A 55970-nucleotide genomic window follows, 5' to 3' on the forward strand; every position below is an offset into this window, starting at 1 on the left:
ATTGTTCTTGTGCCCAAAGTTTAGCGTCTGAATATGTCATCTTAGTGTTTCAGTGAGGAATAGTAAGTGATCAGATCGCACACACGTTAAAGAGTTCAAAAAAAATCCCCAAGCTACAAGCTTGGGGATTTGTGTATAAGAGACAGGCGGGGTGCAGGCTTTGTATTAGGAGAGTCCAATTTAACTTACTTGTGAGAGGCTAACGACTTTTTGTTGCAGCTTCTCTTTTAGATATTCTGCCAGTGCGATTTTCTCCTGTTCGTTCATGTATAAACCAAGTTTTGTACGACGCCATAAGATGTCTTCATCGGTTAGCGCCATTTCGTGATTCATCAAGTAATCAATTTCGCGTTGATATACGCCACTTGCTTGCTCTGAGAAGCAGTGACCAAGATCTTCTACGCTGTTAGTACCTTCCATCAGATCCCAAGTTTGTGTACCAAACTGAGTCACGTAGCGCAGCAACATCGCTTCTGATGCCCATGAGTATTTCGCATGAATCATCTTCGCCAATTGCTCGCGGCTGCAACTGAAGTTACCGCCAGGAAGGGTTTGGTTTGCCGTCCAGTCTTTACCCATTTCTGGTAGGTAAGGTGCAAGTTTCTTCATTGCCGCTTCACCAAGCTTACGGTAAGTCGTGAGCTTGCCACCGAACACTGAAAGTAAAGGTGCGTGGTCGTATTCAGCGTCCAGTTCTAGTGTGTAGTCACGTGTGATCGCTTGCGGTGAGTCAGACTCATCATCACACAACGGACGTACACCACTGTATGTCCACACCACATCTTCGCGGCTTAGCTGGTGGACAAAGTGTTGGTTAACGATATCGATCAAGTAATCGACTTCATCTTTGGAAATCGCGACTTCACGCGGATCGCCTTTGTATTCCACATCTGTAGTACCAATGATCGAGAACTTATCTAGATAAGGGATCATAAATACGATGCGGTTATCTTTGTTTTGTAGGATGTAGGCTTGCGGCTCGTTGTGGATACGAGGAACAACGATGTGCGAGCCTTTGATCAAACGAATGTTGCGAGGGGAGGTTTGCTCTAATCCTTCATCAAAGAACTGTTTCACCCATGGACCTGCAGCGTTAACTAGAGCTTTCGCTTTGCGTTCGAAACGTTGGTCTGTGGTGACGTCATGAATAGTGACATGCCAAATGCCGCCTTCACGGTGTGCTTTTTCTACGCGGCAGTAGTTGCGAACTTCTGCGTTATTCTCTTTAGCCGCTAGAACGTTCAACAACACCAAGCGTGCGTCATCTACCCAACAATCTGAGTATTCAAAACCGGTTTTCATTTCAGGTTTTAATAGACCTGATTTTGCTAGGTTGACGGTTTTGCTGCCTGGAAGAGTGGTTCGTTTACCCAAGTTATCGTAAAGGAACAAGCCACAGCGGATCATCCAAGCTGGGCGTAAAAATGGACGATGAGGTAAACGGAAGCGCATTGGCAGAGCCACATGAGGCGCTTTGCGTAAGATCACTTCACGCTCAGCGAGCGCTTCCGAAACCAAACGAAACTCATAGTGTTCAAGGTAACGTAATCCACCGTGGATCAGTTTTGAACTTGCAGAAGAGGTTGCCGATGCGAAGTCGTTAGCTTCGTACAAACCGACGCTTAAACCACGGCCAGCAGCATCTGCAGCAATACCAGCCCCGTTAATGCCGCCGCCGATCACGATCATGTCTAGAGTAGGGGATGAATTCGTCGTGGAAGCATTTTGTTGGATACTCATAAATTTGACCTCTTGGTGAGCGAACGAGCATTTTGGAACATGAGTTTATCCTAGCTTAGGTTTCGTTTGTGGTCATTATTTATTTTCGTTTATGAGCGTTTTGTGTGATTTGGGCACAAAAAAACCTCTGCCTAATTAAGACAGAGGTCATTTATGCGCGTAAATAGTGAGTGAAAACGCTATTCGGCTGCGACTCTTTCTATTTGTGTATCAACTACTTCGAGCGGAACTGCGGCTTCTTTTAGAATCGCGAGAATCTCTTCTGGTGGTTGTTTGTTTGTGAATACCATGTTCAATTGCGCGATATTGCCCAATTTCACCATGGCATTGCGACCAAACTTCGAATGGTCAACCGCAAGGAACACGCTGCGACTGTTATCAATAATGGCTTGTTTGACACGAACTTCGTGGTAATCAAAGTCCAATAGTGAGCCGTCAAAGTCGATACCACTGATGCCCAAAATGCCAAAGTCGAGGCGGAATTGCTTGACGAAATCGAGCGTCGCTTCGCCGACAATGCCACCGTCGCGGTTGCGGACTTCGCCGCCAGCCAAAATCACTTTGATTTCTGGGTTTGGTAACAAAATGGTGGCAGCATTAATGTTGTTGGTTACCACGCGAAGTTGTTTGTGGTTTTTATTCAGAGCTCGAGCCACCGCCTCTGGTGTAGTGCCGATATCAATAAACAAGGTTGCGCCGTCAGGAATATGTTTTACTAACTCTTCCGCAATCACATCCTTCTCATTGAAGTTAAGTGCTTTACGCGTGTTGTATGATGTGTTCTCTGAGCTAAGAGGAATGGTTGCGCCACCGTGGTAACGTCTAATTTTGTTTTCATCCGCGAGGTCATTTAGGTCGCGACGAATGGTTTGTGGACTAACATTAAACTTTTCTACCAGCTCATCCGTGCTGACATAGCCTTGTTTTTTCACCAAATCAACGATCTGTTGGTGTCTTGGTATTTGCTTCACTTAGCACTCCCTTGTGCACTGGCAACGACCAATGCTTCAAAATCGAAAATAGAAACTTGCTCTATTGTGCTCGAATTGGCGCATTGTGAGAAGCTGTGGGAGTGTGGAATCCGCGATCGAACGCAAAAAAAGAGCGCCAATTCGGCGCTCTTTATGATTAATCAGGGGGGAAACTAGAAATTAATCGTCTTCGTCGTGAAGCTCAGACCAAGTTTGAGCACACTTCACTGCGCGCTTCCAACCTTTGTAACGACGGTTACGTTTTTCTTCATCATCGTGTGGTTCGAATGTGCGATCGAGCACCGCTTTGTCTTGCAGCTCATCAATGCTATTCCAGAAACCAACCGCTAGACCAGCTAGGTATGCTGCACCCAAAGCAGTCACTTCAGTTACTTGAGGACGGTGAACTTCGGTGTTGAGTACGTCTGACTGGAACTGCATTAGGAAGTTGTTCGCTACTGCGCCGCCATCAACGCGCAGGTTCGCGAGCTTAATGCCCGAGTCTGCTTGCATCGCATCCAGCACATCACGAGTTTGGTAAGCGATGCCTTCCAAAGTTGCACGGATAATGTGGTTAGAGTTTACGCCACGAGTTAGACCGACAATCGTACCGCGAGCGTAAGCATCCCAATATGGTGCGCCTAAGCCCGTAAATGCAGGTACAACGTACACACCGTTGGAAGAATCCACTTTGGTCGCAAAGTATTCTGAATCTTCTGCTCCAGCCAGAATCTTCATTTCATCACGTAGCCATTGAATTGAAGCGCCGCCCATAAATACTGCACCTTCAAGTGCATAGGCTGGCTCGCCTTTTGGACCACATGCTAGGGTAGTCAGTAGACCGTTCTTAGAGGTTACTTTCTCTTTACCCGTGTTCATCAACAAGAAACAACCTGTACCGTAGGTGTTCTTCGCTTGACCAGCTTCTACACACATCTGCCCGTAAAGTGCGGCTTGTTGGTCACCTGCAATGCCCGCAATTGGTATACGAGTACCGCCTTTACCACCGATATTGGTTTGACCGTAGATTTCAGATGAGCGTTTCACTTCTGGCATCATCGATGCTGGGATACCCATCTCATCCAGCATTTTCTGATCCCAGCATAGGTCATTGATGTTGAATAGCATGGTACGCGAAGCGTTGGTGTAGTCGGTTACGTGAACGCGGCCTTGAGTCATCTTCCAAACCAGCCAAGTGTCAACAGTACCGAACAGCAGTTTGCCTGCTTCGGCATCTTCACGCGCACCTTCAACGTTATCTAGAATCCACTTCACTTTTGTACCTGAGAAGTAAGGGTCTAGAACCAGACCGGTATTGTCGCGAACGTAATCTTCTAGTCCGCGCGCTTTCAATTCTTCACAAATATCGGCTGTACGGCGGCATTGCCATACGATCGCGTTGTAAACCGGTTTGCCTGTTTCTTTGTTCCATACAATTGTTGTTTCACGTTGGTTGGTAATACCGATACCTGCAAGTTGGTCGCTACGGATACCGGTTTTCGCAAGTGCTTCAACCAAGGTAGAGCTTTGAGTTGCCCAGATTTCCATTGGGTCATGTTCAACCCAACCAGCCTCTGGATAAATCTGAGTAAATTCTCGCTGAGCGACGCTTACGATATTCGCGTCATGATCCAGGATGACAGCACGAGAGCTTGTCGTGCCTTGGTCTAGGGCAACAATGTATTTTTGCTCAGTCATGGTAAGAATCCTTTTGTTTCGTTATTTATATTTTAGTAAATGTTCGAATTGGTAGGGGTTAAGCTTGCGCTTGTTCTGCTTCTTCTTCGGTCTCGCACTGGTTAGGGATAGTGCAGCCATGACCTTGTTGTGGCAGATACGCAGCAATCGCTTTCGGGTACAACCAACCACCGAAGCAAGCACCTGCGATAGGAGCAAGAATTGGAACAATAAAGTATGGGATTTCGCGTGCACCGGTCAGTGCGTAATCCCAGCCTGCAAAGTAAGCAAACAGTTTAGGGCCGAAGTCACGAGCAGGGTTCATCGCAAAGCCAGTAAGTGGGCCTAAAGAACCACCGATAACCGCAATGAGAATACCGATAAGTAATGGGTTCATCGCGCCGCGAGGTGCGCCGTTGTTCTCATCACCAAGAGCAAGAATGGCAAACATCAGCACTGCAGTAATCACGAATTCCACAGCAAAAGCGCCAAAGAAAGAGAGAGAAGCGTGTGGGTAAGTCGAGAAAATGCCTGCTGTGGCGAGAGCCTCTTTGCTGCTACGAACGAAATTGTGTGCGATTTCGTAATCAGTAAACAGGTTACTGTACAAGCTGTAAACCAAAGCGGCAGAGCAAAAAGCACCGAGCATTTGCGCAATGATATAAGGCACTACTTTTGCCTTATCGAATCCATGGAACATCGCCAGCGCGATAGTTACGGCAGGGTTGATGTGTGCACCGGATACGCCCGCAGTACAGTAAATAGCGATGGCGACGCCAAAGCCCCATACAATACTGATTTCCCATTGACCAAATTGAGCTCCGGTCAACACTAATGCAGCAACACAGCCTACGCCAAAAAAGATAAGTAATCCTGTACCGATAAACTCGGCCAAACATTCTCCGAGCAGTGAGGGGTGTTTGTTCGTTGTCATGTTAAGAGTCCTTTAATATTTATGCTTATCTAGCACGGTTCTATTGTGCATATATAAACGTTTGCGAAAACAAACGAGCGTTAAAAGTGAGCGTTTGAGCATGAATTTGTTAATCAAACTCTTCGTTTTTGTTAATTGACGCATCTTTTGCTCAAAAAGGAAACTCGATAAAATGATTCAGAAGCTTCAACTTCGATTTTTCGGCTTAAAACTACCGATGTGAAAATCAATGCACAAACTGGTAAGAGGAGTTTTGTGAAGCTGCTTCGTGAATGGTGGTAAATTGTTCAGATTACTGGTTGAAAACTAACCCTAAAGAGCTAGCTAACACTAATGATGATAAGGGATTGCTGATATTTATTGATTCGATACTCTGCTTTCATACACGGCTAAGAGAAGGGAGCCTTCCTTTGGGTTGTGAATGAGCATTAACTTCGAAAACATGCCTCAATGAGCTTTAGTGAGTGGGAGAGCGATATCAACCTCAGTTGTTAATGGAATGACATTGTGGCAACACCCCGTATTTAGCCTTGATGACTGGCGGTTAGCGTGTCCAAGTTGCTCAAACTCAACCTTTTATCCTAATTCTGTGGTTGTTTGAGTGCTTGGTTTGCTTAAAACTGCGGTTAATTTGTTCGTTTGCGCATTTAATGTTGTATGTGAACAGTAACGAAATTTGGGGAAAGTGGAAGCGCAGTCTAACTTAAAGTCTCTAATTTTCTGTATTTACTGAAATTTAATTCTTATGCAACATTTGTCACAGAAATAAAAATCGAATTTCATAAAATGCACCAACTTTCGAACGAAACTCCTTTTTGCTCGTTCGCGATTTAAGACTCCTTACCATCGCTCAATATAATTATGAGGTTCCTATGTTTGGAATATTCAAACCCAAGGCGCATATTGATCGCTTGTCGTCCGACAAGATCGATAGCACCTATTCTCGCTTACGTTGGCAACTCTTTATCGGCATTTTTGTTGGCTATGCAGGCTACTATCTGGTCCGTAAAAACTTCAGCTTGGCGATGCCTTACCTAATTGAACAAGGCTTTAGCCGTGGTGATCTAGGTGTTGCCTTAGCTGCAGTATCTATTGCTTACGGTTTATCAAAATTCTTAATGGGCAGTGTTTCTGACCGCTCTAACCCTCGTTACTTTTTAAGTGGCGGTCTATTAATGTCAGCGCTTGTGATGTTCTGCTTCGGCTTTATGCCTTGGGCGACTGGCAGCATTACCGCAATGTTTATTCTATTGTTCCTAAACGGTTGGTTCCAAGGTATGGGGTGGCCTGCCTGTGGTCGAACCATGGTTCACTGGTGGTCACGTAAAGAACGTGGCGAGATAGTGTCGGTTTGGAACGTAGCACATAACGTAGGTGGCGGTTTGATTGGTCCTATGTTCATTCTTGGCCTTTGGGCATTTAACGACGATTGGCGCACCGCTTTCTATGTTCCTGCATTTTTTGCCACGCTCGTTGCTGTCTTTATTTGGTTCACGGTAAGAGATACACCGCAGTCTTGTGGTCTTCCGCCAATTGAAGAGTACAAAGACGATTACCCTGACGATTACGACAAGTCACACGAAAAAGAAATGACGGCGAAGGAAATCTTCTTCAAGTATGTCTTTTCTAATAAGTTGTTGTGGTCAATCGCGATTGCGAACGCGTTTGTTTACTTGATCCGCTACGGTGTGCTGGACTGGGCGCCGGTATACCTTAAAGAAGCGAAGGACTTCTCGGTTGATAAATCTTCTTGGGCTTACTTCCTATACGAGTGGGCTGGTATCCCAGGTACGCTATTGTGTGGTTGGATTTCAGATAAGCTATTTAAAGGTCGTCGTGCTCCTGCCGGTATTCTATTTATGGCGTTAGTCACCGTCGCTGTGTTGGTTTACTGGTTCAACCCAGCAGGTAACCCAGCAGTAGATATGATGGCGTTGGTTGCAATCGGCTTCTTGATTTACGGTCCGGTAATGTTGATTGGTTTGTATGCGCTAGAGCTTGCTCCTAAGAAAGCGGCAGGTACGGCTGCGGGTCTAACGGGTCTATTTGGTTACTTAGGTGGTGCAGTAGCGGCAAACGCGATTCTTGGCTACACCGTAGACCACTTTGGTTGGGATGGCGGCTTTATCATCCTTATCGGTTCATGTATCACGTCCATCGTTTGTTTGACTTACGCATTTCTTGGCGAGCGTGCTCACCACGAACAAAAAGCGCGTGAGAAAGAAGCATTGGCGTCATAAAACCTTAAAGGGGCAGTGGAATACTGCCCCTTCAAATAAGTTAAGGAAATAACAATGAAAATAAAGTCAGTATGCATTACTTTTTTGGCGTGTAGCCTATCTGCCGGAGCTATTGCCCAGCCCCTTGTTATCGCTCACCGTGGCGCATCCGGTTACTTACCCGAACATACATTGGAAGCCAAAGCCCTTGCGTACGCAATGAAACCAGATTACATCGAGCAAGATGTGGTGATGACTAAAGACGATCAATTGGTCGTGCTGCATGACCACTATCTCGATCGCGTGACCGATGTAGCTGAGCGTTTTCCAGATCGAGCTCGTAAAGATGGCCGTTACTACGCGATTGATTTTACGTTGGCAGAAATCAAATCACTGCGCGTGACAGAAGGCTTCAAAATCAATGATAAGGGTGACAAGGTAGCAGGTTACCCGACTCGATTCCCAATGTGGAAATCAGACTTCACCGTCCCTACCTTTGCTGAAGAGATTGAGCTGATCCAAGGCTTAAACAAAACGCTGGGTTATGACATCGGTATTTATCCTGAGATCAAAGCGCCGTGGTTCCATCGCCATGAAGGTAAAGACATTTCAAAAGCAGTACTTAAAGTCTTAAAGCAGTACGGCTACGACTCACAAGACGACAAAGTGTACCTTCAGTGTTTTGATGCCAATGAACTTCAGCGTATTAATAGTGAACTCATGCCTGCAATGGACATGGATTTAAAGCTCGTTCAGCTGATGGCTTACACCGATTGGAACGAAACCATGGAGTACAAAGGCGACAAGGCAACACCATACAGTTATGACTGGATGTTTGAAGCCAATGGTATGAAGAAGGTCGCGGAATATGCGGAAGGGATCGGTCCTTGGAAGCCAATGTTGGTGGATGACAAATCAACCAAGGATAACATCATCATCAAACCTTTGATGAAAGCGGCAAAAGACGCAGGCTTGCAAGTGCACCCTTACACTTTCCGAGCGGACCCTGGACGTATTCCTGCTTACACCGACAGCTTCGATGGCATGATGGACATCTTCTACAATCAGGTGAAAGTGGATGGTTTGTTTACTGACTTCCCTGATAAAGCGGTGAACTTTCTGAGCAAGTAAAGTTCTAAAAACTGAGTATTTGAAACGCTCAGTATTACGTCACACGCCATGTCGTAACAATGTGCTCTCATTGAGCAATCATTATCCCTCAACAGTGACTCTCCTGTTGGGGGATTTTTGTTGTTGATTAACTTTTTTCCTTCTTACTTAAGGTATTGCACGGGCACCTTATTTTTCCTTGGTATGCATTTCGCTAAGTCTTGATTTCTAAATGCTAAATATCAACCTGCTCCATTAGCTAATATGGAGCTGTATTGTGAAATTGGTGCCCTTATCCAAACTATTGTGGAGGAAGAGTGTGTTCAATGGTTTGGCTTACTGACTTAAGTTTGCCGCTTAAGGCTAACATCACATGTCGGTTCATTTACTCCAGATGCTTAGGCGGCTTTTTTGGAGATTAAGGTCAAGCGTCGGTGAGGTGGGTATCACAGTACAGTGATTACAACGTAAAATAGGATGTGATATGAGATTATTGCTTGCCATTTTGGTTCCTTGGCTTCAATTTTTTACTATAGGCCGTTACTGGGCTGGTTTGATTTGTTTACTGCTGCAAATAACTTTGATTGGATGGCTTCCTGCTGTAATTTGGTCAGTCTATGCATTAGCAAATTATGAGACGGATCAGAAAATTGACAAGTTGATAGAGCGCGAAGAGAGTGGAAATGGTTCTAAGTATGCTCGAAATGCGCCAGCGTCTTCTGATCAAGATGGTGGTGGAGACGAGTAAGTGTTTCCGTCGAATAAGGGTAAGCTTTTTTTCTTGTGGTACTTGCTATTGAGTTGTTTTGGGGTTGCTTCTAGTGCACAAGCAGAGCTCACGATTCAAGAAGCGGTCGATTTGTGGATCTTGGATGGAGCAGAGTTCCGTCAGATGATGAAATGCTCCCCCCAAGCTCAGTTGAACAATGGTATGCAGCAAATCTATTACGACTCATCATCTTGCGTGTTGAGCGAACTGGCGACTTACGCTTTAGCAAAAGAATGTTTTGGTGAGTCAAATGCGAATCGAGTAGACATGATTGATGTGAATACTAAATTGAACTCAATTACCTTTGATATAACACCTTCTACATGCTCGCTTCTGGAGAAAAAGTCGACTAAAGCGCCTAAAAAAAAGCCCACTGAAAAAAAACTTCGGTCTGTTAATGCTAGCTCGAAAGTTTATGTTATTCAGCTTTATTCAGGTTCCACTTCACCAAATAAAGAGTTTGCTAAATGTGCAGAGTTACCTTTATTTGAGCACCATATAAATGGTTCTTACTACCTTTTTAGTGACGTTTATTCCGGTTACTCGGATGCTAAATCATCAATGGTACAACTGCAGACTCAATGTCCTGAACTATCAATGTGGATTCGTCCAATAGAGCGCTAGTTAAGACCGCTAATTAAAAAATCCCCCAACAGTTGCCTGCTGGGGGATTTTTCGTAGGGCTAATTCACGAATGAATTAGTTGTTTTTATGCAGTTCGCTGTTCAGTTCAACCGCGCTCTTGTTTGCAAGACACTCGATTTGACCTGTTACAGAATTACGACGGAATAGTAGGTCAGAAACACCAGCAAGATCGCGTGCTTTCACTACTTCTACTTCTTGGCCAGCAGAATCTAGCATGCGTACTTTAGAACCAGCAGTTACGTATAGACCTGATTCGATAGTACAACGATCACCCATTGGGAAACCAAGACCTGCGTTCGCGCCTAGTAGCGAGTTTTCACCGATAGAAACCACAACTTTACCGCCGCCAGATAGCGTACCCATGATAGATGCGCCGCCGCCGATGTCAGAGCCGTTACCAACCACAACACCAGCAGAGATACGACCTTCAACCATGCTCACGCCAGTTGTACCCGCGTTGAAGTTGATGAAGCCTTCGTGCATTACCGTTGTGCCTTCGCCAACGTGTGCGCCAAGACGTACGCGAGAAGTGTCAGCGATACGAACACCAGTTGGTACCACGTAGTCCACCATTTTAGGGAACTTGTCTACGCAATCTACGCTTAGTGCACGACCCGCTAGGCGAGCTTCGATTTGACGCTCTGCTAGTTCAGGTAGGTCGATTGGACCTTCGTTAGTCCATGCGATGTTGTGCAGTAGACCGAAGATGCCGTCTAGTACCGTGCCGTGCGGTTGAACTAGGCGGTTAGAGATAAGTTGAAGTTTTAGGAAACCTTCAGCAACGCTTTGTGGCTGCTCGTCAGTTGCAAGGATAACCAGTACAAGTGGTTGTGCTGATTCTGCTGCTTTTGCTGCGAAAGATGCGTTTGCCGCATCGCCGTTTGCTTCAAATGCTGCTGCCAGTTCTGCGCTTTGTGCTGCAGAGATCTCGATAGCTTGGTTGCCTTGCTCGTAACCTGCTACTGCTGCTAGTGCGTTAACAAGCGCTTCGCTTGGGTTAAGAACTGGGTTTGGGAAAAACGCTTCGATGATTTTGCCGTCGCGGTTTTTAGTTGCCGTACCAAAGGCTAGAGAGAAGAAAGCCATAGTTGATCTCCATGTGTTGAGTCTTGTGTCTCGTCTGTTCACTGACAAGAAATAATTAAGTTGTCAGTCATCATAAAGAGAGTGATGTGGAGTTTAAAGAGGGGAAATGGAGAAAGTCTGTAGATGGATACCTTTTGTCTTTTTAGAGATATGTTTGTCTGATGAGAAATGTGTCGCAAAAGCCAGCTTTGATTGAGTTTAGGTTGAGTTGGGGCGAGGAGCTGGGGTGGATTATCGTAGCAAAAAATAAGGGGAGGACCGAAGTCACTCCCCCTACACTGGGTTTGTTGGATTTACTGGCTTTGGATAGTAAAGCGATAAATCGACTTAGAGGCTTAGCTCACCGACGGCTACGGCAAGTGCAACAGTTGCACCTACCATTGGATTGTTGCCCATACCGATGAAGCCCATCATCGCAACGTGCGCTGGTACAGAAGAGCTACCCGCGAATTGTGCATCGGCGTGCATGCGACCCATGGTATCGGTCATACCGTAAGAGGCAGGACCAGCCGCTACGTTATCTGGGTGTAGAGTACGACCAGTACCACCACCTGATGCCACAGAGAAGTAAGGCATGCCTTCACGGTTACGTTCTGCTTTGTAGATACCTGCTACTGGGTGTTGGAAGCGAGTCGGGTTGGTTGAGTTACCTGTGATGCTCACATCCACTTGCTCTTTGTGCATGATAGCAACGCCTTCACGTACATCATCAGCGCCGTAACAAAGGATCTCACCACGTGGACCTTGCGAGAAACGGCGACGCTCTACTTCCACTAACTCGCCAGTTTGGTAGTTGTATTGAGTGCGTACGTAAGTGAAACCATTGATGCGTGAGATTAGGTAAGCGGCGTCTTTACCCAAGCCATTTAGGATCACTTTCAACGGATTTTTGCGTGATTTGTTCACGTTCAATGCGATTTTGATTGCGCCTTCTGCCGCTGCGAATGACTCATGACCAGCAAGGAAAGCGAAACAGCCACTCTCTTCATTCAGTAGGCGAGCCGCCAATGCACCGTGACCGATACCCACTTGGCGTTGCTCTGCGACGCTGCCTGGTTTTGTGCACGCCTGAAGACCTTCACCGATGATGTTTGCTGCTTCTTCCGCTGTTTTTGCTCCACGGAAAATCGCCAAAGCAGTGCCCAGTGTGTAGGCATCGGCAGCGCTTTCAAACGCGATAGGTTGAGTGTCCATCACTAGTGCTTTAGGGTCGATACCACGATCCATACAGTATTGGTAAGCCTCTTCCAGAGAAGAGAATTGCATTTCGTCTAATGTGCGACGTACAGATTCAGTAATTGGAGTGTTCATAATCTCTTTCCTCTTGGTGGCAATTATTGTTGGCGTGGGTTGATGGTCGTTACGGCTTCGTCAAAACGACCGTAAGTCCCTGTTGCTTTGTCTGCCGCTTCTGCAGCAGGAACGCCTTCGTTGATGGCTTTCATCATCTTGCCTAGGTTGAGGTATTGGTAACCAATCACTTCTTTGTTTTCGTCTAGCGCGAGTTTTGTTACGTAGCCTTCAGCCAGCTCCATGTAACGCACGCCTTTTGCTTTAGTTGAGTAGCTAGTACCCACTTGGCTGCGTTGAGTTTGACCAAGGTCTTCCAGTGCCGCACCAATTTCCAAGCCGCCTTCAGAGAAAGCAGATTGAGTACGACCGTAAACAAATTGAAGGAAGATTTCGCGCATCGCGACGTTGATAGCATCACATACCAAGTCGGTATTCAGTGCTTCCAGAATAGTTTTGCCTGTTAGGATTTCTGCGGCCATCGCTGCGGATTGAGTCATGCCAGAACAGCCGATCGTCTCGATCAAAGCTTCTTCGATGATGCCGTTTTTAACGTTGAGGGTCAGTTTTGCTGCACCTTGTTGAGGAGCGCAAGCACCAACGCCGTGGCTAAGACCAGAAATCGCGATAACGTCTTTTGGATTGATCATTGCGCCTTCAACAGGGATCGGTGCAGATGCATGAAGATCGCCGCGTTGAATTGGGCACATTGATTGGATTTCGTGTGAGTATTGCATAATGTTTTCCCAGTGTACGATATCCAGCATATTGGTCAGACTCAACGGCGTTGACTGCTCTTATTCGCTCCATCAAATAGAAAAACTATGTTCAGGAGGCTCATGCGTTTGTCGCCTTGTTGAGTTAACAACTATTTTGGATATCTTTTTAATTTTTGAGAAAACAGGAGCGGGGTTGGAGGAGAGTTGATTTGCTCACTACAGAACTCTTACTTTTACGCTGGAGGCAAAAGCATTTCCAACAGGGCTTACCTGTTCTCGTTTCTGTAGGAGTCATCAGCTGTAAAAGCGGTTTGAATCTTTCGATTCTGGTGGCACCCCATCACCGTGTGCATTTAGAGTAGATCTAAGTCACACTAATCTGCAACATGAAATTTAGAGTAATTTGGGATATTAAATCGGTTCTTTATATTGCTAGAGATATATGGCGATAAATGAATGGCATAAAAAAACGCCGCATAATGCGACGTTTTCTCGAAACAAATGAGAGGCTTATGCAGCGTCTTCTTGTTCACTATCTTCTTCAACAGCTTCAAGCTTCTTTGCTTTTTTTGGTGCAGGTTTACGTTTTGCACCCAGAGCGTAAAGCACTTCTTCTTTGTTTTGCGCAAGGAACATTGCAAGATCTTCTTGCTTACCTTCGTCTTCTAGAAGTTCACTCTTACCTAGCAGTGAGAATAACTCGTCCGCCATATCCAGCATTTTGTCGTATGCGTCAGCTTCCGCTTTAGAGGTAAAAGTCATTTTCTCTTCTCCATTGCGTTCTACCACGTACTTGACGATTACAGCCATGGTTGGTCCTCTAAGTTAATTTGTTAAATTTTATACTGGCTTTTTATACAGTTTTTGACCAATTAAGTCTAGCGACAAGCCTCAGAATGAGAGCCGTGTACAACTAAGTGACCAGCATTTGAACTATCTGCCTTGAACGACCTATCTCGAACTAGCCATCTTTAAGATGTGGGTTCTCTGGTCGCTCCCAATCTTGGCAGAATTCAATGAATGTGCGCAGGAGCGGATTTTGATACTTCTCTTTGTGGATCAAAAGCCAGAAGCGACGCTTCATATCCAGTGGCATGTTTAGCATTTTCACCCGACCATCGCGAATTGCAGGCTCTGCAGATAGGCGTGATAAACAACCTAAACCAAGCCCTGCTGATACTGAGTTGATCAATGCTTCGGTGGTGTTGAGCTGAAAAGCCTCGTGCCAGTGTTCTAAACGCGGAGCGATGGCGCGCATAAAGAACTCTCGAGAACCAGAACCCGCCTCACGCAGAATCCACTCAGTGTCTTCGAGCTCGTTTAGGCTGATAGGCCCTTCATCGAAGTTAGGGTAGTCCGGCGGACAAATCACGCACATTTCATCTTCACTGAATTGCGTTGATTCCAGTTCTGGGTGTATGGTCTTGCCCTCGATGAGCGCGATGTCGAGTTCGTAAGCGATCAACATGTCACAAATCTGGGCAGAGTTGGAGATGAACAAACTCTGCGACTGGTGATTCGTTTCATCACGAAAATCACTTAACAGGTAAGGTGCAACTTGGTTGCCGATGGTGTCACTGGCACCGATGCGAAGCAGCCCTGATAAGGTTTGGTCGCCATCGAACACACTCTCAATATCCCGAGCTCGGTTGAGAAGTTCGTCCGCGAGGGGCAGAAGTTTTTGTCCTTCTTGGTTGAGAATCAAACGGTTGTTCACTCGATCAAATAAGTGATGACCAATTTGTTTCTCTAGTTCAGACAACGCCATACTCACGGCCGCCTTAGAAAGAAACAGACTTTCCGAAGCCGCAGTTAGCGTCTTGTGCTGAGTAATAGTAGTAAAAACTTTCAGTTGTTTAAGAGAGATATGACTAGGCATGACATTCCGTTAAGTAAATCTGAACGTTAGTTTTAAATAATTAGATATATTGGAACGAAGTGCAAGAGTAATATACACCCCATAGGAAGTTAGCCTAGATTTTGAGGTCGTAATGATTCAAAGAACAAAAGCAAAAGTAATGGGAGCACCAACCCCAATGGCGGGTCTGGCTCTTGGTATTGCGAGCTTAGGTTGGAGTTGGGAAAACTTCGCCGAATTAAATGGCTATGGACAGTGGGTTAGCGCAGGTATTGCAAGCGTACTGCTAGCAATCTTGGCGACTAAATTTCTTTTTCACAATCATTTGTTGAGACAAGATCTTGCGCACCCTGTGGTAGGTAGTGTCGTTCCAACTTTCGCGATGGGAACCATGGTGGTTTCAAATTCTCTAGGGCACTTTTTCCCTGTTGCAGGTGACGTGCTTTGGTTAGTGGCGGTAGCTCTACATATCGTGTTCCTAGTGAGCTTCTTGTACCACCGTGCGAAAGACTTCGAACTACACCACATGGTGCCAAGCTGGTTCGTACCACCAGTGGGTATTATCGTTGCAGACGTGTCTTTCTCAGGTAACCCAGTGCTTGCACCAATTGCACACGGTGCGTTGGTCTTCGGTATGGTGGCTTACGCGGTGATGTTGCCAATGATGATCTACCGTTTCATGTTCACCCATGAAATCCCAGATGCAGCAAAACCAACCATGGCAATCATGGCGGCACCAGCAAGCCTATCGTTAGCTGGTTACTTAACCGTAACGGCAACACCTTCACCAGTGATTATTGCTCTGTTGTTTGGTATCGCGGTATTGATGACAGCTATCATCTACTTAGCCTTCTTTAAATTGCTAAGACTGCCATTTAGTCCAGGCTACGCAGCGTTTACCTTTCCAATGGTGATTGGTGCAACGGCTCTGTTCAAAACAGCAAATTGGATGGAAGCAAATGGTCTAGCAACGCACTATGTACAACAAGTTCGCGGTCTAGCTGGTATCGAATTGATTGTGGCAACGATTGTGGTGACTTACGTAGGTTTGCAATACATCAATAACTTACTGATTCAACCGCGTTTAGTGACAACACATCACGCATAAGTCTTACTCGTAAAGCAAAGTCTCTTGGTCTCTCTCGCCAAGAGGCTTTTTTTGTATCGGTAGGGAGGGTTCTAAAGCCAATCTGCAGATAAAAAAAATGCCACCCCAAAAGGGTGGCAGGAAAAATAGATATAACTTTGCTACATCAAACTTTAGTAAACGCCGCCATTTTATAGTTGAATAGTTAGTTCAACTAGGCAAGAAGGATAAAATTTATTCTCTTGATGCCTCTATCGTAACTTTTATGAGCGAATTTGAATCAATATTTATTTTCTAGATGTAATTATATAGGGCCTGTTGCAGGGTGTATGAAAGATATAAATATGAGATTCACGTTATCATTATAAAATAAAAATAGTTGGTTAAATAAAATAATAGCGCAATCTTGCGGTTATTATTTATTATTTATTATTTATTATTTATTATTTATTATTTATTTTTCTCATTTATGGGGTTTTATTTTGGAAAATATATCTATCGAGAGTTTATATGAAAAGGCATTGGAGCTTATTCTAACTTTTGGACCAAAACTTGTTTTAGCTATTCTTGTTCTTGTTGTCGGTTGGTGGCTTGTTGGTAAGATTACAAAGGGAATTGAGGTTACGCTTGAAAAGGTCAACTTAGAACACAGTTTAAGAGGGTTTCTAAGTTCATTTGCATCAGTAGTGATGAAAATATTATTGGTGATCTCTTCGGCTTCGATGATTGGTATTGAGACTACGTCCTTTATTGCAATGCTAGGTGCCGCTGGGCTTGCTGTCGGTATGGCTCTGCAAGGTAGTTTGTCTAATTTTGCTGGTGGCGTTCTTATCCTATTCTTTAAACCGTTCAAGGTGGGCGATATTATCGAAGCTCAAGGTCATATGGGGAAGGTGGTTGATATTCAAATCTTTGTCACTGTTTTGCTGACGTATGATAATCAAAAAATTATCATTCCAAATGGTTCTCTTTCTAACGGAACGGTGAAGAATCTGTTTTGTGAAGAGAACCGACGTATCGATATTGAGTTTGGTATTAGCTATGGGGATGACCTCCACATTGCAAGGAATGTACTAATGCAAGTCATGAATGAATACGACTTAATTCTTGATAAACCATCACCAATTGTGCATGTCAGTCAGCACGGAGACAGCCATATTGGTATGCTAATGTGGGCGTGGGTTAAATCAGAAAACTACTGGCCAGCTTATTATGGTTTACATGAGCGAGTAAAAGACGCATTTGATGAGAAAGGTATTACTATTCCTTTCCCTCAACGAGATGTTCACATTTATCGCAATTAGTAAATCTTGCTACACATATTGATGGTGTTAATGTAAATGAAAATTAAACCATTATTTTATGGGATTTTTATTTAGGATGGATATATTTTACTAATGATTTTTGAATAGGCATTTAAAAAAACACAATATTTTAAATGCTAATGAAAATAATTCTACTAATAGTAGGATTATTTTTTTACTATTTAAAGGATTACTTCATGGCTATTATTGCTTGGGTCGTTTTAGGTTTGGTTGCTGGTGTATTAGCACAATGGATATTACCAACACGTACTTCAAATAGTTGGGTCGCAACAATCATTCTAGGTGTATTGGGTGCGTTTGTTGGCGGATACATAGGTTCAATCTTTGGTTTTGGTGCAGTTGGTGTACTAAGTGTTGAAGGTATTATCACGGCAACATTGGGAGCAGTGATCTTATTGTTTGTTTTCCGACTTATTCGTAAGTAAATCAAGATAGTTTATTTAACATGGAATCTCCTCTGAACCTGAAAGATATTCTGCGTTATTTAAATAATCATACCGTTCGGGCTAGCTATTCAGCAGTTGCTGAGGTACTTGGTGTAAGTGTTTGGTCTCTGGTTTACAAACTGGATAAGTGCCAGCCCGAAATGTCTTGGTTAGTTAGTGACAAGAACGGCTTACCCACCGGGTATAAAACGATAAACTACCACCCACGTCTCTTTGAAAAGAGAGTTGTACTTTCTAGTGCATCAGTCTTAAAGCAGAACTTACTTCACGATAAACATCAGTAGAGTTCAGTTTATAGAGATAGTTTTTCCTGCGCATAGAACTACGGTGTTTTTGTTATCAGATATCACCGTAGTATTCACTAAATCCTCATCATTCATCTCTTTCAGTTGTTGGCTATTTACCCAGAATTCGGGTGTTCTCTAACCTTTTGTTATTTAAGCTATCGAGATCGCTCTAGGAATAAATGCGGCTGTGCTAAGCTTGCTAGCAGTTTCCATTGGCATTCGGTGCACTTACTTTGTTTACTGTCTATCACTCCAATCAGGTCGATGTTCTCAAATCACTTCTTGTTGAACTGATTCGCATCAACCCATTAGAAAACCCATTCGAAAAAGAGCAAATTCTGGTGCAGAGCCCAGGTATGTCTCAGTGGTTAAAAATGGAATTGGCGAAAGAGTTTGGTGTTGCGGCAAACCTAGAGTTTCCGCTGCCAGCGACCTTTATCTGGGAAATGTTTACCCAAGTATTGGCTGATGTGCCAAAGCGCAGTGCCTTCAACAAAGAGGCCATGACGTGGAAGCTGATGCATTTGCTTCCGGGTATGTTGAACGAAGCGTCATTCGAACCTTTGGCACGTTATCTTCAAGACGACAGTGACAACTCCAAGCTGTATCAATTAGCAGAGAAAATTGCCGATATCTTTGATGGCTATTTGGTGTACCGCCCAGAGTGGATTGCAAGCTGGGAAGCAGGAGAAACGGTGCCTGAACTTGAAGACGAACACCCATGGCAGCCGATTTTGTGGCAGGCATTGTACGACCACACGGTTACCCTTGGGCAATCGCCTTATCATCGTGCCAATTTGTACGAACACTTCATTGATACGCTCGAAAACTTCAACGGCAATTTTGATCATCTGCCGAAGCGTCTGTTTGTGTTTGGTATCTCTTCACTGCCACCACGTTACATGGATGCGCTAAAAGCCATTGGTGAACATATTGATGTCCATCTGATGTTTACTAACCCCTGTCGTTATTACTGGGGTGAAGTACGCGACCGTAAATTCTTAGCTCGCTTAGCAGCAAAACATCGTCAGCACGTGGTGTGGCAAGAAGACCATTCTGAAGTGCAAGGTGAGACTGAGCAGTTAAAAGGTTCACTAGAAGAAAACGTGGTGGATGAGTTGCATACCGATGTGGTGGGTAACAGTTTGTTGGCTTCGATGGGCAAACTTGGACGCGATAACATGTATCTGTTGTCGCAGCTTGAATCCCATGAGATAGAAGCTTTTGTTGATGTTGAGCGCGACAGTTTGCTCCATCAACTTCAAGCTGACATTCTTAATTTAGAAGAGCACCAAGACGACGAGCAAATCGACAGCAGTCAGCACAAACAAGTGGTGAGTTTGGGTGATAAATCTCTGAGCTTGCACTCTTGCCACAGCCCGATGCGAGAAGTGGAAGTGCTACACGACCAGCTTCTGGCAATGTTCGATGCTGATCCAACACTGAAACCGCGCGATATTATTGTCATGGTGGCAGACATTAATGCCTACAGCCCTGCGATTCAGGCGGTATTCGGCAATGCACCGGGTGAGCGATTTATTCCTTACTCGATTTCAGACCGAACGGCCGATCAAGAAAGCCCAATTTTGGCGGCTTTCATGCAACTTGTTAATTTACCGAATACACGTTGTTTGGCTTCTGAATTACTTGAGTTGTTAGAAACGCCAGCGATTTTGAAGCGATTCGACTTAAGCGAAGATGACTTCCTTCAAGCCAAACAATGGGTGGAAGAATCTGGCATTCGCTGGGGGCTAGATAGCCATACCGGCAGCGAATTTGAACTGCCAGAAACACGCCAAAACACATGGCAATTTGGTATCCAGCGTATGTTATTAGGCTACGCGATGCCAGAATCTGCCGGTTTGTTTGAAGCGCAAGAGGGTAGCCTCTCGCCATACAATGAAGTGCAAGGTATGGGCGCAGAACTAGCCGGTAAGTTAGCTCACTTTATTCAACAAATTAGCCAATATCGCCGCAAACTTTCCCATGTTCAGTCGATTGATGCATGGCGTGAAACCTTGGTGGCGATGTTGGATGACTTCTTCTCCGTTGAGTTAGAAGGGGAAATGGCGCTCAAGTCGATTCGAGATACCTTAAGCCAACTGAAAGAACAGCTAACCGATGCGGCATTTGATGATGCCTTGTCGCCTTCCATTGTTAGCCAGTATCTACAAAACAAGCTGTCAGGAACACGAGTCAGCCAGCGCTTCCTTGCCGGACAAGTGAACTTCTGTACGCTGATGCCGATGCGCTCGATCCCATTTAGAACCGTATGTCTACTCGGTATGAACGATGGTGTGTACCCGCGCTCAATGCCACCAGAAGGTTTTGACTTAATGACAGGGCGCACTAAACCGGGCGACCGTTCACGCCGAGACGATGACCGTTACCTATTCTTAGAAGCCGTGCTGTCTGCGCAGCAAAGTTTGTACATCAGTTACGTTGGGCGTTCTATCCAAGATAACACCGAGCGAGTGCCGTCTGTGCTGGTGTCAGAGTTATTGGAATATTGCCATCAGAACTACTGCTTAGATGGCGATCAAGACCAGCCAGTCGATGATTCCGGAGATAAATTACTCAACGAGTTAGTGAATGTGCATGCCATGGTGCCATTTAGCCCAAGTGCATTCCAAGGTTCTCATTCAAGCTATGCCAAAGAGTGGATTCCGGCAGCGTTGACCCAAAGCAGTCAATCGCAAGGTCATGCTCGTGGCGAATTTAACCGCGCGTTGGATGATTACTTACTCGGTGCGACCTTCCCAATCGAATTGGACTTGGTGGAATTACAACGCTTCTGGCGTTTGCCTGTTCAGTATTTCTTTAACCGCCGTTTAAAAGTGATGTTCGAGCCGCCATTGCCTGTGATGGAAGATGACGAGCCCTTTGTATTAGGTGGCTTAGAAAGCTATCAAATGCGTGATGAGCTGCTGGAAACCTTGCTTGAAACCGCCATTACTCAACCGTCCGCAAAAGCAGACGTGCTCAAGCACTTTATGAGTGAACAACGTGCGCAGGGTAAATTACCGGTTGGCGCATTTGGTGATATCGAGTTTGAAACCAACCGCGTGCAAGCGGAAGAGCTGGTGGATAAGTTGGCGTTTTTATCCGGCGCACCGCAAGACGATTTAGAAATCGATCTTACCTTCGATGTGCTTGGTGAAGGAAAAAACATCCGTCTAACCGGTTGGCTAACTCAATGCTATCAATCTGGGTTGATTCGCTACCGCAGCGGTAAAATTCGTGCGCAGGATTACCTTGCTGCATGGATTGATCATCTTGCTATGTCTGCCTCTGGTCAGCCTAGAAAGACCCACGTTATCGGTTATGACCGCAAGGAAGGCGCGGTGCATTTAGTTTACCCAGCAATGGCAGACGCTGCGCAAGCGAAACAACTACTTGCTGAATTAGTGCGTTTGTTTTTTGAAGGCATGACCAAGCCATTACCATACTTCCCGAAAACAGCACTGGCGTGCGTCGAGGCGGGCTTTAGTCGTGGCCACTGGGCTGATGACGAAGAGAAATCGCTGAAGAAAATGGCGGACGCATTCAATGATGGGTACATGAGCCCAGGCGAAGGAAACAATGCGTATATTTCGCGTATTTGGTCTGCTTGGAATGATGAGCTTGCAGCAGAAGTTCGCACACTGACTGCATTGGTTCTTCAAGGCGCAAGATTGACGGCGATGGATGCTGAAAGTATACCCAAGTAACCTCAAGATGCTTGGTTCAGCGAGATTGACTTGGCTTGTAGGCGAGGCGATGATTTGAAGATCTAGTGGCTCTAAATTAAAAATCGTCAACGAAGTATACGAGCCAAGACAACTCGCCCTTCGGGAGCGTGTCACTGAAGCAATTTCATCGTCAAACAACTTGGAAAGAGCAATCTACTATTACACAGCGTTGTTTTCCTTGAACTTGAATCAGTGACAACGCTCTGAATCCTGTATCTTGAAGTCACTTGGGTATAAGAATAAGTTGGATTATTTAGATAAAGAAGAGAGTAGGGTGGCCGCCAGAAAATCATTATTTTTTGTAGGGCGTTCGCTGTACGGCCACAAGGTCAGAGGGACCATGATTCGTTTGAGTGTAGCCGCCTGAATGGCTTGGCTTATCTCGTGAGGCGCATACTAACGGTACTCCGTAATGATAACCGTGAGTGAGATCCCACAAAGGTTTAAATATTCCAACCTATTAGACTCATTAATAAAATTTTTAACGATAGATCACATTATAGGGTTTGTTGATCTTTAGATGCGAAACGCCTTTGAAGATCCACATGTCCTTGTTGAATACTTGGAGAGATTCAGCGTTATGGCGCAAATGTCAGTTCCAACTCCACTGCAAACCATGACTTTTCCGCTGCATGGTGCAAGGCTAATTGAAGCATCTGCGGGTACGGGTAAAACCTTTACCATCGCGGGTTTGTATCTGCGACTCCTACTAGGGCATGGCACGACTGATACCAAACATCGCGTGCCGTTGACTGTGGATCAAATTCTGGTAGTGACTTTTACCGAAGCCGCAACTGCAGAGTTACGTGATCGTATTCGTGCGCGTATTCACGACGCGAGGATCGCATTCGCTCGCGGACAAAGCTCAGATCCTGTGATTCAACCTTTGCTGGAAGAAGTCGAGGATCATAAGCAAGCCGCTGAGATCCTATTGCAAGCAGAGCGCCAAATGGATGAAGCCGCGGTGTACACCATTCACGGTTTCTGTCAACGCATGCTGACGCAAAACGCATTCGAATCCGGTAGTCGTTTCAATAATGAGTTTGTGACAGACGAAAGCCATCTTAAAGCGCAAGTGGTTGCCGATTATTGGCGTCGCAACTTCTATCCTCTGCCATTCGCTTTGGCAGGAGAAGTGCGTCAACTATGGGGCTCGCCATCGGATCTGTTGTATGACATCAGCAACTACCTCACGGGTGCGCCGCTAAGTCTCTCTGTTCCTGCAATGCAAGGTAGCCTTGCCGATTTGCATGAGCAAAACTTAAAGCAAATTGATGCTTTGAAAGCCCAATGGTGTGATAGCCAAGAGGATTTCCTCGCACTGATTTCTGATTCCGACGTCAACAAACGCAGCTACACTAAAAAGTCTTTACCGACATGGTTAGAAGCGGTAAACGCATGGGCTTCGACAGAAACCACGGGCTATGACTATCCAGATAAACTGGAGAAGTTCGCGCAGAATGTGTTATTTGAGAAAACCCCGAAAGGCACTGCGCCACAGCACCCGGTGTTTGAGGCGATAGAAGCCTTCCTTGCCAACCCAATCAGCTTAAAAGCGCCATTGTTAGCTCATGCGATTGAGCATTGTCGCGTGATGCTGGCAAAAGCAAAAAATCAGAAACAATGGTTGTCATTCGATGACTTGCTGACTCAGCTTTCTGCCTCGATTGATACCGATGAAACCGCACTACTGACAGAGCGTATCCGTACGCTTTATCCGGTTGCGATGATCGATGAATTCCAAGATACCGACCCACTGCAATACAGTATTTTCAGCCGCATTTATTTGGATAATCCTGAGTGCGGTTTGTTTATGATCGGTGACCCGAAGCAGGCGATTTACGGTTTCCGTGGGGCGGATATCTTTACCTACATCAAGGCGCGTAACCAAGTTAGTGCTCACTACACGCTTGGTACCAACTGGCGCTCAAGTGCCGATATGGTATTGGCAGTGAACCAGATTTTTGCTCTGCCAGATAGCCCGTTTATTTATGACTCTGACATTCCATTCCATTCTGTGGATTACAGCCCAAGTGCCGACAAACGCGTTTGGACCATGGGTGGTCAAAAACAGCCTGCACTGACTTATTGGCTGCAAGAAGCGGAAGATAAACCTCTGCCAAAAGGTGACTACCTCACCGCTATGGCAGAGGCGACAGCAAGCCAAATTCAAACCATTTTGACCTCCGCGCAACAAGGTCAAGCGTGTCTGGTCAATGGCGAGAAGCAGAAGCCAGTTAAAGCGGGCGACATTGCAGTATTGGTGCGAACGGGTAGCGAAGGTCGCATGGTCAAGCAGGCGTTAGCAGACCAAGGCATTGCCAGTGTGTACCTTTCTAACCGCGATAGCGTGTTTACCAGTTCTGTGGCGCAAGACTTACAGCGTTTGCTGCAAGCGGTGTTAACGCCAGAAAACGACAGAGCATTACGCGCCAGTCTAGCATCAGAATTGTTCGCTCTGGATGCAGCTAGCTTAGACGCCCTCAACAACGATGAAACCGTGTGGGAAAACGCGGTTAACGAGTTCAAAGAATACCGTAAGCTTTGGGTGCAGCGTGGTGTGCTACCTATGCTGCGTGCAGTGATCAGTAAGCGTCATATTGCTGAGCGTCTGCTAGAAGAAGGGGCGAGCTCACAAAGCGAAAACGGTGAGCGAGTACTTACCGATTTGATGCACATTGGTGAGCTATTGCAGCAAGCGAGTAACGAATTAGACAGCGATCACGGCTTGCTGCGTTGGTTAGCACAATCTATCAGCGATGCAGAGCACGGGTTGGGTGGAAGCGATGACCAAATTCAGCGTCTGGAATCAGAGCGTAACTTGGTGCAAATCGTCACCATTCACAAATCCAAAGGTCTGGAATATGACTTGGTCTTCCTGCCATTTGTGTTTGGTTACCGAGAAGCGAGTGAAGCCAAATACTACGACGCTGAGAACGATCGCACCGTACTTGATATCACGGGTAACGATGCGTCGTTAAAACAAGCAGATAAAGAGCGCCTTGCTGAAGACTTGCGTCTTATATACGTAGCGCTAACGCGTGCCGTGTATGCCTGCTTTATTGGTGCTTCGCCGCTGCGCAATGGTCGCTCAACCAAAGAGCCAACTGGCGTGCATCACAGCGCAATTGGTTACTTGGTGCAAAATGGTCAAGAAGGCGGTATCAACGATTTGTTTGTTGGGTTGAAGAAGCAACAAGAGAATCTCGATAGCGTGGTGATTTGTGAGCCTCCAAAGCAGCACGATGAGATGTATGTTACAGAGCAAACCGAGTTAGAAGCGTTGACTGCCAAAGAGCTGCAAAACTCGATTGATAGAAACTGGCGCATCACCAGTTACTCGGGTTTAGTTAAGCAAGGTTCTCATCATGCTGAACATGACGCGACGATTGAAATCACCGGCTTTGATATCGATTCTTCAGAAGAGCAAGATGAGGCGGAATTGGTTGAGCCAGAACGCTCTATCTTCAACTTCCCGCGTGGCGCACGTCCAGGTACCTTCCTGCACAGTTTATTTGAGGAAATTGAGTTTACTCAGCCAGCGACGACAGAAGAGAACACCCAAATCATCCTCGGTTTGATGGAAAGTGAGCAGCTTGATGAAGAGTGGCTGCCAATCCTACAACAGTTGATTGATACCGTGCTGGCAACGCCTTTGGATAGCAAAGCACTGCTACTCAATCAGAAAGGTCCGACACAACGTTTGGTTGAGATGGAATTCTTATTACCGATTGAAGTGCTATCTGCACCAGCATTGAACCGCGTGATTCAACGTCATGATCCGCTGTCTGCCAAAGCGGGCGATTTGGGTTTCCAAACCGTGCAAGGCATGTTGAAAGGCTTTATTGACTTGGTGTTTGAGCACCAAGGCAAATACTACGTCCTCGACTGGAAATCGAACCACTTAGGCGACGATGTGTTCCATTATCATGGCGATGCGTTGAAGTCGGCGATGGCGGATCATCGCTATGATCTGCAATACCAAATCTACGCTTTGGCGCTGCATCGTTTCTTACGCAGTAGATTGCCAAATTATGATTATGAACAGCACTTTGGCGGCGTTTATTACCTGTTCTTGCGTGGTATGGATGGGCAAAGTGATCACGGTATTTTTTCTGCCAAGCCAACTTTCGAATTTTTACAAGAAATGGATCATTTGATTGATGGTCAAGCACCTGACACGCGATCCAGTGAATCGGGTCAGATGGAGTTAATTTGATGAAAACCAATGATCTTCTTTCTGAGCAAAACAGCCTTGTGGCAACACGAGATCTAGCGGCAACACCAGATCTATTGGCAACGTTAGAATCGTTAGCAAACAAAGGAGCGATTCGCCAATTGGATTTCCAGTTCGCGCGCTTTATCTATTCGCAAGTTGAGCAACAAGCGAACAGCCAAGAACTGGCATTTATTGCTGGTGTGGTCAGCAGTGAGTTGGGGAAAGGACACATCTGCTTGCCTCTGTTTGACAGCCAAGGGCAGCCAACAGACCTTGCCAGTAAGCTCGGTCTGTTTGGGGAGTCTGCGTTAGCGCTTAATACTCAGCTGCAAGGCGTTAATTGGGTTGAGCTTCTACAAGCGTCGCCTTTGGTTGGCACTCAAGGTGAAGCTTTGCCAATGATGTTTGATGGCGAGCGTCTCTACTTGCATCGTTACTGGCACTATGAAGTGACGTTGGCGGACAAACTTAATCAACTCAGTGCGGCTGTAAACCTACAACCTCAAGAGTTCACACGTTTGTCTGAGTTGCTACATCATTTGTTTGCTCGTCAGTACCACTTTCTGTTCAATGCATTAGCCAAAGCGGTAGAGGCAGGAACCAGCAACCAGGTGCTACGCCAGCAATTAGTCTGTGACCATTTGGATGTGGTCACTGTAGACAGTCTCGATTGGGCTGCCATTGATGCGGCGGTCTGCCAAGCAAAACAGGTTCATGAATTGCAAGTCCTGGACAAGCTTGTACCGTTATCAGCTTGTGTTAACTGGCAGAAGGTCGCTGCTGCGGTGGCACTGACGCGTCGTTTTGCGGTGATTTCTGGTGGGCCGGGTACGGGTAAAACCACCACGGTAACCAAATTGCTTGCCGCGCTGATTGAGCAAGCAGGACAAGAGAAAAACCTCACCATCAAGCTGGTGGCGCCAACAGGTAAAGCGGCAGCGCGTTTGACGGAGTCTATTGGTAAAGCGATTCAAGAGTTGCCAGTGGAGCCTGAGCTTAAAGCGAAAATTCCAACCGAATCGAGCACTTTGCATCGCCTATTGGGCGCGATCCCAAACAGTGCAGAGTTTCGTCACAACAAACAAAATCCGCTGCACCTCGATATTTTAGTGGTGGATGAAGCCTCCATGGTCGATCTGCCGATGATGTACAAGGTTGTGGATGCACTGCCAAAGCATGCGCGTTTGATTCTTCTCGGAGATAAAGACCAGTTGGCATCGGTAGAAGCTGGTGCGGTGCTAGGTGATATCTGTTCGTTCCATGCATTTGGCTTTGGCAAAGAGCAGGCGTCTGCAGTCGCGAAGCTAACAGGTTTTGACACTTTGGCGTACAGCACCAACAGTAATGCTTCGATTGCCGATAGCCTATGCATGCTGCAAAAGAGTTACCGATTCGATGCCCGTTCTGGTATCGGTCAGCTAGCGAAAGCGGTCAATGCTGGCTCAGCCGCAAAAGTAGACGACGTTTGGAATCGTGATTTTGCTGATATCGAGCATTTCGCACTGAGCAGTCAAAACTACAATCAGATGATGCAGAATTTGGTTTCTGAATATGGTCGTTACTTAAAGCGCATTGGGCAGCAAGAGATTGACCAGAAGACTGGGGAGCCAGAAACACTGACCCACAAAGCCAAAGCCGTGTTGGATACCTTTAATCAATGCCGCTTGTTGTGTGCTATCCGTGAAGGTGATTTTGGTGTGACCGGTTTAAACCAACGCATTGAAAAAGCACTAGCTGCACGCAAGTTGATTCAAACCCAAGACGAGCTTTGGTATCACGGTAGGCCAGTGATGGTCACGCGTAATGATCATGGCTTGGGGTTGTATAACGGTGATATCGGCATTTGTATGCGAGACGACAGCGAAGGTGAATCGCGCCTTAAAGTGTTCTTTGAACTGCCGGATGGCAGCGTGAAGTCGGTACTGCCAAGCCGAGTCCCTGAGCATGAAACCGCATATGCGATGACCATTCATAAATCACAGGGCAGTGAGTTTGAGTACACGCTAATGATTTTGCCGCCAGATTTCAGCCCAATCCTCACTCGCGAGCTGATCTACACCGGTATTACTCGCGCGAAGAAACGCCTTGCGATGTACGCCGAGATGAATGTCCTCAAGCGTGGTATTAAGGTGAAAACTACCCGATCGAGTGGGTTAGTATCTCGTTTATCTAGTTAAAACAAAAAGACCGAGCGCGATGCTCGGTCTTTTTTAATTTTGTGTAAACGCATTGGTAAATGACACGCTGCGAATTTTGTACTGCTGTTGGTAAGCCAAGATAAAATCTTTAATGGCGTCATTGACGGGAAATACGCAGTGGACGTCTAGCCCTTCCAGAAAATGGTTATCCGCCATATCCCAGAAGCTTTGAAGTGAGTTACAAATAATGGTTTTCATAACAGTGCTCATCTTATTCATTTTAAGAGTAACAACTGTCCTTGATGCGTCATGCAGCGCGATGGAGCTCGCTCTGCACTTTAGGGTGAACAATATTCACCTAGATCCATTTGTGAGTTGATTAAAAACCAACCGTTTGTCGCGCAGAGTATAACCAACCAAGTGTATATTGAAAAGGTTAAATTGCGACCAATATCAATGTAAAGCTTTGCATAATGATATAAGAGCTGAATAAATAACGTTTCGTTATTCCTCAGAGATCTAATGCCAGAATTTTCGATTTACGTTGGAAGTTATATAGCCCTTGTTTTGCTCCCGGAAGGTAATCAACATTCACTTCATAGAACCCTTGTTCTCTAAACCAATGCAGACTGTGTGTGGTCAACACAAAGATCTGATTGATGTTGTCTGATTTTGAGCGATGCTTCATATAGTTCAGTAGCAATAACCCACGGTTTCCATCACGATAGTCTGGGTGGATCGCCACACAAGCCATCTCTGCTTTTTGCTCTTCGATATATGGGTACAAAGCCGCGCAACCGATGATCAAGCCGTCTTTTTCAATGATGGTGAACTTATTGATTTCTTGCTCAAGCTGTTCGCGAGAGCGTCTTACTAGCACGCCTTGTTCTTCTAATGGGCGAATCAGATCTAAAATACCGCCAATATCATCGATGTCCGCTTCACGTACCTGTTCGGCACTGGCCATTACAACCTGTGTACCGATACCATCGAAAGAGAACAATTCTTGAATGAGTGCGCCATCAACTTTGTAACTGATTAGGTGGCTTCTTGGCACACCTGCACGGCAAGCAGAAATCGAACCTTTGAGAAAACGTAGTGTTCCAGAGTTATAGTCGGAATCTGGTGAGGTGTCTGCCATGAGTTTCGTGATGACATGCTCGGCTTCAATAGGGAACAATTCCGCGACGGCGTTACCGTTATCATCAATAACCCCTTGCTCAGAACAGAACCCAATCAATTTATCTGCACCAAGCTTAATCGCTAGCTGAGTCGCGACTTCTTCTGAGGGGAGGTTGAAGCATTCCCCTGTCACTGAGCTGGCGATTGGGCCGAGTAATACAATTGAACCTTGATCGAGTGTGCGGTGGATTGCATCGGTATCGATTCGACGAATGCGCCCACTGTGGCAATAGTCGACGCCGTCATCCACGCCGAGTGGTTGAGCAATGACAAAGTTGCCGCTCACAACGTTAAGCTGGGTACCCGCCATTGGCGTGTTGTTAAGGCTCATGGATAAGCGTGCGGTTATCGCCAGTTGAAGCTGCCCTGCGGCTTGCATAACTACCGAAAGCGCGGCTTCATCTGTGATTCGAACGTTTTTGTGGTATGGCGTAGTAAGATCTTGTTTCTCTAGTAGTTGGTTGATCTGTGGTCTGGCACCATAAACAACAACGACTTTAATGCCAAGGCTATGCATTAAAGCAATATCATTGATAATGTTACCAAAGTTTTTATCGGCAACCGCTTCTCCTCCTAGCATTAATACCATGGTTTTTCCACGGTGAGCATTCACATAAGGTGTGGATTGACGGAATCCTTTAACCAGAGCAGTACTACGAATTTTCACTACAGCCATTCCTTGTGTTTATTTATGCTCTAATATTGTCTTTTTATTCAAATGTTGGCAAGGTAATTTTTTGGAATAAAGCACAAACATCGTGAGTGTGATGCTTGGTTGTGTTTGGCTGATGAGGGTACAATGTTCCCGTCTAGTTCAAACACGTGAGCCTCATGTCTTCAGTTGTAAATAAGAATGCTGCGATCGCTGCTCAATCAGAGCAAAATATCTCTACAAAATCGCCACTTCGTAAATGGATCGAACGTTCGCTTATGCTAACAGCGATCGTAGGAACGATAGTCGTATTTATGATGTATGGTGATTTGATCACGCGCTATATCAATCCACCGGTTTCTAAGTCTGTGATTTATGGCACGTGGGTAGAGCAAGACGTGGCGCCATATGCTCGTGAAGAGTTTGTTCTGAGTGAGAGAGGAGTGACGGTACGCGGTTCTACCGTTGCGACGGACTTTGAGTTTGATGGTGATACGTTGTCATATAAAGTGGGCTCTACGGTACGCACATTTGAGTTTACAGATCAGCACTACGCAGAGATAAAACTGGACTCAAATGCTCATTACCTTCCCGTGTTTCGTTTGGAAGGTCATTCTAATTTAGCGGTTCGCTAACCCCCGTTTTTCAAAGCGTGATTCGTTGCGTGTGGCAGGGAATCGCGTTTTGTCACATCTTTATGTTCTTGCGACCTTTCACAAACATTTTCCGGACAATCGTTTGATTCCATTGCTGTTACTATCCTCAACCCAGTTTAAATGGATAAATTGGCAGCAAACCAAGTCTTTGCCTTAACGCTGATACACTTTGTCGCAGCTTTTCAATTGCGTCGTTTGCATTTGTTTGCCATCCTTTTGCTATCTTCTTTTATGGAAAAAACACGTGTTTAAAAAACTCCTCCCTATTGTCTCTTTAAGTCTGCTATTTGGTTGTGCGGCTGAGCCAGAACAAAACCTACTTGCTAAGCAAGATTACGATGGCGAGTTTTCGCATATCTTGAACAAAGCTGATGTCGTTGAATCCAACAAGCCACAAGATTTCACCGAGTTCAACAAACAAGCAGAACAGGTTGTGACTAAGTCGCCTTCAATGGCAAAAATGTATCAGCCACTTTACGAGAAGTTGAGTGAATGGGCATTGCAGAGTGGTGACACGACTGCGCTCAGTGCATACGGCATTCAAGCCGCGCAGCTTGGTGGTGGTGATAAGAAGGGCAACGTGTTGTTCACAGGCTACTTTTCTCCTGTGATGGAATTGCGTCATCAACCGAATGAAACATATAAGTACCCGGTTTACGGCAAGCCAAAATGTAGCTCTGATTGCCCAACTCGTGCGGAAATTTATAACGGTGCGCTTGAGGGGCAAGGTCTGGTATTGGGTTACGCACCAAACCGTATTGATCCATTCATGATGGAAGTGCAAGGCAGTGGCTTTGTTCATTTCGAAGATGACGATACGCTGGAATATTTTGCTTATGCAGGTAAGAACAACAAAGCGTACGTGAGTATTGGCCGAATTCTAATTGAGCGTGGTGAAGTGCCACGTGAAGAGATGTCACTCAAAGCTATCAAAGACTGGGTGATGAAGAATGATGAGGCAACGGTTCGTGAGTTGCTAGAGCAAAACCCCTCTTATGTGTTCTTTGCTCCACAAGCGGATGCGCCAGTAACGGGCTCTGCAGGTATTCCACTATTACCAATGGCATCGGTAGCAGGCGACCGCTCGATTCTACCTATGGGTACGCCAATTTTGGCGGAAGTGCCATTGCTTAATAAAGACGGTACATGGAGTGGGGCGCACCAGCTTCGTCTTCTTATTGTGTTAGACACTGGCGGCGCGGTGAAACAAAACCATCTTGACCTATACCACGGTATGGGACCACGTGCCGGTACAGAAGCGGGTCACTACAAGCACTTTGGTCGAGTGTGGAAGTTGGGCTTGGAAAACACGCCAACGCAAGCACCTTGGGCTTTGCCGCCAGAGAAGTTACAATAGCCGCCTAGCGAGAGGAATCACCTCTCATCATCTAGACATTTCCTCAAAGAGTGCGTATAAATCGCACTCTTTGTTTTTCTATCGATCATCTGGAACTTCAATATGCGTGAACTCGATACTCCGGCATCTGACAGCTATAACCAACGTTTTGGTGGCACTCGTCGTCTCTACGGTAACAGCGAAGTAGAAACTCTTCGTGCTGCACACGTGTGTGTGATTGGTATTGGTGGCGTTGGTTCATGGGCGGTAGAAGCGCTCGCACGTACTGGTATTGGTGAGTTGACGCTTATCGATATGGATGACGTGTGTGTGACTAACATTAACCGTCAAATTCATGCGATGACTGGCACGGTTGGTCAAAGCAAAATTGAAGTGATGGCAGAGCGCGTTAAGCTGATTAACCCAGAGTGTAAGGTCAATTTGATTGACGACTTCATCACGCCAGATAACCAGCACGAGTACTTGAGCAAAGAGTTCGATTACGTGTTGGATGCGATCGATAGCGTAAAAGCAAAAGCCTCTCTATTGGCTTACTGTCGTAGCAACAAGATTAAAGTGATCACAACCGGCGGTGCTGGTGGTCAAATCGATCCAACTCAAATCATGGTGGCGGATCTGACCAAGACAATCCAAGACCCACTGGCGAAGAAGATCAAAGATACATTGCGTCGTCATCATAACTTCCCGAAAAATCCAGCGCGTAAGTTTGGTATCGATTGTGTGTTCTCTACCGAGCAATTGAAGTACCCACAAGCCGATGGTTCAGTATGTGGCGTGAAATCGACAGCAGAAGGTCCAAAACGTATGGATTGTGCGAGTGGTTTTGGTGCGGCGACGGTTGTAACAGCAACGTTCGGTTTTGTTGCGGTATCACGCATCGTTGAAAAGCTGATCCAAAAGCATAAGAAGTAATTCAGAGAAGAGAGTGCATCATGACTGATTTTCCTGTTTCGCCGTTTGGCACTGACATTACCAGTGAAGACATCGCCGCAACCATGCAGCAATTTAAAGGTTGGGAAGACCGTTACCGTCAGGTAATTCAATGGGGTAAAAAGTTGCCTCAAATGCCTGAAGAGCTCAAATCAGAGCAGGTTACGGTATCTGGCTGTGAAAGCTTAGTATGGTTGGTGAGCAAAGAGCAAGAAGGCGTATGGCACTTCTGCGCTGATTCTGACGCGCGTATTGTTCGTGGTCTAATTGCCTTGGTGATGGCGGCTTACGATGGCAAAACGGCAGAGCAAATTCAAGCGTTTGATATTGATGCTTACTTTGAAAAGCTGGGTTTAATTGCTCATCTAAGCCCATCGCGTGGCAATGGTTTGAAAGCGATTGTTGAGCAGATCAAAATACAGGCTCAGTAGCTAGCGTTAGTTATAATCGCACAACGAACAGAATAAAGAAAAAGGGTTGAAGCCAAACGGTTTCAACCCTTTTTCTATAAATCTACAGTGGTATTTTTATTGTTAAAGCATATCGACCGCTTTCTCGACTGCTGCAATCAGCTTCTCAACATCTTCTAACGTATTGTAGATACCAAAAGAAACGCGCACCGTGCCTTTGACGTTAAGCGCATCCATCAGAGGATGAGCACAGTGATGCCCTGCACGAACAGCGATACCTTGTTGATCAAGTAAAGTAGCAATGTCTTGGTGGTGAACGCCGTCCATAACGAAAGTAAGCACCGAAGCATTCGGCTGATAACCGAGGATTTGAATGTCATCCAATTGGCTTAGTGCTTGGTAAGCTTTGTTCTGCAGAGAATGCAGGTGTGCCACTACTGCGGCTTGATCGAAGCCTTGGTACCAATCGATGGCTTTCGCTAGCGCAATTGCGCCGGCGACGTTCGGTGTACCCGCTTCAAACTTACCCGGCAAGGCAGAGAAGGTGGTCTTCTCGAACGAGACTCTTTCAACCATTTTGCCGCCGCCGTGCCATGGTGGCATCGCTTCTAAAAGTTCAAGCTTGCCATACAGAACGCCAATCCCTGCGGGTGCATACAACTTGTGGCCAGAGAAGACATAAAAGTCGACATCGAGCTCTGCCAAGTTCAACTGTTCATGAACAATGCCTTGTGCACCATCGACAACGACAACTGCGCCAACCGCATGTGCCATGGTGATGATTTTCTCGATAGGTTGACGAGAGCCCGTCACATTGGTGATTTGTGCGCACGCTACGATTTTACAGCGCTCCGACAACACTGCTTCAAACGCATTGATGTCGAATTGGCAGTCAGAGGTCATCGGAACTTTAACGATTTTCGCGCCCGTTTGCTCTGCGACAATTTGCCAAGGCACGATGTTCGCGTGGTGTTCCATTTCACTGATCAGAATTTCATCACCCGCTTGGAGTGTACTACGAGCATAAGTTTGTGCGATTAGGTTTAGTGCTTCGGTTGCGCCTCGAGTCCAAATGATTTCTTTTGAACTGCTCGCCCCAATAAAATTCGCAACGGTTTCACGAACCGCTTCAAATTGGCTGGTTGCGTTGGCTGTTAAGCTGTGACTGCCACGGTGCACGTTAGCATTTTGTGCACTGTAGTAATGGCTAATCACATCGATCACGCACTGTGGCTTTTGTGTTGTTGCTGCGCTATCAAGGTAAACCAAAGGTGATTGGTTTACGTCTTGATTTAGGGCTGGGAACTGTTCGCGTACAGCGTTTACGTCAAACATTATTCGTCACCGAACTCGTGATAATGCAGTGTTGGGATGGTAACTAGCGGTTCTGCGACCATCCATCCATGCTCTTTACCAGAAAGTTTGATAATGATTTCCATCGCGAACTCAAGTGCGGTTCCTGGTCCCTGACTTGTCAGTAAGTTGTGATTCACATCCATGGTGACACGTTTAGCTCGCCATTTGTCTTCAGGAATATGAGATTGGAAGCTTGGATGGCATGTCATCAAGGCTTCTGGGTAAAGGTTGTGGTGTTGCAAAACCAAAGCAGGAGCTGCACAAATTGCCGCAACCAGCTTACCTTCGTACATGTGCTGTTTCAGGATCTCAATCATGATGGTACTATCACGGAAGATTTCTGCACCACCTACGCCACCAGACAGAACAATCGCATCAAACTCGTCATCGGCAATATCGACCAGCTTGCAATCCGCGGTAAGTGTCACGCCTCGAGACGCTTTCATAGTCAGTGAACCATCGAAATCTGCGCTTGCGACCGTTACGTCATAGCCTGCTCGAACCATCAAGTCGATAACGGTTACCACTTCCATTTCTTCTGTGCCCGGCGCGATAGGTACTAAGATCTTTTTATTCATTGTTCTGTCCAGCTTTGTTCAATCTGTTTGATGCGTTGATAGAGTTTGGCGTTCTCTGGCGTACTTATCTGATGCTTTTCAGCAGCTTTCAGCAAATAGCCGGTAATAAAATCAATTTCGGTGCGACGTTGGTGAAAAACATCTTGTCTCATTGAAGAGTAGTTGGCTGCTGTTGCGTTCACCACTTGCAGAACAGTGGTTTGAAGAGAATCAAAATCGCTCTTTATCCCTTCTTTATTCATTACCTCTACCAACTCGCGAGTGATGTTCACCAACTCGGTGGCAAATTCCGGAGCGGCAAGCTCACCATTTTTACATTGATGAATGGCCGTCAGGGGGTTGATAGCACAGTTGATCGCAAGTTTGGTCCATAAAGCAGCGTTGATATTTGGGTTCCAATTCACCTCTGGTAAAGCGTGATTCATCACCTCCGCTAAGAAGTCACATTGAGTACCTTTAGCATTAAAGCCTCCCAGTTGAGTATTTCCCTGACCAGTATGCAGAACCTGCTCTTTACTTGGTTTGTAAGCACCGTGTGTTGTTGTGGCAACGATTAATGGGTTATCAGCAAGTTTGGTTTCGATGAGTTGTGCGGTTCCCATTCCGTTGTGCATCAACATTATGATGGTGTCAGTGTTGATATAAGGAAGAAGAGGCTCAATCGCGCTTTCCACTTGCCATGCTTTTACTGTCACAACAATCAGATCTGCATTTTGAACAGAAGGGATGTGCTGATTAGAAAAATTGATTGCTGGATTGTCATCGAGTTGGAGCAACTGCTCGCTGTTTGAGCTTTTTCCCCATAAGGAGACATTGTGTCCAGCAAGTTTGAATTTAGTCGCCCAGAGTGAACCAACTGCTCCCGGACCTAAGATGAGAATATTCACCAAACGCTCTCATTAAAAAGGTTTGCTGCAAGGATAATGAGGGAAAAAAGGAAAGCAAATAAAAATGGCGCCAAGAGGCGCCATTTTTGGGGAACTTATCGGTTCAATTAGAACTTGTAAGTTACAGCTACGTAGTGACCAGCACCAGATGATTCTGGTTTGTGACCCCATGGTAGTGGCTCACCGTCTTTGAAGCCGTATACGTCATGGTATAGTTTCAGGCCGTAACCCACTGCGAAGCGGTCAGAGTGCCAGTAGATACCGTTAAACATTGCACCGCCGTTAGACGCTGTAGTGTTGAACTTGTTACCTTCAGCATCATCCATACCGAATTGGTAATCGATGTAACCTTGGTAAGAAATGAATGAACCGTTCTCGAAGAAGTAGAATGGCTTGAACCAGTTAGTAGAAACTTGGAAACCGTTCCAGTCTTTTTTGTTGCCATCGTAAGTACCGTATAGGTTTAGGCCGATTTTGCCTAACCAAGGAACCATTACGTCAGAACCTAGACCGATTTTCTGAGAGTTAACGTCTGAGTTACCACCCCACTCCATAAGAGTCGCAACGTAAAGCTCTTGAACTGGACCGAAAGATAGGTCTTTACCAGTTACAGCATCTAGAGACATACGAGGAGCAAACTTCATGAAGATCTTCTCGCCGCCATCTTTGTCGCTGCCTGGATCTGAAGCCAGGTTAAATACATCTACGTAACCGTATAGGTCGAAGATGCCAGAGCGGCCGCCAAATTCCATTTCTAGGTAATCGTGAGAAGACTCAGAGTAGCCTTTCTCGTTGAATGCACCCATTAGGTTGAATTGCATCCACTTGTAATCGTTCTTGTGGATATCGCCATCTGAGTAGTCAGCAGCCATAACTGGAGCTGAAGTAGCCGCTAGAAGGCTAAGAGCTAAAAGTGATTTACGCATAAGGGGACTCTCTATGTTTGTAATGATTCAGAACACGCAATCTGTGCTGCGCTTTCCAATTGGCGGGAATAATAGCGATAAAAATCTCAAATGAAAGTGATAGAGGATGCAAAAATGAAGGTTTTTAGTGAGGCTTGTCACGAAATAAGTTTATTTCACGGAACTTTTTGTTTGTTGCATTGGTTTGCAATAAATATGTGACGCACGTCGTTTGCGTAATCGTTTTTATGACTTTTTAAGCCAGTCGATTAACCAACATAAATCGTTAGTGATCTCTCTAATACATCGCTCGTATGAATTTTTGAATCAAAGAGGACGATTTAATGAATGAAGTCATGTTATTCCCTTTAACCTCAGTTGTATTGCCAGAAGGAAAGATGAATCTGCGCATTTTCGAGCCACGCTATCAGCGTATGGTTAAGGAGTGCAGTGTCCGAAACGTCGGTTTCGGGGTATGTCTTGTTGGCAGTGGGGACGATCCAAAAGCAGTAGGGAATGTGTCGTCTATCGGTACTTTGGTCACCATCGTTGATTTTGAAACACTGAGTGATGGACTTCTTGGAATCACCGTTGTCGGTGAAAAACGCTTTACTGTTAAGCGCGTAAGAGCAGACTCTGATGGTCTGCGTCACGCTGAGGTTAATTGGATAGAAAATTGGTGTGAGCCAAAGCCTTCTCCAGACTTTCTGTATCTAAGCGAGCAACTCGCTCATGTATACGAGCAATTTCCTCAGTTGGGAAAACTCTATCAACATCGTTTCTATGACGATGCCTCGTGGGTTACTCAGCGGTGGCTAGAGCTCTTGCCTCTCGACAGTATTTTATTTGAGAAGTTGGTTGGTGCATCAGATTGCCTACCCGCGTTGCATTTTCTCAATCAAGCGATAGAAGCCTCACCAAAAAGAGAGACTAGGATATGAAAGGACTAACCAAAACTGCAGTAACCTTGGTTGCTGTACTAGGGATTGCTGCCTGTGGTTCAGACAGTGATTCGATCGAATATTCGAACTTGCAAGCGGTGCACGCGTCAGCAGACGCTCCGTTAGCGAACGTATGGATTAATGACGAAGCAGCGTTAACTGGCGTAGATTACGGTGTCGGGTCGGGGTACGTTCGCGTTCCAGAGGGTGCCAACTCTGTACAAGTTGACGTTCAATTGCCTGGTGGCGAAGTCGCTACTGTTGTTGACAGAACAACACTCGATCTCGACTCAGACCTAAACTACACCGCCTTTGTTGTGGGCGACGCTTCTGGTGCATCAAACCCTGTTGAACCTCTTATCGTAACCCGAAGCGCATCTTCTATGGCAGACGCTAACAGCCTAGACGTGCAGGTGGTGCATGCTGCTTCTGGCGTGCCAGCTGTAGATCTTTACGTCACTGAACCCGATGCCGCGTTGGCAGACTCATCACCGATTACCAATCTAGCCTATAAAGCATCAACGGATGTGCTAAACATTCCTGCAGGTGATTATCAAGTGAGACTCGCTGTGGGTGATACAGTAGCGTTTGATTCGGGAACCATTCCGCTCCCAGCTAATGCTAACTTAACTATTGCGGCTATCAGTACAGGTGATTCAAACAGCACTTCTCCGGTGAAGTTAATGGTATTAGATGGTTCTGGCTCTTCTATAATTGAAGATACAGGCAGCCAAGCAGAAGTGCGCGTTGGTCATTTAGTCGATGGTGCACCTGTTGTTGATGTTCATGTTGACGGCGCTGCCTTTGCTCCGCTTGCGGATTTGGAGTTTAAACAAATTCGTGGGTACTTGGACCTTGCGCCAAAAGCGTACGATATTGATGTGTATGTTGATGGTACAACGACAGAACCAATTATCGACGTTGACGGTTTGGAAGTGAAAGGTGGTATGGATTACAGCATCTATGCTGTTGGCGTTGTCGCTCCTGCTATCGCAATTGAACCGCTTGTAGTCGAAGACATGCGCCGTGCAGTCGCAACCAGCGCTACTTTAAATGTTACGCACGCAGCAGCGAATCCAGTGGCTGAAATGGTAGACATTTATCTCACAACCAGCGCAGGAATCGACGGAAGTGATCCAGCAATAGCCAACTTCGCGTATAAAGATAGTGTGCAAGGCGTGTACGTCGCTGAAGGTTCTTATTTTGTCACTGTGACAGTAGCGGGAGACCCGACTACAGTAGCGATTGATTCTGCACCTGTAACGGTAATGAACGGCGTCGTATATCAAGTAGTCGCCATCGATGATGGCAATAACGGTGGCTTCAATCTTATTGTTGATGACATCACCGACTAGGACGAAAGGGGGAGGGGGAAACTCCTCCCAATGATTAAGGCTGATTATGATGAGTGAAAGCCCACAAAAGCTCGGGCGAAGCGAATGGAACGATTATATGGATAAAGTGAAAGCGCGAGACAAAGACGCTTTCGCCTTCGTATTTCGTTTTTATGCACCAAAGCTTAAGCAGTTCGCCTACAAACATGTTGGTAATGAGCAAGTTGCAATGGAAATGGTGCAAGAAACCATGGCGACTGTTTGGCAAAAAGCTCATTTATATGACGGCACAAAAAGTGCGTTGTCGACATGGATCTATACCATTATCCGTAACCTTTGTTTCGATCTATTAAGGAAGCAGAAAGGTAAGGACTTACACATTCATTCTGATGACATTTGGCCATCAGATTACTACCCAGCTGATTTGGTTGACCATTATTCACCTGAGCAAGACATGCTCAAAGAACAGGTAGTCAAATTTTTAGACATACTGCCGAAAAACCAAAGAGAAGTACTCCAAGCGGTGTACCTTCAAGAACTACCACACCAACAGGTCGCAGAGTTGTTCGATATACCTTTGGGCACTGTGAAGTCTCGCTTGAGGCTAGCGGTAGAAAAGCTAAGGCATTCGATGCATACGGAGCAATTATGAATAAACATCCAGACAAAATATTGTTAGAGGCCTATGCTTCGGGAAGTATTGATGCAGTTTCTGGTTTGGTGGTTGCCACACACTTAGAGACTTGTTCGAAATGCCGAGCATATGTAAATGAATTCGAAGCCGAACAAGCATCGGTTGCTGTAAGCGATATCGCTTCAGAATACGACGCAGACTTTGACATCATGTTCAATGACATTATTACGGCAGAGCCAACACCAGAATCGGTCGTTATAAAAGACATTGCGAAAGTTGAAGTTGCGGGTAAGGACTTTAAGCTGCCCAAAACGTTGAGTCGTTTTTCTGATCTGGTCGGTGAGTGGAAGAGTTACGGCGGTAAAGTATATAGCGCGCAACTCGACTTAGGGGAAGATGCCCGCGTTAACTTAATGTACATCAGTGAAGATGTTCGTATTCCTCAGCACACGCACAAAGGCCAAGAATCGACGCTTGTACTGCACGGCGGTTTCAGTGATGAAGATGGCCACTATGAAGCGGGAGATATGATGGTCAGAGACGGTTCCGTAAAACACAGTCCGTTCACCAAGCCCGGAGAAGACTGCTTATGCCTAACGGTGCTGACAGAGCCAATGATCTTCACACAAGGGGTTGCCAGAATATTCAATATGTTTGGCAAGGGCATGTACCCATAGCGACCTAGATGGCATTTACGAGAAAAGCGCTTGGGCAACCCAAGCGCTTTTTTAATTGAAATTATCTCTTAATATCTAGGAGGGGCTACTTTACTTTCCACCCGTTGTAAGCATCTGCTCCCGGCTCAGCACCGAATGCTGGTGCCCATGCTGCGTACCATGTTTTACCATTATGAGTTACTTCGGCACCGGAACCATAGCTCATGCTAGAATTCCAAGCGGGGGCTGCTTGACCCGGTAATAGTTTCATTGTCCAAGATGTATCGGTACCTGGTTGTGCTGTTGTATACCAGTTAGCAACGTATTCATAGCCGTTGAACATTACAGTGTCCCCTGCATTGTATACTTGACCAGCAACCCATGTTGTTTGTTCTACATCTTCAATCACAAGTGTTTGTTCAGCTTGTCCAGTTGCACCTAAGTTGTCCGTTACTTCTAGGGATACTTGGTAGTTACCCACTTGTGTCGGGGTGAACTTAGCCTGAGGTTTATCTGCATTTAATACTGATACTGAATTGCCCTCAAAAGACACTGACCATGTATGACCCACAATCAAACCATCGTCCGATGACTTTTTCGCATCCAGCGTAATAGTATTGCGTACTACCTTTTCTCCTAGGGCCTCAAAGACAGCTTGGGGAGCGATATTTTCAGCAACACTTGGATTGATGGTAACTTGAACTTCACTTTTGTCCGATGCAAAACCATCACTGACTTCGAGCGCGAATTTCAATACTTGTTCTTGATTTGAAAGCGTTGTTGTTGCGATCTTTGTAATGTTTTTGCTTTTACCTGTTCCCAGTTCAACAGGTTCGCCTTCGAGTTGAGTCCATTTATACGTTAGAGCATCACCATCGTTGTCATAAGAGTCTCGACCCAATAGGTTAAAGACAGCACCATGCTCGACATTTCGTTTATTCGACTTAGCAATAGAGATTGGAGCTGAGTTTTCACCCTCTAAACGATAAACAACAGTATCTGCTGAAACATTACCTTCTGCATCTGTTACTGTTAGCTTGAACGTCAGGTTTACTCCTCTCAAATCTGGTTTTGCATCATCCTTGAACTTGAATTGAGCATTTGCTGTACGGCCTTTAATTAGCTTAACCATGGATTTTTCAATGCCAATGAACTTACCTTTTGACCATTTATACGCCAGTTCCCCAGCTTTACTCGTAGATTTACTACCATCTAGGCTGTAACGAGTGTTTAAATCAAGCTGAGTGGACACATCCGTTCCTGCATTGGCTTGAGTGACAACACCGATGTCTTCTGCTTGATTGGTTAGACGGTTACACTCCTCTTGCGTTGCGACATTTTCGCCACATTGGAAGATGATGTTTTGCATATCAATCAATTCTTTACCGGTAACAACTGATTGACCCAGACCTTCACGTGCCGCATTCAGTAAAAGACCGTCACCATAGTCTGCCATCCAAGTAAAAATTCCCCCAAGGCCACGCTCTTTTGCATATTGTGCTTTTGCATACACTGTTCTCGGAGTATCCAGTGACATAAACAAGCCGCTATCTGCGTTGTAAATGAAATCAGCATTAGCGACTTTATCTGTATACAACTTATATGCAGGGTCTTTAAATTGGATACCATTTTGCTCCGTTACATCCATCATATTTGTCGATAAGTCGTACCATTCACTCGTGCCATTTTCATAAGAGCCAGGAACTTCTGTCGCATCTTTATCGTAGGTGCCTGATAACGGAGAATAGGAATCTAAAACCGCATTTTTGCCATTACGTGAGTAGGCTGCATAACCAATGTGGATAACGCTTGCATCAATACCAAGAACATCGATCATATAATCAATTGAAGCTTCAGAGGAGTAGCCATCTGATTTGTAAGTAAGTAGGTTTGTATGGTGTGCAATCTCTTCGGCCCAGCCTGCTCCAAAAAAGTCATAAGTCATTAGGTGAATGATATCGACACCATTTTCCGTCAATGTCTTTAGATTAGAAGCATCAAGTTTGGTTTTAGGTGCACCCGCTGCAATGGCAATTTTAACGGTTTGTTTGTTAGCAGAATCCAGTGCTGAGCGTAATTCTTGAATAAGTAGCGCATAGTTATCACCATCTGAGGGATCTGCACTGTTTGCTTCTGCACCACCCCCACCAGGATATTCCCAGTCGATATCAACTTGACTAAAAAAAGAATAGTTGCGGACAATTTGCACTACACTATCGACAAAAACTTTACGTGCTGCTGGGTCCTTTGCCATGCGAGAGAAAGGTTCTGACAAAGACCATCCGCCAATACTAAATGCAACTTGTAGATTAGGATTCTCTGCTTTTGCTTTTTTAGCATAGCCAAGCATACCTGCTACACGATTTTCGCCTTGATACCAGCGCTGAGCAAGGGAAGGAATTTCTTCCCAATGAGGGTTTCCTGCTGCTGCTTGGTCTGCTGATGTAAGCGCCCCTCCGGCGGTAGTGGCGATATCAGCCCATAAGTCAGTACTGATTACTTCGTGTTCTTTTGCTCCGGCTGCTGGACAGATGTTCTTAAGCGATTCAACAGCACTGGTAATCGCAGGATCACCAATTTCAGTACCACACAGACCGAAAAATGACAAAATGATCTTATCGTACCCGTGAGCGACATTAGCGATATTGAATTTTCTATCATATTGCCCCCAATTAGATACATACGCAGAAACTTGTGGGTTTGAAGCGGTATTCTTCTCATATGTATTTTGTACGTAGTTTACGCTTTGCAAGTTTGGCTTTCGTCCAAGCTCTGGCGCTTGTGTTGCATTAGCACTGAAAGCAAGCCCTGTTAGAATGGATAAGGTCAATCTGTTGATATTCATAGTTAACTCCCTTAGATGAAATAAAAACGGCAACGTCAAGAACTTCATAGCCGTTGAGAGGGAGTAAACTACATACAGAAATGAGAGTAAGTAAGAAAGCTTACGGAGTTGAGTAGGGTAATTCTTACCTTAAAATTCATTGGGTTAGAATCACAAGTGCAATAATCGGTATACATAGTAGGGCAGCAATTGTGTGCTACTGCCCCAAAAATTGAAAAGCTAAGAGAAGTGCTCCTTAGAAAGACATCTAATCGCGTAAGCGTGCTTTTTCTAACAGCTCAGTAAAGTAGTGTCTTAACGAATAGAGCATGATCAGGCTAGGAACGACCATGACTGCGGTAATCGCAAAGAAGGTTGTCCAGTCATTCAGATAGTCAACTAATTCGCCACTGAATGATGCTAGCGTCGTTCGTCCAAAGTTACCCAGTGAAGCTAGCAACGCGTATTGAGTAGCTGAGAAAGCTTGCCCGGTCAGAATCGTCAAGAACGAAACAAAAGCGACGGTCGAGAAAGCAGTCGTGAAGTTATCTACAATGATTGTTGCAAGGAACAAGTGCTCGTTCGGGCCCACTTTCGCAATCCAAGCAAACATCAAGTTACTTGCCGCCATGGCGATACCGCCAATCATCAGGCCACGTACAATACCAAACTTAACGTTGAACATGCTGCCAACAAAGGTGAACAGCATGGTCGCACCCCAGCCAATCAGTTTCGAGTAGTAACCAATCTGTTCGTTGCTAAAACCAATCTCTTTGTAGAAGGCGATCGACATACGTCCTAAAAATGCTTCCCCAATCTTAAATAGGAAAACAAACAAAAGAAGGGTGATGGCAACACGAACGCCATTTCGGTTAAAGAAGTCTAAGAAGGGTTCAACGACGGTTACGGTAAACCAAGCCACTACTTTAGAGCCCACTACTTCTTTATGACGTTGCTCCGCTTCAGATTGAAGCTGCTCTCGTTGAGTTTTCGGTTCACCGACCAATAGAGTAAAAATCATCAGTAAAACGACAATGAATGCCATTCCGTAGTAAACACCGTTCCAACCGATACTGTCGGCGTTGATGAAAGCTAAATAGCCCGGTAAGGAATAACCTGTCCACCAACCAATCACCGCCATAGCTGAAGCTTGCGGAAGTTTAGATTGCTCCGTTTTAGGGAAAGTATCGATACGAAATGCATCAATGGCTATATCTTGTGTTGCGGAAGCCGTAGCAATACACAGAGCAAGAAGTGATGTGAACATCAGGTTTTCTGCTGGGTTTACGCCGGCAATAAACAGCGTCGCAACTAAGACGACACTTTGGCATAAAAATATCCAACTGCGTCGCTGTCCCAACAAACGATGCAAAACAGGTAATTTGACACGATCGACCAATGGCGCCCATAGAAAGTTGATCGCGTAGACTGCGAACACACTACCAAAGTAGCCGATCGCAGAAAGTGTTAAGCCAGCATCTTTGAGCCAGCCTGACATATTTGAGCCGATAAGCACCCATGGAAAACCGCTGGAACAGCCAAGCATGAAAACCCAAAGTAAGCGTTTATCGAGGTAACTTTTTACCGTTTCCAACCAAGTGATGGAAGGTAATGAAGACATAAATCAATCCGTTAAAATAGAGCCACTAAAAGAGAAAACCCTTCGAATATTCAAAGGGCTTATGGTTTTGGCTATTTGAGTAGTGTTGCTTTGGTGATGACGATTTGCGTCTCTGGGACATCGCGCATGCGACCGATAGATTTGGTTGGCTGAGCGGCCATTTTTTGAATGACATCGAAGCCTTCAGTGACTTCGCCAAATACTGCATAACCAGGTGGACGAGCGCCATAGTTTAAGAAGTCATTGTCGACGAGGTTAATAAAGAACTGGCGCGTAGCAGAATCAGGAGCGTTTGTACGTGCCATTGCGATGGTTGCACGGTCATTGTTCAAACCGTTGTTACCTTCGTTTTTGATTGGCGCATAAGTCTTTTGCATCTGCATGTCTTGGTTAAAGCCACCACCTTGCGCCATAAAGCCAGGAATCACGCGATGAAAAATCGTACCTTCGTAGCTACCATCTTCCACATATTTAAGGAAGTTCGCGACTGTAACGGGTGCTTTTTCTTCATTTAACTCTACGGTGAAGTTACCTAACGTAGTTTCAAACGCCACTTTAGGACCAGCAAAAACGCTGCAGCTCAGAAGTGCGAGAGAAAGAATAGCTTTACGTAGCATTAGAATCGCTCCTGCATGTATTGGCGAAGTTCAGGGTCATTCGCGATCTCTTTTAGAGTTAGAGCAACAACATCATTAAGAGTTTGCTCAATATCAGAGTCTGAAGCGCTTAGTGTGCCTGAACGTTTAGCTGTACCAGTATAGGTCTTAACTAGCTTGCCTTGCGGGGTTTCTGCTGTGATTTCTAGAATCACTTTTGCATCCATCTCATTTTCCATTACAGAGTGCTTCACGTTTACTAACGCTTCTTGCACTTCAAGTTCGATTGAGTTGTCGCTGTTCAGATCAGAGTGGAAACCTTGAGAAGAGAATTGCTTCTCCAATGCTTCTTCAAGAGAAATACGTAGGTTCTGCTTCGCGTGAAGTGGCAAAATGTTTGAGCGACCGTTGTCGACTAGCGCAACGTATTGTGCGGCGCGCACATCTTTACTAGTTAGACTGTAGCTTTTACCTTGCACGATAGGGTTAGTGCTTAGCGTTGTTTCAGGCATCAGGTTCAGTTGAGGTTGCTGTTGTGGCGCTGAACATGCAGCAAGCAAGGCAACCGAAGCCGCTAGTACCAGTTTTTTCATCTTATTATTCCTTTTAAACATTTTGCTAAAGTCAGGACTTTATTGCTTGGCGCCTAATTTAGCAGGATTTTTCGTTGCCTGTAAAATCACGAACTTATTGTTAGAAGCGACTAATTTCACATTTTTGTCGCCGAATAGACGTTTCAGCTTTGCATCGTAACCAAGGTGACGGTTACCTATGACCAATAACTTTCCACCTTGGTTCAGAATTTGTTTTGAGTCACAGAACATTTGCCAAGCGATATGGTCTGTAATGGCCTGTTGCTGATGGAAAGGAGGGTTACACATCACCATACATGTGCTTTCAGGTTTGAAGTCGTCTAAACAGTTGTTCGCGATACATTCAATATCTCGGCCTTCACCTAAGTTAGCGATAAGGTTTTGCCTTGCAGATTCCACCGCCATAAAGCTCTCGTCAACACAAGTTAGGTGAGCTTTTGGGTTTAATTGTCCCATTTTGATGGACAGCACACCATTGCCACAGCCCAAGTCGATAATGTTTTTCAACTCAGGATCTTGAGGTAGGTGCTGCAACATAAAGCGCGCGCCTAAATCCAAGCTTTCACCTGAGTAAACATTTGGCAGGTTTTTCAGTTGAATGTTCTCTCCGTCTACGCCCCAAACCGTCATCGGATCTACGGCATGGATTGGCTGCGCGGTTGCATGAGAAAACACCAAACGATGCTTTTTCCATGCAAGGGATGTGGTGGTTTCCCCCAAGTATTTTTCGAAGAGCTTCAGAGTAGAAGTGTGGATCTCTTTGGCTTTGTTCACCGCAATAATAGGGCAAGAGGCCGGAAGCGATTTACGTAATTGACTTAACAACCAAACCAAATGGCGGTTGCTTTTCGGCAATTGCATCAAAACCAAATCTGTATTCTCAGGGATATCATCCATCGTACTGAGAAAGGCAATGTGCTTACATTGGTTCTCTTCGAGATTTTGTTTGGCACCTTTATGAGAAATAAAAGAGTCACTCATCAATGTGACATTATGTTTCTCTGAAAACCAGCATGCCAACGCGCCGAAATTATCATTGATAACCACGATGTTTTGATTCTCTGGCAGCGCTAATTCTTCTACGTGATTGATAAGGTACTCATCACCCGCATCCCATGCTTGAAGAGTCTCATTGGAGCGCTTTGGGAAACGATGCAGCGTGAGGCTACGATCGTGAAGGTCTAATTCGGTTTTCATAACTAAACGTAAGTGGATTTGGAAATTAGTGATTATTGTCGCAAATGATGAAGACTCAAGATACAAAAAGCTGTCAAATTTACTGATTTTCACAGGCTTTTAGCGAACTGTGTGGATTATGAGAAGGTAGAGTAAGGAGGTTTCGTTGATTTCATTTGTCAAACTAGAGTATATACTTACCGGACTAGTATCGATGAGGACTGAATATGATCCAAGAAATCATAGAAAAGAAACTGCATAGTGAGCTGCAACCTAATTATTTGAAAGTGATCAATGAGAGCTACATGCACAATGTTCCGCCGGGTTCTGAGAGTCACTTCAAAGTGATTGTTGTCAGTGATGCGTTCGCGGGTCAGCGCCTTATTGGTCGACATCGTCAGGTGCACACCGTGCTTGCTGATGAACTCGATAATCACATCCATGCGTTGGCGATTCATACTTACACCAATGAAGAGTGGAAATTAGAGCAAGATGGCGCGCCAGATAGTCCTATGTGTATGGGTGGCGGTCGTTAAACCAGCTTTAACTCGCTGATTTGAAAAAGATGGTTTCGGCCATCTTTTTTTGTTTTACATCTTTTCGGGATTAAAATGTGGCACAAATGAAGGTTAAAAAATGTGTTAACAGCGTTTCAACAAATGAATGAAAATTAATGCATGTTTCAAAGCGTGAATGTTTTATTTCCATGACAGATGCAAGGGATTTGGCATTTGTGCGATGGGTCAAAGTTATGACTATTCTTTAACCTTTTACACTCGATTCTACCGAAATAAACCCACCTTTCCTAAGATTGGTCATGGCATCAAGTTCCCAAAAAATGCTAGACTACCGCACCTGATAAATCTCGCCTAATATTTGTGACGAGATAATTAATAGGATGTTGCGATTTTGATGTTTTAAACAGCATCGAAACCGGACACTGATGTCGTGTCTAAAAGTTACGCAATCAAAAGAATCTTTTTCCCGATAAAAGTAGTGCAAGTGCGTATGATTACAATAAAGAAGGGCTTGGATCTTCCTATCGCAGGAACTCCATCCCAGGTGATTAATGATGGTAAGACCATCAAAAAAGTCGCCTTGCTTGGCGAAGAGTACGTTGGCATGCGTCCTACCATGCATGTCCGCGTTGGTGATGAAGTGAAAAAAGCGCAAGTTCTTTTTGAAGACAAAAAGAACCCTGGCGTTAAGTTCACAGCTCCAGCAGCCGGTAAAGTGATCGAAGTTAACCGTGGCGCTAAGCGTGTTCTTCAATCTGTAGTGATTGAAGTGGCAGGCGAAGAGCAGGTGACATTTGATAAGTTCGAAGCAGCTCAACTAGCAGGTCTAGATCGCGAAGTGATCAAGGCTCAATTGGTTGAATCTGGCCTTTGGACCGCTTTACGTACTCGTCCGTTCAGCAAGGTTCCAGCAATCGAATCAAATTCTAAGGCTATCTTTGTAACTGCGATGGATACTAATCCACTAGCAGCTCAGCCTGAGTTGATCATCAATGAACAACAAGAAGCATTCGTTGCCGGTCTAGACATTCTTTCAGCCCTGACAGAAGGCAAGGTTTACGTATGTAAATCTGGCACTAGCTTGCCACGCTCTTCTCAGTCTAACGTAGAAGAACACGTCTTCGATGGCCCTCACCCAGCAGGTCTTGCTGGCACCCACATGCATTTCCTATACCCAGTAAATGCACAAAACGTGGCTTGGAGCATCAACTACCAAGACGTTATCGCGTTCGGTAAGTTATTCCTTACTGGTGAGCTATACACAGATCGTGTTGTATCTCTTGCTGGTCCTGTAGTGAATAACCCACGTCTTCTTCGCACTGTTGTAGGTGCTTCTCTTGAAGACCTAACTGACAGCGAATTGATGCCAGGTGAAGTTCGTGTGATTTCAGGCTCTGTACTTTCTGGTACTCAAGCGTCTGGCCCACATGCTTACCTTGGTCGTTACCATCAGCAGGTTTCTGTTCTGCGTGAAGGTCGTGAGAAAGAACTGTTTGGCTGGGCTGTTCCTGGCAAAAACAAATTCTCAATCACTAAATCTTTCCTGAGTCACATCTTTAAAGGTCAGTTGTTCAACATGACAACGACAACTAACGGTAGTGATCGTGCAATGGTTCCAATTGGCAACTACGAGCGTGTAATGCCTCTTGATATGGAACCTACTTTGCTACTTCGCGATCTATGTGCAGGCGATACAGACAGTGCTCAAGCACTGGGTGCGCTTGAACTGGATGAAGAAGATCTAGCATTGTGCACCTTTGTATGTCCTGGTAAATACGAGTACGGTCTGCTACTTCGTGAATGCCTAGATACCATTGTGAAGGAAGGGTAATCCATGCTTAAGAAATTCATAGAGGATATCGAGCATCATTTTGAACCAGGCGGCAAACACGAAAAATGGTTTGCACTGTACGAAGCAGCGGCAACGCTTTTCTACACGCCAGGTCTAGTAACAAAACGTAGCTCGCACGTCCGTGATAGCGTTGACTTAAAACGTATCATGATCATGGTTTGGTTCGCGGTATTCCCAGCAATGTTCTGGGGTATGTACAACGCGGGTGGCCAAGCTATCGCAGCACTTAACCACATGTATGCTGGTGATCAACTAGCGACAGTTATCTCTGGTAACTGGCACTACTGGCTAACAGAAATGCTTGGCGGCACCATCGGTGCTGAAGCAGGTGTTGGCAGTAAAATGCTACTAGGTGCGACTTACTTCCTACCAATCTACGCAACAGTATTTATTGTTGGTGGTTTCTGGGAAGTGCTTTTCTGTATGGTGCGTAAGCACGAAGTGAACGAAGGTTTCTTTGTAACTTCTATTCTATTCGCACTTATCGTTCCACCAACGCTACCTCTATGGCAAGCGGCACTAGGTATCACATTTGGTGTTGTTGTTGCTAAAGAGATCTTCGGTGGTACAGGTCGTAACTTCCTTAACCCTGCACTTGCAGGTCGTGCTTTCCTATTCTTCGCTTACCCAGCTCAAATCTCGGGTGACGTAGTATGGACAGCAGCTGACGGCTTCTCTGGTGCAACTGCTCTTAGCCAATGGGCTCACGGCGGTAGCGGCGCGTTGATCAACAACATCACTGGCGCTCCTATCACTTGGATGGATGCTTTCATCGGTAACATCCCAGGCTCAATTGGTGAAGTATCGACGCTTGCTCTAATGATCGGTGCAGCGATGATCGTTTACATGCGAATCGCTTCATGGCGCATCATTGCGGGTGTAATGATCGGTATGATTGCAGTATCGACACTGTTTAACGTGATCGGTTCTGACACCAACCCAATGTTCAACATGCCATGGCACTGGCACCTAGTTCTAGGTGGTTTTGCATTCGGTATGCTCTTCATGGCAACGGACCCAGTATCAGCTTCATTTACCAACGGTGGTAAGTGGTGGTACGGCATCCTAATCGGTGCAATGTGTGTGATGATCCGTGTAGTTAACCCAGCTTACCCAGAGGGTATGATGCTGGCGATTCTATTCGCGAACTTATTCGCACCTCTGTTCGACCATGTAGTTATCGAGAAGAACATCAAGCGGAGACTAGCACGCTATGGCAAGTAATAACGACAGCATTAAAAAGACGCTGGGTGTTGTTATCGGGTTGAGCCTTGTTTGTTCAATCATCGTATCAACAGCGGCAGTAGGCCTGCGTGATAAGCAAAAAGCTAACGCTGTCCTAGATAAGCAATCAAAGATTGTAGAAGTTGCTGGCATTGAAGCTGACGGTAAAAAAGTACCTGAGCTATTTGCTGAGTACATTGAACCTCGTCTAGTTGACTTCAAAACAGGTGATTTTGTTGAGACTGCGGGTGACGGTTCTACAGCAGCTAACTACGACCAACGTAAAGCAGCGAAAGATCCAGCAGAGTCTATCAAGCTAACGGCTGAAGAAGACAAAGCTAAGATCCTACGTCGTGCTAACACAGGTATCGTTTACCTAGTGAAAAGCGGTGATGAAGTATCTAAAGTTATCATCCCTGTTCACGGTACTGGTCTTTGGTCAATGATGTACGCATTCGTTGCGGTTGAAACTGACGGTGACACTGTGTCTGGTATCACTTACTACGAGCAAGGTGAAACTCCTGGACTTGGTGGTGAAGTCGAGAACCCAGCATGGCGTGCTCAATTCGTTGGCAAGAAACTATTCGACGAGAACCACAAACCAGCAATCAAGATTGTTAAAGGTGGTGCTCCAGAAGGTTCTGAACACGGCGTTGACGGCCTATCTGGTGCGACACTAACTGGTAACGGTGTTCAAGGTACATTCGACTTCTGGTTAGGTGACATGGGCTTTGGTCCTTTCCTAGCAAAAGTTCGTGACGGAGGTCTGAACTAATGTCTAGCGCACAAAACATTAAAAAGAGCATTATGGCGCCGGTGTTGGATAACAACCCAATCGCGCTACAGGTTCTTGGTGTATGTTCTGCTCTTGCAGTAACAACTAAACTAGAAACAGCATTTGTAATGACACTAGCGGTAACATTCGTAACTGCACTGTCGAACTTCTCTGTTTCTCTAATCCGTAACCACATTCCTAACAGTGTGCGTATCATCGTTCAAATGGCGATCATCGCATCTCTAGTAATCGTGGTAGACCAAGTGCTTAAAGCATACCTATACGATATCTCTAAACAGCTATCGGTATTCGTAGGTCTGATCATTACGAACTGTATCGTAATGGGTCGTGCTGAAGCGTTCGCGATGAAATCTGCGCCAATCCCATCTCTAATCGATGGTATCGGTAACGGTCTTGGTTACGGTTTCGTTCTTATCACTGTTGGTTTCTTCCGCGAGCTATTTGGCTCAGGCAAACTATTTGGCCTAGAAGTACTACCTCTAGTGAGCAACGGTGGTTGGTACCAGCCAAACGGCCTGATGCTACTTGCACCATCAGCATTCTTCTTAATCGGTTTCATGATCTGGGCTATCCGCATTATCAGACCTGAACAAATCGAAGCGAAGGAGTAAGGACGTCATGGAACATTACATCAGTCTGCTAGTTAAATCGATTTTCATCGAAAACATGGCACTGTCTTTCTTCCTAGGTATGTGTACTTTCCTTGCCGTATCTAAGAAAGTTAAGACCTCTTTCGGTCTAGGTGTTGCAGTTGTGGTAGTACTAACTATCGCGGTTCCTGTGAACAACCTAGTTTACAACCTAGTTTTGAAAGAGAACGCGTTAGTTGAGGGCGTAGACCTTAGCTTCCTAAACTTCATCACCTTTATCGGTGTAATTGCGGCACTTGTACAGATTCTAGAGATGGTTCTTGACCGTTTCTTCCCACCTTTGTACAACGCGCTAGGCATCTTCCTACCGCTGATCACAGTAAACTGTGCGATCTTCGGTGGTGTATCTTTCATGGTACAACGTGACTACAACTTTGCTGAATCTGTTGTTTACGGCTTCGGTTCTGGTGTGGGCTGGATGCTAGCAATCGTTGCTCTTGCAGGTATCCGTGAGAAGATGAAGTATTCAGACGTACCTCCTGGTCTACGTGGTCTAGGCATCACGTTCATCACTGTAGGTCTAATGGCGTTAGGCTTCATGTCTTTCTCTGGTGTTCAACTGTAAGTCGGGTAAACCGCAACAATTAAGGAATAGTCAATGGACATTATTCTTGGTGTAGTGATGTTTACTCTGATCGTACTTGCGCTAGTACTAGTGATTCTTTTCGCTAAGTCTAAGCTTGTACCAACAGGTGACATTACAATTTCTGTGAACGATGACCCTTCACTGGCGATCGTTACACAACCAGGTGGTAAGCTACTATCTGCGTTAGCTGGTGCTGGCGTATTCGTATCTTCTGCTTGTGGTGGCGGTGGCTCTTGTGGTCAGTGTCGCGTAAAAGTTAAATCAGGTGGTGGTGACATCCTACCTACCGAGCTTGACCACATTACTAAAGGTGAAGCACGTGAAGGTGAGCGTCTAGCGTGTCAGGTTGCAATGAAAACTGACATGGACATCGAACTTCCTGAAGAAATCTTCGGCGTTAAGAAGTGGGAATGTACTGTTATCTCTAACGATAACAAAGCAACATTCATCAAAGAGCTTAAGCTACAAATCCCAGATGGCGAATCAGTACCTTTCCGTGCTGGTGGTTACATCCAGATTGAAGCGCCAGCTCACCACGTTAAATACGCTGATTTCGATGTACCTGAAGAATACCGTGAAGATTGGGACAAGTTTAACCTGTTCCGCTACGAGTCTAAGGTAAACGAAGACACGATCCGCGCATACTCTATGGCTAACTACCCAGAAGAGCACGGTATCATCATGCTTAACGTGCGTATCGCTACGCCGCCGCCTAACAACCCAGACGTACCACCTGGCATCATGTCATCGTTCATCTGGTCTCTAAAAGAAGGCGACAAGTGTACGATTTCTGGTCCATTTGGTGAGTTCTTCGCGAAAGACACTGACGCTGAAATGGTATTCGTTGGTGGTGGTGCAGGTATGGCTCCAATGCGTTCTCATATCTTCGACCAGCTAAAACGTCTGCACTCTAAGCGTAAGATGTCATTCTGGTACGGTGCACGTTCTAAGCGTGAAATGTTCTACGTAGAAGACTTCGACGGCCTAGCGGCTGACAACGATAACTTCGTATGGCACTGTGCACTGTCTGACCCTATGCCAGAAGATAACTGGGATGGTTACACTGGCTTCATTCACAACGTTCTTTACGAGAACTACCTACGTGATCACGAAGCGCCAGAAGACTGTGAATACTACATGTGTGGTCCACCTATGATGAACGCTGCTGTAATCGGCATGCTAAAAGATCTAGGTGTAGAGGATGAAAACATCCTACTAGATGACTTCGGTGGTTAATTCCTCCAAGTGATTGAATCTATGGCTAGCTCTCTAAGAGCTAGCCATTATTTTTTGTAGAAAACACGACGATATTCAACAGTTGATATAGGAAATCGGTTTGTCTCAAGAGAACCCATTTTCCATATCAATTTAACGACAATAGGAGTAAACAAGTGAAAAAGTGGCTTGTTGCATTCGCTTCTCTATTGGTTTTGGCTGGCTGTGAAAAGTCTGCGGATCAAATTCATCTAAGTGGCCCAACTATGGGCACAACTTACAACATCAAATACATTCAGCAAGATGGCCTACCATCGCCTGAAGCGCTTCAGACAGAAATCGATCGTCTACTTGAAGAAGTGAACGATCAAATGTCGACGTACCGTGAAGATTCAGAGCTTAGCCGTTTTAATCAACACACAACGAGTGAGCCATTCGAGGTATCCCCACAAACTGCAACAGTAGTGAAAGAAGCGATTCGTCTAAACGGTCTTACTTTAGGTGCACTAGACGTCACTGTTGGTCCTTTGGTTAACCTTTGGGGCTTTGGACCTGAAGCGCGTCCAGATGTGGTACCGACAGACGAAGAGCTAGCGGCTCGCAAAGCGAATACAGGTATCCATCATCTTTCTATTGAAGGCAATAAAATGTCTAAAGACATTCCGAACCTTTACGTTGATCTATCAACTATCGCAAAAGGTTGGGGTGTTGATGTAGTTGCGGATTACCTACAATCTGAAGGTATTCACAACTACATGGTAGAAGTTGGTGGTGAAATGCGTTTGAAAGGCATTAACCGTGAAGGTGTGCCGTGGCGTATTGCAATTGAAAAGCCAACCGTTGATGAGCGCTCAATTCAAGAAATTATTGAGCCGGGTGATATGGCAATTGCAACAAGCGGTGACTATCGTAATTACTTTGAGAGCAATGGTGTGCGATACTCTCACATCATTAACCCGCAAACAGGCAAACCAATCCATCATAAAGTGGTGTCTGTAACGGTACTGGATAAATCGTCGATGACGGCTGATGGTCTTGCAACTGGCCTAATGGTGCTAGGTGAAGACAAAGGCATGGAAATCGCGAACGAGAATAACATTCCTGTTTTCATGGTTGTGAAAACGGATGATGGTTTTAAAGAGCTGGCTTCGGAAGCATACAAGCCGTTCATGAAGAAATAACAACAGAAGTGAGCATGTCCTTATGAGTACATTTCTAATTACTTTTGCTGTCTTTGTTGCGGTGATTGCAGCGATGGCAGTAGGTTACATCTTCCAAAAGAAGGTTGTAAAAGGTAGCTGTGGTGGCCTTGGTGCAGTAGGCATCGAGAAAGTATGTAACTGCCCAGAACCATGTGATGCACGTAAAAAGCGTGAAGCCCGTGAAGCTGCGCGTGCTGAGAAGCTCGCAGCATGGGAAAAAGATCGCATTGCTTAATCGGCGATAACCAAAATAGAAAACCCAGCCTTGTCGCCTGTCTCTTATACACAAATCCCCAAGCTTGTAGCTTGGGGATTTTTTTTGAACTCTTTAACGTGTGTGCGATCTGATCACTTACTATTCCTCACTGAAACACTAAGATGACATATT

47 protein-coding genes and 1 riboswitch are annotated in these 55970 nt (G+C 45.4%); of the genes, 27 read left to right on the top strand and 20 right to left on the bottom strand.

Going from position 1 to position 55970, the window contains the following annotated elements; translation table 11 throughout:
• Positions 1 to 180: 180 nt before the first annotated feature.
• The 4 genes from glpD to QTO06_RS19305 all read right to left on the bottom strand — a co-directional run bounded on the left by glpD (position 181) and on the right by QTO06_RS19305 (position 5322).
• Complete coding sequence (gene glpD / locus QTO06_RS19290) at positions 181 to 1740, bottom strand: glycerol-3-phosphate dehydrogenase (protein ID WP_331409410.1); 1560 nt, start codon at positions 1738 to 1740, stop codon at positions 181 to 183.
• A gap of 179 nt (positions 1741 to 1919) precedes the next feature.
• The gene (locus QTO06_RS19295) at positions 1920 to 2711 is read right to left on the bottom strand and encodes a DeoR/GlpR family transcriptional regulator (RefSeq protein ID WP_331409412.1); all 792 of its coding nucleotides are present in this window, start codon (positions 2709 to 2711) and stop codon (positions 1920 to 1922) included.
• Between the two features lie 180 nt (positions 2712 to 2891).
• The gene (gene glpK / locus QTO06_RS19300) at positions 2892 to 4409 is read right to left on the bottom strand and encodes a glycerol kinase GlpK (protein ID WP_038885178.1); all 1518 of its coding nucleotides are present in this window, start codon (positions 4407 to 4409) and stop codon (positions 2892 to 2894) included.
• 58 nt (positions 4410 to 4467) lie between these two features.
• Positions 4468 to 5322, bottom strand: a complete 855-nt coding sequence (locus QTO06_RS19305) for an MIP/aquaporin family protein (protein WP_005427306.1) — start codon at positions 5320 to 5322, stop codon at positions 4468 to 4470.
• Between the two features lie 872 nt (positions 5323 to 6194).
• Between QTO06_RS19305 and glpT the strand changes: the two genes are divergently transcribed.
• The 4 genes from glpT (at position 6195) to QTO06_RS19325 (ending at position 10044) form a co-directional block, all read left to right on the top strand.
• Positions 6195 to 7562 carry a glycerol-3-phosphate transporter gene (gene glpT / locus QTO06_RS19310; protein ID WP_005427324.1) on the top strand — a complete coding sequence of 456 codons (1368 nt, stop codon included), beginning with the start codon at positions 6195 to 6197 and terminating at the stop codon, positions 7560 to 7562.
• Between the two features lie 54 nt (positions 7563 to 7616).
• Complete coding sequence (gene glpQ, locus QTO06_RS19315) at positions 7617 to 8672, top strand: glycerophosphodiester phosphodiesterase (RefSeq protein ID WP_005427287.1); 1056 nt, start codon at positions 7617 to 7619, stop codon at positions 8670 to 8672.
• A 463-nt stretch (positions 8673 to 9135) separates the two neighbouring features.
• Entirely contained in the window at positions 9136 to 9399 is a 264-nt protein-coding gene (locus tag QTO06_RS25565) for a YqaE/Pmp3 family membrane protein (RefSeq protein ID WP_045405561.1), read from the top strand.
• Positions 9400 to 10044, top strand: coding sequence for a hypothetical protein (locus tag QTO06_RS19325; RefSeq protein ID WP_331409413.1), 645 nt, complete (start codon positions 9400 to 9402; stop codon positions 10042 to 10044). It abuts the gene before it with no gap.
• Between the two features lie 75 nt (positions 10045 to 10119).
• Here the strand turns inward: QTO06_RS19325 and dapD are convergent, their stop codons facing one another.
• The 5 genes from dapD to QTO06_RS19350 all read right to left on the bottom strand — a co-directional run bounded on the left by dapD (position 10120) and on the right by QTO06_RS19350 (position 15039).
• Positions 10120 to 11151: a 2,3,4,5-tetrahydropyridine-2,6-dicarboxylate N-succinyltransferase gene (gene dapD, locus QTO06_RS19330; RefSeq protein WP_005391708.1), complete on the bottom strand. Its 1032-nt coding sequence runs from the start codon at positions 11149 to 11151 to the stop codon at positions 10120 to 10122.
• Between the two features lie 327 nt (positions 11152 to 11478).
• A complete protein-coding gene (locus tag QTO06_RS19335; RefSeq protein WP_331409415.1) occupies positions 11479 to 12462 on the bottom strand; it encodes a GGGtGRT protein in 984 nt (327 codons plus the stop codon).
• Between the two features lie 23 nt (positions 12463 to 12485).
• Positions 12486 to 13178, bottom strand: coding sequence for an iron-sulfur cluster assembly scaffold protein (locus tag QTO06_RS19340; RefSeq protein ID WP_005427365.1), 693 nt, complete (start codon positions 13176 to 13178; stop codon positions 12486 to 12488).
• A 260-nt stretch (positions 13179 to 13438) separates the two neighbouring features.
• Positions 13439 to 13514: riboswitch (Fluoride riboswitch) on the bottom strand.
• Positions 13515 to 13670: 156 nt separating this feature from the next.
• Positions 13671 to 13970, bottom strand: coding sequence for a YebG family protein (locus tag QTO06_RS19345; RefSeq protein WP_005380208.1), 300 nt, complete (start codon positions 13968 to 13970; stop codon positions 13671 to 13673).
• A 151-nt stretch (positions 13971 to 14121) separates the two neighbouring features.
• Complete coding sequence (locus tag QTO06_RS19350) at positions 14122 to 15039, bottom strand: LysR family transcriptional regulator (RefSeq protein WP_005427361.1); 918 nt, start codon at positions 15037 to 15039, stop codon at positions 14122 to 14124.
• 112 nt (positions 15040 to 15151) lie between these two features.
• Here QTO06_RS19350 and QTO06_RS19355 point away from each other — a divergent pair, with 112 nt between their 5' ends.
• The 6 genes from QTO06_RS19355 (at position 15152) to recD (ending at position 28290) form a co-directional block, all read left to right on the top strand.
• A complete protein-coding gene (locus QTO06_RS19355) occupies positions 15152 to 16126 on the top strand; it encodes a TDT family transporter (protein ID WP_331409416.1) in 975 nt (324 codons plus the stop codon).
• A 461-nt stretch (positions 16127 to 16587) separates the two neighbouring features.
• Complete coding sequence (locus tag QTO06_RS19360; protein ID WP_331409417.1) at positions 16588 to 17409, top strand: mechanosensitive ion channel family protein; 822 nt, start codon at positions 16588 to 16590, stop codon at positions 17407 to 17409.
• Positions 17410 to 17606: 197 nt separating this feature from the next.
• The gene (locus tag QTO06_RS19365; protein ID WP_331409418.1) at positions 17607 to 17855 is read left to right on the top strand and encodes a GlsB/YeaQ/YmgE family stress response membrane protein; all 249 of its coding nucleotides are present in this window, start codon (positions 17607 to 17609) and stop codon (positions 17853 to 17855) included.
• 541 nt (positions 17856 to 18396) lie between these two features.
• Positions 18397 to 21873: an exodeoxyribonuclease V subunit gamma gene (gene recC / locus QTO06_RS19370; protein WP_331409438.1), complete on the top strand. Its 3477-nt coding sequence runs from the start codon at positions 18397 to 18399 to the stop codon at positions 21871 to 21873.
• Between the two features lie 601 nt (positions 21874 to 22474).
• On the top strand, positions 22475 to 26113 hold the full coding sequence (recB, locus tag QTO06_RS19375; protein WP_101960272.1) for an exodeoxyribonuclease V subunit beta: 3639 nt from the start codon (positions 22475 to 22477) through the stop codon (positions 26111 to 26113).
• Positions 26113 to 28290, top strand: a complete 2178-nt coding sequence (recD, locus tag QTO06_RS19380) for an exodeoxyribonuclease V subunit alpha (protein ID WP_331409419.1) — start codon at positions 26113 to 26115, stop codon at positions 28288 to 28290. Before recB ends, recD begins: the two co-directional genes overlap by 1 nt.
• A 33-nt stretch (positions 28291 to 28323) precedes the next feature.
• Here the strand turns inward: recD and QTO06_RS19385 are convergent, their stop codons facing one another.
• Positions 28324 to 28509, bottom strand: a complete 186-nt coding sequence (locus QTO06_RS19385) for a hypothetical protein (protein WP_005427310.1) — start codon at positions 28507 to 28509, stop codon at positions 28324 to 28326.
• A gap of 253 nt (positions 28510 to 28762) precedes the next feature.
• Positions 28763 to 30100 carry an amino-acid N-acetyltransferase gene (argA, locus tag QTO06_RS19390; RefSeq protein WP_033005369.1) on the bottom strand — a complete coding sequence of 446 codons (1338 nt, stop codon included), beginning with the start codon at positions 30098 to 30100 and terminating at the stop codon, positions 28763 to 28765.
• Positions 30101 to 30264: 164 nt separating this feature from the next.
• On the opposite strand from argA, the gene QTO06_RS19395 reads away from it, so the two are divergent.
• The 4 genes from QTO06_RS19395 (at position 30265) to csdE (ending at position 33459) form a co-directional block, all read left to right on the top strand.
• The gene (locus tag QTO06_RS19395) at positions 30265 to 30720 is read left to right on the top strand and encodes a DUF2850 domain-containing protein (RefSeq protein ID WP_331409420.1); all 456 of its coding nucleotides are present in this window, start codon (positions 30265 to 30267) and stop codon (positions 30718 to 30720) included.
• A gap of 265 nt (positions 30721 to 30985) precedes the next feature.
• Positions 30986 to 32098, top strand: coding sequence for a murein transglycosylase A (mltA, locus tag QTO06_RS19400; RefSeq protein WP_020195467.1), 1113 nt, complete (start codon positions 30986 to 30988; stop codon positions 32096 to 32098).
• A 102-nt stretch (positions 32099 to 32200) separates the two neighbouring features.
• Entirely contained in the window at positions 32201 to 33010 is an 810-nt protein-coding gene (tcdA, locus tag QTO06_RS19405) for a tRNA cyclic N6-threonylcarbamoyladenosine(37) synthase TcdA (RefSeq protein WP_331409422.1), read from the top strand.
• A gap of 20 nt (positions 33011 to 33030) precedes the next feature.
• Positions 33031 to 33459 carry a cysteine desulfurase sulfur acceptor subunit CsdE gene (gene csdE, locus QTO06_RS19410; RefSeq protein WP_047481517.1) on the top strand — a complete coding sequence of 143 codons (429 nt, stop codon included), beginning with the start codon at positions 33031 to 33033 and terminating at the stop codon, positions 33457 to 33459.
• A 102-nt stretch (positions 33460 to 33561) separates the two neighbouring features.
• Here csdE and csdA read toward each other — a convergent pair whose 3' ends face one another.
• The 4 genes from csdA to QTO06_RS19430 form a co-directional block, all read right to left on the bottom strand.
• Complete coding sequence (gene csdA, locus QTO06_RS19415; RefSeq protein WP_331409424.1) at positions 33562 to 34773, bottom strand: cysteine desulfurase CsdA; 1212 nt, start codon at positions 34771 to 34773, stop codon at positions 33562 to 33564.
• On the bottom strand, positions 34773 to 35372 hold the full coding sequence (locus QTO06_RS19420) for a DJ-1 family glyoxalase III (RefSeq protein ID WP_331409425.1): 600 nt from the start codon (positions 35370 to 35372) through the stop codon (positions 34773 to 34775). The genes csdA and QTO06_RS19420 overlap by 1 nt, the downstream gene beginning before the upstream one ends.
• Entirely contained in the window at positions 35369 to 36259 is an 891-nt protein-coding gene (gene panE, locus QTO06_RS19425) for a 2-dehydropantoate 2-reductase (protein WP_331409426.1), read from the bottom strand. Before panE ends, QTO06_RS19420 begins: the two co-directional genes overlap by 4 nt.
• Positions 36260 to 36366: 107 nt before the next feature.
• Positions 36367 to 37185, bottom strand: coding sequence for a nucleoside-specific channel-forming Tsx family protein (locus QTO06_RS19430; RefSeq protein WP_005436622.1), 819 nt, complete (start codon positions 37183 to 37185; stop codon positions 36367 to 36369).
• 323 nt (positions 37186 to 37508) lie between these two features.
• Here QTO06_RS19430 and QTO06_RS19435 point away from each other — a divergent pair, with 323 nt between their 5' ends.
• Genes QTO06_RS19435 through QTO06_RS19450 form a run of 4 tightly spaced genes read left to right on the top strand, consistent with a single transcriptional unit; the run spans position 37509 to position 40750 of the window.
• Positions 37509 to 38105, top strand: a complete 597-nt coding sequence (locus QTO06_RS19435) for an LON peptidase substrate-binding domain-containing protein (RefSeq protein WP_331409427.1) — start codon at positions 37509 to 37511, stop codon at positions 38103 to 38105.
• Positions 38102 to 39460: a DUF4397 domain-containing protein gene (locus QTO06_RS19440; RefSeq protein ID WP_331409428.1), complete on the top strand. Its 1359-nt coding sequence runs from the start codon at positions 38102 to 38104 to the stop codon at positions 39458 to 39460. The genes QTO06_RS19435 and QTO06_RS19440 overlap by 4 nt, the downstream gene beginning before the upstream one ends.
• A gap of 46 nt (positions 39461 to 39506) precedes the next feature.
• The gene (locus QTO06_RS19445) at positions 39507 to 40091 is read left to right on the top strand and encodes an RNA polymerase sigma factor (protein WP_032803017.1); all 585 of its coding nucleotides are present in this window, start codon (positions 39507 to 39509) and stop codon (positions 40089 to 40091) included.
• A complete protein-coding gene (locus QTO06_RS19450) occupies positions 40088 to 40750 on the top strand; it encodes a ChrR family anti-sigma-E factor (RefSeq protein WP_331409429.1) in 663 nt (220 codons plus the stop codon). The genes QTO06_RS19445 and QTO06_RS19450 overlap by 4 nt, the downstream gene beginning before the upstream one ends.
• A gap of 85 nt (positions 40751 to 40835) precedes the next feature.
• On the opposite strand, the gene QTO06_RS19455 is transcribed toward QTO06_RS19450, so the two are convergent.
• The 5 genes from QTO06_RS19455 to QTO06_RS19475 form a co-directional block, all read right to left on the bottom strand.
• Positions 40836 to 43574 (bottom strand): glycosyl hydrolase family 18 protein, encoded by a 2739-nt coding sequence (locus QTO06_RS19455; protein ID WP_331409430.1) that lies wholly within the window; start codon positions 43572 to 43574, stop codon positions 40836 to 40838.
• 247 nt (positions 43575 to 43821) lie between these two features.
• Positions 43822 to 45174, bottom strand: a complete 1353-nt coding sequence (locus tag QTO06_RS19460; protein WP_331409432.1) for an AmpG family muropeptide MFS transporter — start codon at positions 45172 to 45174, stop codon at positions 43822 to 43824.
• A 71-nt stretch (positions 45175 to 45245) separates the two neighbouring features.
• Positions 45246 to 45791, bottom strand: coding sequence for a peptidylprolyl isomerase (locus QTO06_RS19465; protein WP_331409433.1), 546 nt, complete (start codon positions 45789 to 45791; stop codon positions 45246 to 45248).
• Positions 45791 to 46363: a YajG family lipoprotein gene (locus QTO06_RS19470; protein ID WP_331409434.1), complete on the bottom strand. Its 573-nt coding sequence runs from the start codon at positions 46361 to 46363 to the stop codon at positions 45791 to 45793. Before QTO06_RS19470 ends, QTO06_RS19465 begins: the two co-directional genes overlap by 1 nt.
• 39 nt (positions 46364 to 46402) lie before the next feature.
• Positions 46403 to 47560: a methyltransferase gene (locus QTO06_RS19475; RefSeq protein WP_331409435.1), complete on the bottom strand. Its 1158-nt coding sequence runs from the start codon at positions 47558 to 47560 to the stop codon at positions 46403 to 46405.
• 206 nt (positions 47561 to 47766) lie between these two features.
• Here QTO06_RS19475 and bolA point away from each other — a divergent pair, with 206 nt between their 5' ends.
• The 9 genes from bolA to nqrM all read left to right on the top strand — a co-directional run bounded on the left by bolA (position 47767) and on the right by nqrM (position 55817).
• Positions 47767 to 48075 carry a transcriptional regulator BolA gene (bolA, locus tag QTO06_RS19480; protein ID WP_005436644.1) on the top strand — a complete coding sequence of 103 codons (309 nt, stop codon included), beginning with the start codon at positions 47767 to 47769 and terminating at the stop codon, positions 48073 to 48075.
• 472 nt (positions 48076 to 48547) lie between these two features.
• Positions 48548 to 49888, top strand: a complete 1341-nt coding sequence (locus tag QTO06_RS19485; RefSeq protein ID WP_331409436.1) for a Na(+)-translocating NADH-quinone reductase subunit A — start codon at positions 48548 to 48550, stop codon at positions 49886 to 49888.
• A 3-nt stretch (positions 49889 to 49891) separates the two neighbouring features.
• Entirely contained in the window at positions 49892 to 51133 is a 1242-nt protein-coding gene (locus QTO06_RS19490) for an NADH:ubiquinone reductase (Na(+)-transporting) subunit B (protein ID WP_331409437.1), read from the top strand.
• Positions 51123 to 51908 (top strand): Na(+)-translocating NADH-quinone reductase subunit C, encoded by a 786-nt coding sequence (locus QTO06_RS19495; protein WP_005436650.1) that lies wholly within the window; start codon positions 51123 to 51125, stop codon positions 51906 to 51908. The genes QTO06_RS19490 and QTO06_RS19495 overlap by 11 nt, the downstream gene beginning before the upstream one ends.
• The gene (locus QTO06_RS19500) at positions 51908 to 52540 is read left to right on the top strand and encodes an NADH:ubiquinone reductase (Na(+)-transporting) subunit D (protein WP_005436651.1); all 633 of its coding nucleotides are present in this window, start codon (positions 51908 to 51910) and stop codon (positions 52538 to 52540) included. Before QTO06_RS19495 ends, QTO06_RS19500 begins: the two co-directional genes overlap by 1 nt.
• A 7-nt stretch (positions 52541 to 52547) precedes the next feature.
• Positions 52548 to 53144 (top strand): NADH:ubiquinone reductase (Na(+)-transporting) subunit E, encoded by a 597-nt coding sequence (gene nqrE, locus QTO06_RS19505; protein WP_005436652.1) that lies wholly within the window; start codon positions 52548 to 52550, stop codon positions 53142 to 53144.
• Between the two features lie 33 nt (positions 53145 to 53177).
• Positions 53178 to 54401 carry an NADH:ubiquinone reductase (Na(+)-transporting) subunit F gene (gene nqrF / locus QTO06_RS19510; protein WP_009707442.1) on the top strand — a complete coding sequence of 408 codons (1224 nt, stop codon included), beginning with the start codon at positions 53178 to 53180 and terminating at the stop codon, positions 54399 to 54401.
• A gap of 155 nt (positions 54402 to 54556) precedes the next feature.
• Positions 54557 to 55561, top strand: coding sequence for an FAD:protein FMN transferase (locus QTO06_RS19515; RefSeq protein ID WP_005436654.1), 1005 nt, complete (start codon positions 54557 to 54559; stop codon positions 55559 to 55561).
• A gap of 22 nt (positions 55562 to 55583) precedes the next feature.
• Positions 55584 to 55817, top strand: coding sequence for a (Na+)-NQR maturation NqrM (gene nqrM / locus QTO06_RS19520; protein ID WP_005436655.1), 234 nt, complete (start codon positions 55584 to 55586; stop codon positions 55815 to 55817).
• Positions 55818 to 55970 lie beyond the last annotated feature (153 nt).

This window comes from Vibrio sp. M260121 (genome assembly GCF_036533715.1).
In the GTDB taxonomy this organism is placed as follows: domain Bacteria; phylum Pseudomonadota; class Gammaproteobacteria; order Enterobacterales; family Vibrionaceae; genus Vibrio.

Bases quoted from the DNA above. Each gene is read 5' to 3' on its own strand.
- glpD (WP_331409410.1), bottom strand. From the start codon at position 1,740: ATGAGTATCCAACAAAATGCTTCCACGACGAATTCATCCCCTACTCTA.
- glpK (WP_038885178.1), bottom strand. From the start codon at position 4,409: ATGACTGAGCAAAAATACATTGTTGCCCTAGACCAAGGCACGACAAGC.
- QTO06_RS19305 (WP_005427306.1), bottom strand. From the start codon at position 5,322: ATGACAACGAACAAACACCCCTCACTGCTCGGAGAATGTTTGGCCGAG.
- glpT (WP_005427324.1), top strand. From the start codon at position 6,195: ATGTTTGGAATATTCAAACCCAAGGCGCATATTGATCGCTTGTCGTCC.
- glpQ (WP_005427287.1), top strand. From the start codon at position 7,617: ATGAAAATAAAGTCAGTATGCATTACTTTTTTGGCGTGTAGCCTATCT.
- QTO06_RS25565 (WP_045405561.1), top strand. From the start codon at position 9,136: ATGAGATTATTGCTTGCCATTTTGGTTCCTTGGCTTCAATTTTTTACT.
- dapD (WP_005391708.1), bottom strand. From the start codon at position 11,151: ATGGCTTTCTTCTCTCTAGCCTTTGGTACGGCAACTAAAAACCGCGAC.
- QTO06_RS19335 (WP_331409415.1), bottom strand. From the start codon at position 12,462: ATGAACACTCCAATTACTGAATCTGTACGTCGCACATTAGACGAAATG.
- QTO06_RS19340 (WP_005427365.1), bottom strand. From the start codon at position 13,178: ATGCAATACTCACACGAAATCCAATCAATGTGCCCAATTCAACGCGGC.
- QTO06_RS19345 (WP_005380208.1), bottom strand. From the start codon at position 13,970: ATGGCTGTAATCGTCAAGTACGTGGTAGAACGCAATGGAGAAGAGAAA.
- QTO06_RS19350 (WP_005427361.1), bottom strand. From the start codon at position 15,039: ATGCCTAGTCATATCTCTCTTAAACAACTGAAAGTTTTTACTACTATT.
- QTO06_RS19355 (WP_331409416.1), top strand. From the start codon at position 15,152: ATGATTCAAAGAACAAAAGCAAAAGTAATGGGAGCACCAACCCCAATG.
- QTO06_RS19365 (WP_331409418.1), top strand. From the start codon at position 17,607: ATGGCTATTATTGCTTGGGTCGTTTTAGGTTTGGTTGCTGGTGTATTA.
- recB (WP_101960272.1), top strand. From the start codon at position 22,475: ATGGCGCAAATGTCAGTTCCAACTCCACTGCAAACCATGACTTTTCCG.
- recD (WP_331409419.1), top strand. From the start codon at position 26,113: ATGAAAACCAATGATCTTCTTTCTGAGCAAAACAGCCTTGTGGCAACA.
- QTO06_RS19385 (WP_005427310.1), bottom strand. From the start codon at position 28,509: ATGAAAACCATTATTTGTAACTCACTTCAAAGCTTCTGGGATATGGCG.
- QTO06_RS19395 (WP_331409420.1), top strand. From the start codon at position 30,265: ATGTCTTCAGTTGTAAATAAGAATGCTGCGATCGCTGCTCAATCAGAG.
- tcdA (WP_331409422.1), top strand. From the start codon at position 32,201: ATGCGTGAACTCGATACTCCGGCATCTGACAGCTATAACCAACGTTTT.
- csdE (WP_047481517.1), top strand. From the start codon at position 33,031: ATGACTGATTTTCCTGTTTCGCCGTTTGGCACTGACATTACCAGTGAA.
- csdA (WP_331409424.1), bottom strand. From the start codon at position 34,773: ATGTTTGACGTAAACGCTGTACGCGAACAGTTCCCAGCCCTAAATCAA.
- QTO06_RS19420 (WP_331409425.1), bottom strand. From the start codon at position 35,372: ATGAATAAAAAGATCTTAGTACCTATCGCGCCGGGCACAGAAGAAATG.
- QTO06_RS19430 (WP_005436622.1), bottom strand. From the start codon at position 37,185: ATGCGTAAATCACTTTTAGCTCTTAGCCTTCTAGCGGCTACTTCAGCT.
- QTO06_RS19435 (WP_331409427.1), top strand. From the start codon at position 37,509: ATGAATGAAGTCATGTTATTCCCTTTAACCTCAGTTGTATTGCCAGAA.
- QTO06_RS19440 (WP_331409428.1), top strand. From the start codon at position 38,102: ATGAAAGGACTAACCAAAACTGCAGTAACCTTGGTTGCTGTACTAGGG.
- QTO06_RS19445 (WP_032803017.1), top strand. From the start codon at position 39,507: ATGATGAGTGAAAGCCCACAAAAGCTCGGGCGAAGCGAATGGAACGAT.
- QTO06_RS19450 (WP_331409429.1), top strand. From the start codon at position 40,088: ATGAATAAACATCCAGACAAAATATTGTTAGAGGCCTATGCTTCGGGA.
- QTO06_RS19455 (WP_331409430.1), bottom strand. From the start codon at position 43,574: ATGAATATCAACAGATTGACCTTATCCATTCTAACAGGGCTTGCTTTC.
- QTO06_RS19460 (WP_331409432.1), bottom strand. From the start codon at position 45,174: ATGTCTTCATTACCTTCCATCACTTGGTTGGAAACGGTAAAAAGTTAC.
- QTO06_RS19465 (WP_331409433.1), bottom strand. From the start codon at position 45,791: ATGCTACGTAAAGCTATTCTTTCTCTCGCACTTCTGAGCTGCAGCGTT.
- QTO06_RS19470 (WP_331409434.1), bottom strand. From the start codon at position 46,363: ATGAAAAAACTGGTACTAGCGGCTTCGGTTGCCTTGCTTGCTGCATGT.
- QTO06_RS19475 (WP_331409435.1), bottom strand. From the start codon at position 47,560: ATGAAAACCGAATTAGACCTTCACGATCGTAGCCTCACGCTGCATCGT.
- bolA (WP_005436644.1), top strand. From the start codon at position 47,767: ATGATCCAAGAAATCATAGAAAAGAAACTGCATAGTGAGCTGCAACCT.
- QTO06_RS19485 (WP_331409436.1), top strand. From the start codon at position 48,548: ATGATTACAATAAAGAAGGGCTTGGATCTTCCTATCGCAGGAACTCCA.
- QTO06_RS19490 (WP_331409437.1), top strand. From the start codon at position 49,892: ATGCTTAAGAAATTCATAGAGGATATCGAGCATCATTTTGAACCAGGC.
- QTO06_RS19495 (WP_005436650.1), top strand. From the start codon at position 51,123: ATGGCAAGTAATAACGACAGCATTAAAAAGACGCTGGGTGTTGTTATC.
- QTO06_RS19500 (WP_005436651.1), top strand. From the start codon at position 51,908: ATGTCTAGCGCACAAAACATTAAAAAGAGCATTATGGCGCCGGTGTTG.
- nqrE (WP_005436652.1), top strand. From the start codon at position 52,548: ATGGAACATTACATCAGTCTGCTAGTTAAATCGATTTTCATCGAAAAC.
- nqrF (WP_009707442.1), top strand. From the start codon at position 53,178: ATGGACATTATTCTTGGTGTAGTGATGTTTACTCTGATCGTACTTGCG.
- nqrM (WP_005436655.1), top strand. From the start codon at position 55,584: ATGAGTACATTTCTAATTACTTTTGCTGTCTTTGTTGCGGTGATTGCA.